Annotated in this window: 45 protein-coding genes, 4 tRNA genes and 1 pseudogene (1 of these 50 only partly in view); 43 read left to right on the top strand and 7 right to left on the bottom strand. The window is 72.4% G+C overall.

Annotated features, from left to right (window positions below; genetic code table 11):
* The first annotated feature begins 90 nt into the window (after positions 1–90).
* The 5 genes from ACIQVD_RS03750 (at position 91) to clpX (ending at position 4,942) form a co-directional block, all read left to right on the top strand.
* Positions 91–164, top strand: a tRNA-Pro gene (locus ACIQVD_RS03750).
* Positions 165–405: 241 nt separating this feature from the next.
* A complete protein-coding gene (gene tig / locus ACIQVD_RS03745) occupies positions 406–1,806 on the top strand; it encodes a trigger factor (protein WP_400686467.1) in 1,401 nt (466 codons plus the stop codon).
* Between the two features lie 234 nt (positions 1,807–2,040).
* Positions 2,041–2,670: an ATP-dependent Clp protease proteolytic subunit gene (locus ACIQVD_RS03740; protein WP_282206501.1), complete on the top strand. Its 630-nt coding sequence runs from the start codon at positions 2,041–2,043 to the stop codon at positions 2,668–2,670.
* A 44-nt stretch (positions 2,671–2,714) separates the two neighbouring features.
* Complete coding sequence (locus ACIQVD_RS03735) at positions 2,715–3,377, top strand: ATP-dependent Clp protease proteolytic subunit (RefSeq protein ID WP_100836145.1); 663 nt, start codon at positions 2,715–2,717, stop codon at positions 3,375–3,377.
* 278 nt (positions 3,378–3,655) lie between these two features.
* Positions 3,656–4,942 carry an ATP-dependent Clp protease ATP-binding subunit ClpX gene (gene clpX / locus ACIQVD_RS03730; protein WP_014135752.1) on the top strand — a complete coding sequence of 429 codons (1,287 nt, stop codon included), beginning with the start codon at positions 3,656–3,658 and terminating at the stop codon, positions 4,940–4,942.
* 137 nt (positions 4,943–5,079) lie between these two features.
* Here clpX and ACIQVD_RS03725 read toward each other — a convergent pair whose 3' ends face one another.
* Together ACIQVD_RS03725 and ACIQVD_RS03720 are read right to left on the bottom strand one after the other, a co-directional pair.
* Positions 5,080–5,892 (bottom strand): hypothetical protein, encoded by an 813-nt coding sequence (locus ACIQVD_RS03725; protein ID WP_400686470.1) that lies wholly within the window; start codon positions 5,890–5,892, stop codon positions 5,080–5,082.
* Positions 5,893–5,940: 48 nt separating this feature from the next.
* The gene (locus tag ACIQVD_RS03720; protein ID WP_402285758.1) at positions 5,941–6,891 is read right to left on the bottom strand and encodes a hypothetical protein; all 951 of its coding nucleotides are present in this window, start codon (positions 6,889–6,891) and stop codon (positions 5,941–5,943) included.
* A 162-nt stretch (positions 6,892–7,053) separates the two neighbouring features.
* On the opposite strand from ACIQVD_RS03720, the gene ACIQVD_RS03715 reads away from it, so the two are divergent.
* On the top strand, positions 7,054–9,693 hold the full coding sequence (locus tag ACIQVD_RS03715; RefSeq protein WP_402285756.1) for a valine--tRNA ligase: 2,640 nt from the start codon (positions 7,054–7,056) through the stop codon (positions 9,691–9,693).
* A 273-nt stretch (positions 9,694–9,966) separates the two neighbouring features.
* Entirely contained in the window at positions 9,967–10,497 is a 531-nt protein-coding gene (locus tag ACIQVD_RS03710) for a hypothetical protein (RefSeq protein WP_100836140.1), read from the top strand.
* Positions 10,498–10,560: 63 nt separating this feature from the next.
* Here ACIQVD_RS03710 and ACIQVD_RS03705 read toward each other — a convergent pair whose 3' ends face one another.
* The gene (locus tag ACIQVD_RS03705) at positions 10,561–12,108 is read right to left on the bottom strand and encodes a chitinase (protein WP_402285753.1); all 1,548 of its coding nucleotides are present in this window, start codon (positions 12,106–12,108) and stop codon (positions 10,561–10,563) included.
* Between the two features lie 169 nt (positions 12,109–12,277).
* Here ACIQVD_RS03705 and ACIQVD_RS03700 point away from each other — a divergent pair, with 169 nt between their 5' ends.
* The 9 genes from ACIQVD_RS03700 to ACIQVD_RS03660 all read left to right on the top strand — a co-directional run bounded on the left by ACIQVD_RS03700 (position 12,278) and on the right by ACIQVD_RS03660 (position 23,099).
* Positions 12,278–13,669, top strand: a complete 1,392-nt coding sequence (locus ACIQVD_RS03700; RefSeq protein WP_111556169.1) for a folylpolyglutamate synthase/dihydrofolate synthase family protein — start codon at positions 12,278–12,280, stop codon at positions 13,667–13,669.
* A gap of 6 nt (positions 13,670–13,675) precedes the next feature.
* Positions 13,676–14,053: a DUF4233 domain-containing protein gene (locus ACIQVD_RS03695; protein WP_100836137.1), complete on the top strand. Its 378-nt coding sequence runs from the start codon at positions 13,676–13,678 to the stop codon at positions 14,051–14,053.
* 96 nt (positions 14,054–14,149) lie between these two features.
* Positions 14,150–14,563, top strand: coding sequence for a nucleoside-diphosphate kinase (gene ndk / locus ACIQVD_RS03690; protein ID WP_100836136.1), 414 nt, complete (start codon positions 14,150–14,152; stop codon positions 14,561–14,563).
* Between the two features lie 364 nt (positions 14,564–14,927).
* Positions 14,928–15,953 carry a rod shape-determining protein gene (locus ACIQVD_RS03685; RefSeq protein WP_030458241.1) on the top strand — a complete coding sequence of 342 codons (1,026 nt, stop codon included), beginning with the start codon at positions 14,928–14,930 and terminating at the stop codon, positions 15,951–15,953.
* Positions 15,954–16,053: 100 nt separating this feature from the next.
* Positions 16,054–16,989 carry a rod shape-determining protein MreC gene (gene mreC, locus ACIQVD_RS03680; protein ID WP_400686480.1) on the top strand — a complete coding sequence of 312 codons (936 nt, stop codon included), beginning with the start codon at positions 16,054–16,056 and terminating at the stop codon, positions 16,987–16,989.
* The gene (mreD, locus tag ACIQVD_RS03675) at positions 16,989–17,633 is read left to right on the top strand and encodes a rod shape-determining protein MreD (RefSeq protein ID WP_402285749.1); all 645 of its coding nucleotides are present in this window, start codon (positions 16,989–16,991) and stop codon (positions 17,631–17,633) included. Before mreC ends, mreD begins: the two co-directional genes overlap by 1 nt.
* Positions 17,634–17,654: 21 nt before the next feature.
* Positions 17,655–19,889: a penicillin-binding protein 2 gene (gene mrdA, locus ACIQVD_RS03670; protein WP_400686483.1), complete on the top strand. Its 2,235-nt coding sequence runs from the start codon at positions 17,655–17,657 to the stop codon at positions 19,887–19,889.
* Positions 19,886–21,085 (top strand): rod shape-determining protein RodA, encoded by a 1,200-nt coding sequence (gene rodA / locus ACIQVD_RS03665; protein WP_400686485.1) that lies wholly within the window; start codon positions 19,886–19,888, stop codon positions 21,083–21,085. Before mrdA ends, rodA begins: the two co-directional genes overlap by 4 nt.
* Before the next feature lie 85 nt (positions 21,086–21,170).
* Complete coding sequence (locus ACIQVD_RS03660) at positions 21,171–23,099, top strand: TIGR03960 family B12-binding radical SAM protein (RefSeq protein WP_400686487.1); 1,929 nt, start codon at positions 21,171–21,173, stop codon at positions 23,097–23,099.
* 47 nt (positions 23,100–23,146) lie between these two features.
* Here the strand turns inward: ACIQVD_RS03660 and ACIQVD_RS03655 are convergent, their stop codons facing one another.
* Both ACIQVD_RS03655 and ACIQVD_RS03650 read right to left on the bottom strand, forming a co-directional pair.
* The gene (locus ACIQVD_RS03655) at positions 23,147–23,404 is read right to left on the bottom strand and encodes a hypothetical protein (RefSeq protein ID WP_402285746.1); all 258 of its coding nucleotides are present in this window, start codon (positions 23,402–23,404) and stop codon (positions 23,147–23,149) included.
* A gap of 127 nt (positions 23,405–23,531) precedes the next feature.
* Positions 23,532–24,422: pseudogene (locus ACIQVD_RS03650) on the bottom strand (recombinase family protein); the annotation flags it as partial.
* Between the two features lie 385 nt (positions 24,423–24,807).
* Between ACIQVD_RS03650 and ACIQVD_RS03645 the strand changes: the two are divergent.
* The 11 genes from ACIQVD_RS03645 (at position 24,808) to ACIQVD_RS03595 (ending at position 38,035) form a co-directional block, all read left to right on the top strand.
* A complete protein-coding gene (locus ACIQVD_RS03645; protein WP_402285744.1) occupies positions 24,808–25,452 on the top strand; it encodes a hypothetical protein in 645 nt (214 codons plus the stop codon).
* A gap of 133 nt (positions 25,453–25,585) precedes the next feature.
* A complete protein-coding gene (locus ACIQVD_RS03640) occupies positions 25,586–26,359 on the top strand; it encodes a TIGR03936 family radical SAM-associated protein (RefSeq protein ID WP_400686493.1) in 774 nt (257 codons plus the stop codon).
* A gap of 363 nt (positions 26,360–26,722) precedes the next feature.
* A complete protein-coding gene (locus tag ACIQVD_RS03635; protein ID WP_402285742.1) occupies positions 26,723–30,367 on the top strand; it encodes a ribonuclease E/G in 3,645 nt (1,214 codons plus the stop codon).
* A gap of 253 nt (positions 30,368–30,620) precedes the next feature.
* The gene (rplU, locus tag ACIQVD_RS03630) at positions 30,621–30,938 is read left to right on the top strand and encodes a 50S ribosomal protein L21 (RefSeq protein WP_100836127.1); all 318 of its coding nucleotides are present in this window, start codon (positions 30,621–30,623) and stop codon (positions 30,936–30,938) included.
* Positions 30,939–30,975: 37 nt separating this feature from the next.
* The gene (rpmA, locus tag ACIQVD_RS03625; protein WP_030906548.1) at positions 30,976–31,233 is read left to right on the top strand and encodes a 50S ribosomal protein L27; all 258 of its coding nucleotides are present in this window, start codon (positions 30,976–30,978) and stop codon (positions 31,231–31,233) included.
* Positions 31,234–31,335: 102 nt separating this feature from the next.
* The gene (gene obgE / locus ACIQVD_RS03620; RefSeq protein WP_400686498.1) at positions 31,336–32,796 is read left to right on the top strand and encodes a GTPase ObgE; all 1,461 of its coding nucleotides are present in this window, start codon (positions 31,336–31,338) and stop codon (positions 32,794–32,796) included.
* 179 nt (positions 32,797–32,975) lie between these two features.
* Positions 32,976–34,112 (top strand): glutamate 5-kinase, encoded by a 1,137-nt coding sequence (gene proB / locus ACIQVD_RS03615; RefSeq protein ID WP_400686500.1) that lies wholly within the window; start codon positions 32,976–32,978, stop codon positions 34,110–34,112.
* 81 nt (positions 34,113–34,193) lie between these two features.
* Positions 34,194–34,652, top strand: coding sequence for a hypothetical protein (locus ACIQVD_RS03610; RefSeq protein ID WP_400686502.1), 459 nt, complete (start codon positions 34,194–34,196; stop codon positions 34,650–34,652).
* A 175-nt stretch (positions 34,653–34,827) separates the two neighbouring features.
* Complete coding sequence (locus ACIQVD_RS03605) at positions 34,828–36,135, top strand: glutamate-5-semialdehyde dehydrogenase (protein WP_100836123.1); 1,308 nt, start codon at positions 34,828–34,830, stop codon at positions 36,133–36,135.
* 117 nt (positions 36,136–36,252) lie between these two features.
* Positions 36,253–36,891 (top strand): hypothetical protein, encoded by a 639-nt coding sequence (locus ACIQVD_RS03600; protein ID WP_400686504.1) that lies wholly within the window; start codon positions 36,253–36,255, stop codon positions 36,889–36,891.
* 85 nt (positions 36,892–36,976) lie between these two features.
* Positions 36,977–38,035, top strand: coding sequence for a hypothetical protein (locus tag ACIQVD_RS03595; protein WP_402285736.1), 1,059 nt, complete (start codon positions 36,977–36,979; stop codon positions 38,033–38,035).
* A gap of 49 nt (positions 38,036–38,084) precedes the next feature.
* On the opposite strand, the gene ACIQVD_RS03590 is transcribed toward ACIQVD_RS03595, so the two are convergent.
* Positions 38,085–39,176 (bottom strand): M48 family metallopeptidase, encoded by a 1,092-nt coding sequence (locus tag ACIQVD_RS03590; protein WP_400686508.1) that lies wholly within the window; start codon positions 39,174–39,176, stop codon positions 38,085–38,087.
* Positions 39,177–39,459: 283 nt separating this feature from the next.
* Between ACIQVD_RS03590 and ACIQVD_RS03585 the strand changes: the two genes are divergently transcribed.
* The 15 genes from ACIQVD_RS03585 (at position 39,460) to ACIQVD_RS03515 (ending at position 56,505) form a co-directional block, all read left to right on the top strand.
* Entirely contained in the window at positions 39,460–39,687 is a 228-nt protein-coding gene (locus tag ACIQVD_RS03585) for a hypothetical protein (RefSeq protein WP_100836119.1), read from the top strand.
* Positions 39,688–40,004: 317 nt separating this feature from the next.
* On the top strand, positions 40,005–40,154 hold the full coding sequence (locus tag ACIQVD_RS03580) for a hypothetical protein (protein WP_162870004.1): 150 nt from the start codon (positions 40,005–40,007) through the stop codon (positions 40,152–40,154).
* A 126-nt stretch (positions 40,155–40,280) separates the two neighbouring features.
* Positions 40,281–41,108: a nicotinate-nucleotide adenylyltransferase gene (nadD, locus tag ACIQVD_RS03575; RefSeq protein ID WP_400686511.1), complete on the top strand. Its 828-nt coding sequence runs from the start codon at positions 40,281–40,283 to the stop codon at positions 41,106–41,108.
* Positions 41,109–41,127: 19 nt separating this feature from the next.
* Positions 41,128–43,275 (top strand): LytR C-terminal domain-containing protein, encoded by a 2,148-nt coding sequence (locus ACIQVD_RS03570; RefSeq protein ID WP_402285731.1) that lies wholly within the window; start codon positions 41,128–41,130, stop codon positions 43,273–43,275.
* A 147-nt stretch (positions 43,276–43,422) separates the two neighbouring features.
* Positions 43,423–43,860: a ribosome silencing factor gene (gene rsfS, locus ACIQVD_RS03565; RefSeq protein ID WP_100836116.1), complete on the top strand. Its 438-nt coding sequence runs from the start codon at positions 43,423–43,425 to the stop codon at positions 43,858–43,860.
* Complete coding sequence (locus ACIQVD_RS03560; protein WP_400687008.1) at positions 43,857–44,504, top strand: histidine phosphatase family protein; 648 nt, start codon at positions 43,857–43,859, stop codon at positions 44,502–44,504. The genes rsfS and ACIQVD_RS03560 overlap by 4 nt, the downstream gene beginning before the upstream one ends.
* A gap of 108 nt (positions 44,505–44,612) precedes the next feature.
* Positions 44,613–44,685 (top strand) — tRNA-Ala (locus tag ACIQVD_RS03555).
* 38 nt (positions 44,686–44,723) lie between these two features.
* A tRNA-Ala gene (locus ACIQVD_RS03550) sits at positions 44,724–44,796 on the top strand.
* A gap of 263 nt (positions 44,797–45,059) precedes the next feature.
* Positions 45,060–45,132 (top strand) — tRNA-Ala (locus ACIQVD_RS03545).
* Between the two features lie 92 nt (positions 45,133–45,224).
* Entirely contained in the window at positions 45,225–46,517 is a 1,293-nt protein-coding gene (locus ACIQVD_RS03540; protein ID WP_402285727.1) for a hypothetical protein, read from the top strand.
* 282 nt (positions 46,518–46,799) lie between these two features.
* Positions 46,800–49,673, top strand: coding sequence for a leucine--tRNA ligase (gene leuS / locus ACIQVD_RS03535; RefSeq protein WP_402285724.1), 2,874 nt, complete (start codon positions 46,800–46,802; stop codon positions 49,671–49,673).
* A 412-nt stretch (positions 49,674–50,085) separates the two neighbouring features.
* Positions 50,086–50,865, top strand: coding sequence for a hypothetical protein (locus ACIQVD_RS03530; protein ID WP_402285721.1), 780 nt, complete (start codon positions 50,086–50,088; stop codon positions 50,863–50,865).
* A 118-nt stretch (positions 50,866–50,983) separates the two neighbouring features.
* Complete coding sequence (locus tag ACIQVD_RS03525; RefSeq protein WP_402285719.1) at positions 50,984–51,937, top strand: DegV family protein; 954 nt, start codon at positions 50,984–50,986, stop codon at positions 51,935–51,937.
* Positions 51,938–52,049: 112 nt separating this feature from the next.
* Positions 52,050–53,159, top strand: coding sequence for a helix-hairpin-helix domain-containing protein (locus ACIQVD_RS03520; protein WP_402285716.1), 1,110 nt, complete (start codon positions 52,050–52,052; stop codon positions 53,157–53,159).
* A gap of 607 nt (positions 53,160–53,766) precedes the next feature.
* Positions 53,767–56,505, top strand: coding sequence for a ComEC/Rec2 family competence protein (locus ACIQVD_RS03515; RefSeq protein WP_402285714.1), 2,739 nt, complete (start codon positions 53,767–53,769; stop codon positions 56,503–56,505).
* Between the two features lie 165 nt (positions 56,506–56,670).
* Here ACIQVD_RS03515 and ACIQVD_RS03510 read toward each other — a convergent pair whose 3' ends face one another.
* On the bottom strand, positions 56,671–56,934 hold the full coding sequence (locus ACIQVD_RS03510; protein WP_402285712.1) for a hypothetical protein: 264 nt from the start codon (positions 56,932–56,934) through the stop codon (positions 56,671–56,673).
* A 163-nt stretch (positions 56,935–57,097) separates the two neighbouring features.
* Here ACIQVD_RS03510 and holA point away from each other — a divergent pair, with 163 nt between their 5' ends.
* Positions 57,098–57,671: the 5' portion of a DNA polymerase III subunit delta gene (gene holA / locus ACIQVD_RS03505; RefSeq protein ID WP_100836109.1), read on the top strand. Its footprint extends 422 nt past the window's final position; only the first 574 of its 996 coding nucleotides appear in the window; the start codon lies at positions 57,098–57,100; its stop codon lies off the right edge, out of view.

Raw genomic sequence — 57,671 nt, 5'->3', positions numbered from 1 at the left:
CACACTCCTTCCCGTTGTCGGCTCGTCCCCGGCTCGTCGATATCGCCCCGGTCGGGGGCGGGTCGACGTGTACTCTTCTGCTCGGCACCACGGGGTGTGGCGCAGGTTGGTAGCGCGTCCGCTTTGGGAGCGGAAGGCCGTCGGTTCGAATCCGGTCACCCCGACCGCGTGCGGCAGGGTCTCGTCGGCGGGCGGGGCCCTGTTGTCGTTGCGGCCCCGTCGTCGTCGCGCCCCGCCGCCGTGGTTCCGCCGCCGTGGTTCCGGGCCCCCCGGGCTCCCGGCCCCCGGTGCCGGGCACAGCCGCTTTCGTGGTACCGGTAGGATGGATCGCTGGCGGTAGTACGGACAGCAATGCAGCCCCAACCGCCTATCGCCCTGACCGCAAGCCCCCTAGGAGACCCAACCGTGAAGAGCGCCGTCGAGACTCTGAACCCCACCCGGGTTCGACTCACCGTCGAGGTGCCCTTCGAGGAGCTCAAGCCCAGCCTCGACGCGGCGTACAAGAAGATCAACCAGCAGGTCACCGTTCCGGGCTTCCGCAAGGGCAAGATCCCGAACAAGGTGATCGACCAGCGCTTCGGTCGTGGCGCGGTGCTGGAGGAGGCCGTCAACGACGCGCTTCCGCGCTTCTACACGCAGGCCGTCGACGAGGGCCAGATCGACGTTCTGGGCCAGCCCGACATCACCGAGATCGAGGGTGTCGAGAACCTGGCGGACGGCGGGGACCTCAAGTTCACCGCCGAGGTCGACGTGCGCCCCGAGGTCACCCTGCCCGAGTTCTCCGAGATCGCCGTCGTGGTCGACCCGATCGAGGTCGGCGACGAGGACGTCGAGAAGTCGCTGGAGCAGCTGCGCGAGCGCTTCGCCTCCGTCAAGGACGTCGAGCGCGCCGCCGGCGAGAACGACATCGTGGTGATCGACCTGGAGGCCAAGGTCGACGGTGAGGTGCCGGAGGACGGCACCGCCACCGGCGTGAGCTACGAGATCGGCTCCGGCCGCCTGCTGGACGGCATCGACGAGGCCGTGATCGGCCTGTCCGCCGGTGAGTCCAAGACCTTCACCACCACCCTCAAGGGCGGCACCCAGGTCGGCAAGGACTCCGAGGTCACCGTCACCGTGACCGCCGTCCAGGAGAAGGAACTCCCGGCCCTGGACGACGAGTTCGCCCAGCTGGCGAGCGAGTTCGACACCCTCGAGGAGCTCCGCGCCGACTCCGTCAAGCGCCTCGAGCGGATGAAGGAGTTCGACCAGGCCACCCAGGCCCAGGAGAAGGTCCTCGACGAGCTGCTCTCGCGGGTCGAGATGGACTACCCCGAGAAGCTGCTCGCGGACGAGATCGGCACCCGCAAGCACAACCTGGAGCACCACCAGCTGGAGCCGATGGGCCTGACCCTCGACACCTACCTCGCCTCCCAGGACAAGTCCCGCGAGGACTACGAGAAGGAGACCGAGGAGCAGGCGAAGAAGGGCATCAAGACCCAGTTCGTGCTGGACCAGATCGTCAAGAACGAGGAGCTGGGCGTCAACCAGGAGGAGCTCACCGAGCACCTCATCCGCCGCGCCGCCGGCTCCGGCCTCACCCCGGACCAGTTCGCCCAGCAGGTCGTCCAGGGCGGCCAGGTGCAGCTGCTGGTCGGCGAGGTCGCCCGCGGCAAGGCGCTGGCCCTGGTGGTCGAGGCCGCCAAGGTGACCGACACCAACGGCGAGACCGTCTCCTTCGAGGACGAGGAGGAGGAGACCACCGAGGCCGCCGAGTCCACCGAGGCCGCCGCGGAGGAGACCTCCGAGGAGTCCGCCGGGGCCTGAGCCCCGTGACCGTCGGCCACCGACGGTGAAGTCGCACCGGGGACGGGCCCGGACGCCGCACGGCGTCCGGGCCCGTTCGCGTGCCCCGCGCGTTCGGCCCGCTCACCCTGCGCTCACAGCGAACAGTTCTGCGTGGGGGATTCAGCGGCGGGGCCTGCGCGTTAGGGTCGGTGGACAGCGACACACACGCAGATCGACTGAGCAGGTGGCTAAGTGACGTTCCCGCAGATGCAGATGCCTGGCCCGATGGCACCGCACGCCGCCGGCGGCGACGTGGGTGGCGGCCTGGGCGACCAGGTCTACAACCGGCTGCTCAACGAGCGCATCATCTTCCTCGGCCAGCAGGTCGACGACGACATCGCCAACAAGATCACCGCCCAGCTGCTGCTGCTCGCGGCGGACCCCGAGAAGGACATCTACCTCTACATCAACTCCCCGGGTGGATCCATCTCGGCCGGCATGGCGATCTACGACACCATGCAGTACATCAAGAACGACGTGGTCACCATCGCGATGGGCATGGCGGCGTCGATGGGCCAGTTCCTGCTGACCGCGGGCGCCAAGGGCAAGCGCTTCTCGCTGCCGAACGCCAACATCCTGATGCACCAGCCCTCCGCGGGCCTCGGCGGCTCCGCCACCGACATCCGGATCCAGGCCGAGCAGCTGCTGCGCACCAAGAAGCGGATGTCGGAGCTGATCGCCTTCCACAGCGGCCAGTCCTTCGAGCAGATCACCCTGGACTCCGACCGCGACCGCTGGTTCACGCCGGAGGAGGCCAAGGCGTACGGCCTGATCGACGAGATCATGCACAGCGCCGCGGACGTCCCGGGCGGCGGCGGCACCGGCGCCGGCCTGGCCGGCTGACCGGCATCGGAACCCTGACCGCACGCTTCGGAGGACCAGAAACCATGAACATCCCCAGCCTGTCCGGTGCCAAGGCCCGCCTGGAGGACATGCGCGCCGAGGGCCGCTACATCGTCCCGCGGTTCGTCGAGCGCACCTCGCAGGGCATCCGCGAGTACGACCCGTACGCCAAGCTGTTCGAGGAGCGCATCATCTTCCTCGGCTCGCAGGTGGACGACGTCTCGGCGAACGACATCATGGCGCAGCTGATCTGCCTGGAGTCGATGGACCCGGACCGGGACATCTCGCTCTACATCAACTCGCCCGGCGGCTCGTTCACCGCGCTGACCGCGATCTACGACACCATGCAGTTCGTGAAGCCGGACATCCAGACGGTCTGCATGGGCCAGGCGGCCTCGGCCGCCGCGGTGATCCTGGCCGCCGGCACCCCCGGCAAGCGCCTCGCGCTGCCGAACGCCCGCATCCTGATCCACCAGCCGTACACCGAGACCGGCCGCGGCCAGGTGTCCGACCTGGAGATCCAGGCCAAGGAGATCTTCCGGATGCGCGAGCAGCTGGAGAACATGCTGGCCAAGCACTCCAGCAAGGACGTCGAGCAGGTCCGCGAGGACATCGAGCGCGACAAGATCCTCACCGCCGAGGAGTCGCTGGAGTACGGGCTGATCGACCAGATCGTCTCGACCCGGAAGAACTCGTACACCGACTGACCTTCCCGCCCCGGGGCGGTGCGTACGTGACGTACGCCCCGCCCCGGGGCGTTCCGGTCCCGGCGTCCGTCCCGCACAATGGCAGTCGGGACATGCGCCCGCGACGGCATCTGTTCGGTATCAATTCGCCCAGGGCGTAGGGCAGACCGGTCGAAGTCGGCGGAAACGACGGCTCGGCAGAGTACCGTCGGATACCAGACCGACCGCCGACGGCGCAGCCGGTCTCACAGCACCAGGCCCCGACCCCCGCGGGGCCCCTGGCGAAGGGGAAGCACCTCGTGGCACGCATCGGAGACGGTGGCGACCTGCTCAAGTGCTCGTTCTGCGGCAAGTCGCAGAAGCAGGTGAAGAAGCTGATCGCCGGGCCAGGCGTGTACATCTGCGACGAGTGCATCGACCTGTGCAACGAGATCATCGAGGAGGAGCTCGCCGAGAGCTCCGAGGTGCGCTTCGAGGAACTGCCGAAGCCCCGCGAGATCTACGAGTTCCTGGACCAGTACGTGGTCGGGCAGGACCTCGCCAAGAAGGCGCTGTCGGTCGCGGTCTACAACCACTACAAGCGGGTCCAGGCCGGCGAGGCCGGGCGTTCCGGCTCCGGCCGGGACGACGCGATCGAGCTGGCCAAGTCCAACATCCTGCTGCTGGGCCCGACCGGCTCCGGCAAGACGCTGCTGGCGCAGACCCTGGCCCGGATGCTGAACGTGCCGTTCGCGATCGCGGACGCCACGGCGCTGACCGAGGCCGGCTACGTCGGCGAGGACGTCGAGAACATCCTGCTGAAGCTGATCCAGGCGGCCGACTACGACGTCAAGAAGGCCGAGACCGGGATCATCTACATCGACGAGATCGACAAGGTCGCCCGCAAGAGCGAGAACCCGTCGATCACCCGGGACGTCTCCGGCGAGGGCGTGCAGCAGGCGCTGCTGAAGATCCTGGAGGGCACCACCGCCTCGGTGCCGCCGCAGGGCGGGCGCAAGCACCCGCACCAGGAGTTCATCCAGATCGACACCACCAACGTGCTGTTCATCGTGGGCGGCGCGTTCGCGGGCCTGGAGCGGATCATCGAGGGCCGGGCCGGTGCCAAGGGCATCGGCTTCGGCGCCACCATCCGCTCCAAGCGCGAGGTGGACTCGGCGGACCACTTCCGCCAGGTGATGCCGGAGGACCTGGTGAAGTTCGGGATGATCCCCGAGTTCATCGGCCGCCTGCCCGTCATCACCAGCGTGCACAACCTGGACCGCGAGGCGCTGCTGCAGATCCTCACCGAGCCGAAGAACGCGCTGGTGAAGCAGTACCGCAAGCTGTTCGAACTGGACGGCGTGGAGCTGGAGTTCACCCGGGACGCGCTGGAGGCGATCGCCGACCAGGCGATCCTGCGCGGCACCGGCGCGCGCGGTCTGCGGGCCATCATGGAGGAGGTGCTGATGTCCGTGATGTACGAGGTCCCGTCCCGGCAGGACGTCGCCCGCGTGGTGGTCACCGGGGACGTCGTCTCCAAGCACGCCATCCCGACCCTGGTCCCGCGCGACATGATCAAGCGCGAGCGCCGGGAGAAGAGCGCCTGAGTCCGGGGCGTCGTCGCCCGGCCCGACACGGAAGGGCCCCGCACCGGTGAACCGGTGCGGGGCCCTTCCGTTGGTCCAACCGCCTTGCGGCGCGGGCCGCTCGCCGGCCCGGAGGTCCACTTCCGGGGCCCGGAGGGCTACTTGGCGACCTCGGAGACCTGGCGCAGCTCGCGGGTGTCGGCGGCGACCTTGTCGAGGTCGACACCGTCGGCCTGCTCCATCACCAGCACCACGGCGGAGTAGTCGGCCCAGACGCAGACCGCGAGGTCGGGGGTGTCGCCGCTGGTGACGAGGCCGCAGGACATCGAGCCGCCGAGCGGACCGGCGTCCACCGACTTCTTCTGGGTGACGGTGTCACCCTCCTTCTCCATGTCCTTGAACTGCTGGTCGACCTGGTAGGACGGCCGGGTCACCTTGCCGTAGCCGCCGGCCGCGATCAGCACCCGGCTGCCGTCCTCCGAGCCGTAGACGGCGGCGACCGTCTCGTCCGGCTGGAGCGAGTCGGGGTCGGAGGCCGAGTCCTGCTTCATCTGCTCGGCCATCTGCTGGGCGGTGTCCGCGCCGGCCTCGCTGCTCATGCCCTGGAAGGTCGGGGGCATGACGACCTTGTACTTGCCGGACTTCGAGACGGTGTCGTAGGCGAGGTAGCCGACCACGCCGGCGCCGGCCAGGATCACCGCGGACACGATGGAGAGCGTGACCCACAGGCCCTTGCGGGACTTCTTCGGCGGGGCCGGGTAGCCGGGCGGGAAGCCGCCGGGGGCGCCGGCCGGGTAGCCCTGCTGGGGCAGCGGGGCGCCGCCCCAGGACTGCTGCTGCGGCGGCTGCTGCTGACCGGGGTAGCCGTATCCGGGCTGCGGGGCAGGCGCGCCCTGCGGGGGTATCGGGGCACCGGGGGGCTGCGGCGGCCCGAAGCCGGGCTGCGGCGGGCCGAACTGGTTGTCGGACACGGCTGGGGCTCCGTTCACACGTGGAGGTGGTGCTGGTGGGGTCGGGTCCTACTTGGCGACGGTGGAGGCGTCCCGGAGCTGGCGGGCCAGCGCGGCGACCTGGTCGACGGTCAGCTGCTTGCCCTTGGGGTCGAGGCTGTTGGTCGTCACCGAGCCGATCGTGGAGTGGGTGGCGAACACGCACACCGGCACGCTCGGGGCGGCGGCGGAGGCGCCGCCCTCGGCGCCGATGGTGCCGCAGCGCAGCCGGCTGCCGGAGTCCTTCGGGTCCTTGGCGTCGACGTCGGACAGCTTCTGCTTCCAGACGGCCTTGCCGCCGTCCGTCGAACTGTCGGAGTCGTCCGAGCTGTTCATCGCCTCGTCCAGCTTGGCGACCAGGGCGTCGATCGCCTTGTCCGGGTCCTTGACGGTGCCCCAGCTGCCGCCGAAGCTGGCCAGGTCGGTGGTGTTCTTCTGGTAGGTGACGCTGAGCGAGCCCTCGAAGGTGCCGACGGCCTCCAGGCCCTTCAACTCGCCCTTCTCGTTGGACGACTTCTTGGTGTAGCCCGCCACGCTGTCCTGCACCACGAGCTTGTACTTGCCCGCGGTGTCCGAGCCGGAGCCGCCCTTCAGCCCCCACCACAGGCCGCCGCCGACCACGGCCACGCCGAGCACGACCACCAGGGCGATGATCCCGCCCCTGCCCTTCTTGGCCGGCGCGGGCGGCGGCGGGTACCCGCCGTAGCCGGGCTGCTGCGGGGGCGCGCCCCACTGCTGCGGGGGCTGCGGCGGCTGGCCGTAGCCGGCCTGCGGGGCCGGGGGCTGCTGCGGGTAGCCGTAGCCGGGGGGCTGCTGCGGGGGCGCGCCGTACGCGGGCGGTTGGGGCTCGCCGTACGCGGGCGGCTGGGGGGCGCCGTAGGCCGGCGGCTGACCGTAGCCGGGCTGCGGAGGGGGAGCGCCGTACGGCTGCTGCGGCTGCCCCTGCGGATACTGCTGCGGTCCCTGCCCCTGGCCGTACATCGTCGTCAGTCTCCCCCGCCGCTTGCGCGTTCCGCGGCCCTGTGGTGGTCGGTCGAGTGGTCGAGCATGCGGCACGCTATCGTACGGTCCCCCCACCGCGCCCGACTGGTCCGGACACCGTCGGTTCGTAACCGAGGTCCGTACTTCCGTAAACTGTTCGTCGTGACCGACACGACGAACCAGCGCCCCGCGAACTCGCACCCCGGGGACGACGCAGCCACCCTCCCGACGACCTACGCCCCGGCCGAGGTAGAGGGCGAGCTGTACGAGCGCTGGGTGGAGCGCGGTTACTTCACGGCCGACGCGAAGAGCGAGAAGCCCCCGTACACCATCGTCATCCCGCCCCCGAACGTCACCGGCGCGCTGCACCTGGGCCACGCCTTCCAGCACACGCTGATGGACGCGCTGACCCGCCGCAAGCGGATGCTCGGCTTCGAGGCGCTGTGGCTCCCGGGCATGGACCACGCGGGCATCGCCACCCAGAACAAGGTGGAGCAGCAGCTCGCCGAGGCCGGCCTGTCCCGGCACGACCTGGGCCGGGAGGCCTTCGTCGACAAGGTCTGGGAGTGGAAGGAGAACTACGGCGGCCGGATCCTCGGCCAGATGCGCCGGCTCGGCGACGGCGTGGACTGGTCGCGCGAGCGCTTCACCATGGACGAGGGCCTCTCGCAGGCCGTCCAGACTATCTTCAAGAAGCTCTTCGACGACGGCCTGATCTACCGCGCCGAGCGCATCATCAACTGGTGCCCGCGCTGCCTGACCGCGCTCTCCGACATCGAGGTCGAGCACGAGAACGTGCCCGGCGAGCTGGTCTCGATCCGCTACGGCGACGGCGCGGACGCGATCGTGGTCGCCACCACCCGCGCCGAGACCCTGCTGGGCGACACCGCGGTGGCCGTCCACCCGTCCGACGAGCGCTACGCGCACCTGGTCGGCCGGACCGTCAAGCTGCCGCTGACGGACCGTGAGATCCCGGTCGTCGCCGACGAGCACGTCGACCCGGAGTTCGGCACCGGCGCCGTCAAGGTGACGCCCGCGCACGACCCGAACGACTTCGCCATCGGCCAGCGGCACGGCCTGCCCAACCTGACGGTGATGGACGACCGCGGCATCATCACGGTGCACGGCCCGTTCCTCGGCCTGGACCGGCTGGAGGCCCGCTCCGCCGTGGTCGGCGCGCTGCGCGAGCAGGGCCGGATCGTCGCCGAGAAGCGCCCCTACGAGCACGCGGTCGGCCACTGCTCGCGCTGCCACACCGTGGTCGAGCCGCGGCTGTCGCTGCAGTGGTGGGTCAAGGTCGAGCCGCTGGCGAAGGCCGCGGGCGACGCGGTCCGCGACGGCCGGGTCGAGATCCATCCGAAGGAGCTGGAGCGCCGCTACTTCGACTGGGTCGACAACATGTACGACTGGTGCATCTCGCGCCAGCTCTGGTGGGGCCACCGCATCCCGGTCTGGTACGGCCCGGACGGCGAGGTCGTCTGCGTCGGCCCGGACGAGCAGCCGCCCGCCGGCGAGGGCTGGGTCCAGGACCCGGACGTGCTGGACACCTGGTTCTCCTCCGGCCTGTGGCCGTTCTCCACCCTGGGCTGGCCGGAGCGCACCGCCGACCTGGAGAAGTTCTACCCGACCGACGTCCTGCTGACCGGCCACGACATCATCTTCTTCTGGGTCGCCCGGATGATGATGTTCGGCCTGTACGCGATGGACGGCGAGGCCCCGTTCAAGACGGTGGCGCTGACCGGCCTGGTCCGCGACGAGTTCGGCAAGAAGATGTCGAAGTCCTCCGGCACCGCCGTCGACCCGCTGGACTGGATGGACGCCTACGGCGCCGACGCCGTCCGCTTCACGCTGGCCCGCGGCGCCAACCCCGGCGCCGACGTGCCGATCGGCGAGGACTGGGTCAAGGGCTCGCGGAACTTCTGCAACAAGATCTGGAACGCCACCCGGTTCGCGCTGATGAACGGCGCCACCGTCCGGGGCCCGCTGCCCGCGCCGGAGGAGCTCACCGCCGCGGACCGCTGGATCCTGTCCCGGCTGAACGCCACGGTGGCCGAAGTCGACGCGCTCTACGAGGACTTCGAGTTCGCGAAGGTCTCCGACGCGCTGTTCCACTTCGCCTGGGACGAGGTCTTCGACTGGTACGTCGAGCTCTCCAAGACCACCCTGAACGGCGGCGGCCCGCGGGCCGACCACGCCCGCCGGGTGCTCGGCGAGGTGCTGGACGTGACGCTGCGCCTGCTGCACCCGATCGTCCCGTTCGTCACCGACGCGCTCTGGACGGCGCTGACCGGCGCCGAGTCGGTGGTCGTCGCCGAGTGGCCGACGGACTCCGGCTACCGGGACGCCGACGCCGAGTCGGAGATCGCCCTGCTGCGGCAGGTGGTCACCGAGGTCCGCCGGTTCCGCAACGACCAGGGCCTGCGCGACACCCAGAAGGTCCCGGCCCGGCTGGAGCTGGCCGGCCACCGGCTGGAGGTGCACGAGGCCGCGATCCGCGCGCTGCTGCGGCTGACGGTGCCCGAGGAGGGCTTCCACGCCACCGCCGCGCTGCCGGTGGCCGGCACCACCGTCGCGCTCGACCTGTCCGGCACCATCGACGTGGCGGCCGAACGCAAGCGCCTGCAGAAGGACTTGGCCGCCGCCGAGAAGGAGAAGGCGCAGACCACCGGCAAGCTCGGCAACGAGGCCTTCCTGGCCAAGGCGCCGGACGAGGTGGTCGCCAAGATCCGCGTCCGGCTGGCGGCCGCCGAGGCCGACATCGAGCGGATCACCGCCCAACTCGCGGCGCTGCCGCAGGGCTGACCGCGGGCCGACGAGGGCCGTCGCTCCCCCCGGGGGCGGCGGCCCTCCGCCTTTTCCCGGGTTGTTCCCGACGGTTTGTCAATTCCCTTGCCCGCGCGTCGCGGTATCGGTGAAGCACCCCCTATTCGGCGTCATTGTGCGGCAATTGGCCCGCCGCGCCATTTGGAATGCATTGCGTTGCCCACCCCCGCGCGTTCAGCGACCTTTGCACACCGGATGTGTACGGTGGGCGGAAGTTCCCATTCGGGCGGGGCACGGACGGAGGGCACGCACATGATGGCGACCGGGGAGTTGGCCGACGAACTTCCGGACGAACTTCCGAGGGAAGAGGTGGAGGCGGCCAAGGCCCGGGCGGCGACGCTGCTGCTGGCATTCCGGCACGGAAACCAGATCGCCTTCGACACCGAGCTGGACCGGCTGCTCGCCGAACACGTCGAACGCGAAGTGGCCACCCTGCTGGTGTGGATCGCCGCCGAGGCGGTCCGCAAGGCGTACGCCCCCGAGGTCGCCGACCGGGTGCTGCGCGGCCTGGCCCGGCGCGCCCCGCACGACACCTCGCAGGTGCCGGTGGACGAGGAGGCGGCCGGCGCCGCCCTGCTGCTGGAGGCCGTCGCCGCGGGCGACGTCGCCCAGGTGCGCGCCCTGGTGGCCGGCACCCCCGACACCACCTACCTGCTCGGCGGCCTGGTGCAGGCGGTGGCGATGATGCTGCCGCTGCTGCCGGAGGGCGAGGCCGAGGAGATCGCCGCCGAACTGCGCCGCCGGCACGCGGGGCGGCTGCCGACGCCCCGCGCGACGTACTGACGGATCGTCACTGCGCGTCCCGGCCCGGGCGGTTCCCGCACCGGGACGCGGCCGGACGACGGGTCACGGCATCGCGTGCAGGTGCGCCCCCACGGTGGTGGCGATCTGGTTGCCCGCGGTGGCGTCCCAGTTGGTGGACCAGGTCATCGCGCCGCCGATGGTCGGCCACTTGGCCGGCGGGACGAAGCTGCCGCAGTTGGTGCCGGCGGCCAGGCAGTCCAGCGCGTTGTTCACCACCGACGGGCTGATGAAGCCGCCGCCCGCCGCGCTGGTGGAGGCCGGGACGCCCAGGCCGACCTGGTCGGGCCGCAGGCCGCCCTGGAGCTGGATGCAGGCCAGGCCGGTGAGGAAGTTCTCGGTGCCCTGCGAGTAGACCCCGCCGTCGCAGCCGAGCATCGCGCCGCTGTTGTAGTACTGCATGTTGACGATGGTCAGGATGTCCTTGGTGGCCAGCGCCAGCTTGAAGTACTCCCCGCCGGTGGACTGCATGCCGATGGTCTCCGGGGCCATGGTCAGCACGAAACCGGACCCGACCTTGGCCGCCAGGGTGTGCAGCGCCTGCGCCATGTAGGTGGAGTTGACGCCGTTCTCCAGGTCGATGTCGATCCCGTCGAAGCCGTACTGCCGGATCAGGGCGTACGCCGAGTCCGCGAAGTTGGCCGCGGCGGTGGAGTTCGCCACCGAGACGGTGCCGTTCTGCCCGCCGACCGAGATGACCACCTTCTTGCCGGCCGCCCGCTTGGCCGCGATGTCGGCCTTGAACTGGGCCTCGGTGTAGCCGCCGAGCTTGCCGGCGAGCGTCGGGTCCAGGGTGAAGGAGATCGCGCCCTGGGTGCTGGTGGCGTCCGCGAAGGCCACCGCGATGATGTCGTACGCGGCCGGGACGTCGCTGATCCGCTGCGGTGCCGCGCCGTTGTAGAAGTCCTGCCAGTAGCCGGTCAGCAGGTGCTTGCGGGGCGGCGGCGCGGTCGGGCTGCCCGACGTCGACGGGGACGGCGAGGGCGAGGTGCTGGTCGAGGGGGACGGCGACGGGGTCGGCGAGGTGCTGGTGGACGCGGAGGGCGAGGGCGACGGGCTGGTGCCGGTGCCCGGGCCGACCAGCGAGACCCTGTCCACGGTGAACGGGGTCTGCCCGTACCAGCCGTGGAACCAGACCGACACCGAGGTGGTGGCCGCCCCGGTGGTGAAGGTGGAGGCCAGGGTGTTCCACCCGGCGTTGGAGCTCCAGGTGGACGGGTCGGTGCCGCCGGTGCCGGTGACGCCCGCGAACACGTAGCTGCCCTGCACCACGGTGCTCAGGGTGTACGTCGAGTTGGGCAGCACGGCGACGGTCTGGCTGCAGTTGGCGTAGTCGGTGCCGGCCGGGGAGCCCTGGAGGTCCCAGCCGGTGGCGGCGTTGTTCACCGCGGTGACGGTCGGGCCGCAGGTCCACGGGGCGAGGTGGTTGCCGGCCGAGAAGTCGCCGTTGGCCAGGACGTCGACGCTGGGCGCGGCGGTGGCCGTGCCGGTACCGGCCAGGACCAGGCCGACCAGGCCGGTGGAGGCCGCCAGCAGTCCGGCGAGCAGGGCCCGCCCGGCGCGCGGGCGGGGACGGGGCTGTGGTGCACGCATGCCATCTCCATGTGGGGGAGTGTCGATGGGGGGTGCGGTGCGGGGAGCTCGGTGCGGGGAGCGGGTGGGAGCGACTCACACGGTGGAGTAGACCAATTCCGGTGTCAAGGGGGCCTGCGGGCCGGGGTGCCCGTCCGGCCGCGGCGCACGGAGTCCCTAGACTGGCGGGGTGAGCGACAAGGCCGAGCCCAACCCCTACACCGTCCGTCCCGCCGACGCCGGCGGCACCGACCCCGAACTGCGCGCCGTCGAGGCCGAGCTGGCCACCCGCTGGCCGGAGAACAAGCTGGAGCCCTCGCTCGACCGGATCGAGGCGCTGATGGACATCCTCGGCCAGCCGCAGCGCTCCTACCCCTCGATCCACATCACCGGCACCAACGGCAAGACCTCCACCGCCCGGATGGTCGAGCAGCTGCTGGGCGCCTTCGAGCTGCGCACCGGCCGCTACACCTCCCCGCACGTGGAGTCCGTCACCGAGCGGATCAGCCTGGACGGCGCGCCGATCAGCCCGGAGAAGTTCGTCGAGACCTACCGGGACGTCGAGCCCTACGTGCGGATGGTCGACGCCGCCCAGCCGGTCGCGATGTCCTTCTTCGAGGTGCTCACCGGCATGGCCTACGCCGCCTTCGCCGACGCGCCGGTGGACGTCGCGGTGGTCGAGGTCGGCATGGGCGGCTCCTGGGACGCCACCAACGTGATCGACGCCCAGGTCGCGGTGATCACCCCGATCGGCCTGGACCACACCGACAAGCTGGGGGAGACCACCGGCGAGATCGCGGTCGAGAAGTCCGGGATCATCAAGCCCGGCGCGCTCGCCGTGGTCGCCCAGCAGCAGCTGGACGCGGCCGAGACGATCCTGCGCCGCGCCGTCGAGGTGGACGCCACGGTGGCCCGCGAGGGCCTGGAGTTCGGCGTGCTGCGCCGCGAGGTCGCGGTCGGCGGCCAGCTGGTGACCCTGCGCGGCATCGGCGGCCACGAGTACCCGGAGCTCTTCCTCCCGCTGCACGGCGACCACCAGGCGCAGAACGCCGCGCTGGCGCTCGCCGCGGTCGAGGCGTTCTTCGGCATCGGCCAGGGCGGCGCCGAGCACCTGGACGAGGAGAAGGTCCGGCAGGCGCTGTTCGGCGTCTCCTCCCCGGGCCGGCTGGAGGTGGTCCGGCGCAGCCCCACCGTCATCCTGGACGCCGCGCACAACCCGCACGGCGCGCAGGCCGCGGCCAGCGCGATCGGCGAGGCGTTCGGCTTCACCAAGCTGGTCGGCGTCATCGCCACCAGCGGCGACAAGGACGTCACCGGCCTGCTGGAGGTCTTCGAGCCGATCCTCGCCGAGGTCGTGGTCACCCAGAACTCCACCCACCGCGCGATGCCGGTCGACCGGCTGGCCGCCCTCGCCGTCGAGGTCTTCGGCGAGGACCGGGTGCAGGTCGAGCCGCGCCTGGACGACGCGATCGACGCCGCCGTCACCCTCGCCGAGGAGGAGGACCTCGGCGGCGCCGGCGTCCTGGTCACCGGCTCCGTCATCACGGTGGGCGAGGCGCGCCTGCTGTTCGGAAGGAAGTAGCCGCCGATGCGCACCCTGTGCTCCTCCACCCTGATCGGCGAGGCCCTGCTGATCATGTTCGCCGGCCTGGTGGCGATGAAGCTCACCGACGTCGGCACCGGCACCATCTGGGCGGTCAGCGCGGTGGCGATCGCGCTGTGCGTGCTGCTGTGCGGCGTGATCACCCGCCCCGGCGCGGTGTACGTCGGCTGGGCGCTGCAACTGGCCGTGCTGGCCGGCGGGCTGGTGCTGCCGACCATGTACGCCTTCGGCGTGGTGTTCGGCGGCCTGTGGTGGTGCTCGGTCCACTACGGCCGCAAGATCGACGAGTTCAAGGCCCGGCGGGCCGCCGCCGAGTCCGCCGCCGCCGAGTCGGCCGTCGACGGGGCCGCGGCTCCGGCCTGACCGGCCTGACGTGGGACTGGGCGACGGGGTGCCGGCCCGGCCGGGGTAGTGTCGGGGGCACAGTCAGGCACGACCGAACACCTCAGGAGCCGTACCGTGTCCCAGCGCACTCTCGTCCTGCTCAAGCCCGACGCCGTGCAGCGCGGCCTGGCCGGCGAGATCATCAGCCGGATCGAGCGCAAGGCCGGCTGGCGGTTCGCTGCGATGGAGCTTCGCACCTTCGACCGCGCCACCCTGGAGCAGCACTACGCCGAGCACGTCGGCCGCGACTTCTACGAGCCGCTGCTGGGCTTCATGACCTCCGGCCCGTCGATCGCGCTGATCGTCGAGGGCGAGAACGTCGTCCCCGGCATCCGGGCGCTGGCCGGCGCGACCGACCCGCTGGCGGCCGGCGCGGGCACCATCCGCGGCGACTACGCGACCATCACCCGGGAGAACCTGATCCACGCCTCGGACTCCCCGGAGTCGGCCGAGCGCGAGATCAAGATCTTCTTCCCCGCGCACGCGTGAGGATTCGGTAGCGATCCGGTGCTCCGTGCCCCCGCCGGGCATGGGGCGCCGCCCACGGGGAACGAGCAGCTCAGGGGCCGGACGGCGGATCGGGTTGCTCCCTCTGGGCGTTAATCCTCAAATCACGGAACCCTACCCTCCGACACGGCGTCCCAATGCCAGGAGAAGCTGATTCGCCCCCGGAGAATGGGCGGCACGCCGTACCCGCCGCCCGCGCTGACCGGCGTGACTACGATGGACCCAACTCACGGGCACGGAGCGGCTGCTCAGCCGCCGTCAGCCCTCTCGCGGGCTCGCACGGCCGGCCCGCTCCCCGCCCTTGATCCGAACTCGGGAAGGCACTCGACATCCCATGGCGAACAACCTGTCGTTTCTCGGCCGGGACCTGGCGATCGACCTAGGCACCGCGAACACGCTGGTGTACGTCCGGGGCAAGGGCATCGTGCTGAACGAGCCGTCGGTGGTGGCCGTGAACACCAACACCGGCGGAATCCTCGCGGTCGGGGCCGAGGCGAAGAAGATGATCGGCCGGACCCCCGGCAACATCGTCGCGATCCGCCCGCTCAAGGACGGCGTGATCGCCGACTTCGAGATCACCGAGCGGATGCTGCGGTACTTCATCATGAAGATCCACCGCCGCCGCTACCTGGTCCGCCCGCGGGTCGTGGTCTGCGTCCCCTCCGGCATCACCGGCGTCGAGCGCCGCGCCGTGGTCGAGGCCAGCATGCAGGCCGGCGCCCGCCAGGTGCACATCATCGAGGAGCCGATGGCCGCGGCGATCGGCTCCGGCCTGCCCGTGCACGAGCCGACCGGCAACATGGTGGTCGACATCGGCGGCGGCACCACCGAGGTCGCGGTGATCTCGCTCGGCGGGATCGTCACCGCGCAGTCGCTGCGGGTCGCCGGCGACGAGCTGGACAGCGCCATCGTCCAGCACATCAAGAAGGAGTACAGCCTGCTGCTGGGCGAGCGCTCCGCCGAGCAGATCAAGATGTCGATCGGCTCCGCGTTCGGCCTGGAGGGCGAGAAGGACGAGCACGCCGAGATCCGCGGCCGCGACCTGGTCTCCGGCCTGCCGAAGACCGTGGTCATCTCGGCCGCCGAGGTCCGCGAGGCCATCGACGAGCCGGTGAACTCGATCATCGACTCGGTGAAGACCACGCTGGACCAGTGCCCGCCGGAGCTCGCGGGCGACGTGATGGACCGCGGCATCGTGCTCACCGGCGGCGGCGCCCTGCTGCGCGGCCTGGACGAGCGGCTGCGCCGGGAGACCGGCATGCCGGTGCACATCGCGGAGAACCCGCTGGACTCGGTGGCGCTGGGGGCGGGCAAGTGCGTCGAGGAGTTCGAGGCACTGCAGCAGGTCCTGGACGCCCAACCGCGTCGTTGAGCGCCATCGAGCGCCGTTGAGCGCCGTTGAGCAAGGCAATCCGAACTACACACCGAGCTGAGCCGATGAGCATGCAGCACGAAGGGGCGGCGGCACCACCGTGAGGGACACCCGAGAGAGCCGACTACTGCTGGTCCTGCTGGTGGTGGTGGCCTTCGCCCTGATCACCGTGGACATCAAGGGCGGTCAGGACTCGCCGCTCGGCGGCGCCCGCCGGGCCGCGGCCTCCGCGCTCGGCCCGGTGGAGAACGCCGCGGCCGGCGCGGTCGACCCGGTCGCCGGCTACATCCGGGCGATCCGCGACGCCGGCACCCACCAGCAGCGGCTCGACCAGATCACCCGGGAGAACACCGAGCTGCGCCAGAAACTGGCCTCCTCGGACGCGGCGGCCGGCCGCACCAAGCAGCTCGACGACCTGCTGCACACGGCCGGCTCCGGCGGCTACACCGTCAAGGCCGCCCAGGTCATCGCGATCGGCGCGGCCCAGGGCTTCTCCTGGACCATCACCATCGACGCCGGCAGCGACGACGGCCTGACCCGCGACATGACCGTGATCGACGGCCAGGGCCTGGTCGGCCGGATCACCACCGTCGCCCCGACCACCGCGACCGTGCTGCTCGCCTCCGACCCCGGCTTCACCGCCGGCGTCCGGCTGGAGGGCGGCGGCGAGATCGGCTTCGCGGCCGGGCAGGGCGCCTCGCCGATGCGGATCGAACTGCTGAACGGCCGGGCCCAGGTCAAGGCCGGCGACCGGCTGGTCACCTTCGGCTCGCAGAGCGGCCGCCCGTTCGTGCCCGGCGTGCCGGTCGGCACCGTCAAGGAGGTGCAGGCCACGCCCGGGCAGCTGACCAAGACGATCCTGGTCGAACCGTACGTGCAGTTCACCCGGCTCGACCTGGTCGGCGTGGTGGTCGTCCCGCCGCGCACCGACCCGCGGGACGCCGTGCTGCCGCCGGTGCCCGCCGCGTCCGCCGGCGCCGCGGGCAACCCGCAGGCGCCGATCGCCGCCGTACCGCCGACCACCGGGGGGAACTGATGCCGCGCCCGAGCCGCGTCCTGCTGTCCGCCGTGCTGCTGGTGCTGGCCCTGGTGATCCAGGTCAGCGTCCTCGGCCGGCTCCAACTGCCCGGCGCCACCCCGGACCTGCTGATGCTGGTGGTGGTCGGCCTGGCCCTGGTCTACGGCCCGACCGGCGGCTGCCTGGCCGGCTTCTGGGCCGGCCTGCTGGCCGACCTCGCCCCGCCCTCCGACCACGCGGTCGGCCGGTACGCGCTGGTGCTCTGCCTGGTCGGCTACGGCGCCGGCCTGCTCCGCCCGGAGGGCGGCCGGCAGCGCTCGGCGCTGTCCGCGCTGGGCGTGGTGGCGGTCGCCGCGGTGCTCTCCACCCTGCTGTACGCGACGGTGGGCGCGCTGGTCGGCGACACCGCGGCCCGGCACGTCGGCCTGACCGGCCTGGTGTTCAGCGCCCTGCTGTACGACGTGCTGCTGGCCCCGTTCACGGTGCCGCTGGTGATGCTGCTGGCCCGCCGCTTCGACGGCGACCGGGTGGTCAACGAGACCGAGCGCGGCGCGGACGGCGGCTCCGGCCTCGGCGCGCTGGCCCGCTACCGGACCACCCGCCAGCCCTCCGCCACCCCCTACAAGAAGAAGCGCGCGCTCGGCCTCGCCAAGCGCCCCTGAGCCGGGACGGAGACCGCGCACGTGAGCAACATCCCCGAGACCGGCCGGACCCGCCGGGTGACGATCCGGCTGGTCGTCCTCCAGGTGCTGGTCCTGTCGCTGCTGGCCACCCTCGGCGGCCGGCTGTGGTACCTGCAGATCCGCAACGGCAAGGAGTTCACCGAGAAGGCCCAGGGCAACCACATCCGCGAGGTGGTGGAGCCCGCCGTCCGCGGCGAGATCCTGGACGCCTCCGGGCGGATCCTGGCCGGCAACGAGACCAAGCTGGTGGTGTCGGTCTCCCGCACCGCGCTGCTCCAGCAGAAGGACCGCGGCAAGGCGGTGCTCTCCCGGCTCGCCGACGTCCTGGGCGTCCCGGCCGAGGACGTGCAGAACAAGGTCCGGCTGTGCGACGCCAAGACGCCGCAGCCCTGCTGGAACGGCTCCCCGTACCAGCCGATCCCGGTCACCCAGCAGGCCACCACCCAGCAGGCGATGCAGATAATGGAGCGCCGCGAGGACTTCCCCGGCGTCACTGCCCAGCCCACCGCGCTGCGCCGCTACACCAACGCGGAGGGCGCCAGCGCCGCCCAGATCCTCGGCTACCTCTCGCCGGTCACCGACGACGAGGTCACCAAGACCGCCGACAAGACCGGCCGGGAGCGCCGGCTGCCCTCCGACCAGATCGGCCGGGCCGGCCTGGAGTCGGTGTACGACGACGACCTGCGCGGCACCACCGGCGTCGACCGGCTGGAGGTCGACAACCTCGGCCGGGTGATCGGCAGCGCCGGCACCACCCCCGCGCAGTCCGGCAACAACCTGGTCACCTCGATCGACGCCCGGGTGCAGAAGGTGGTCGAGGACCAGCTGGCCCAGGCCATGGCCGAGGCCCGCAAGGTGTACGACAAGGAGACCAGCCGCAACTACATCGCCGACTCCGGCGCGGCCGTCGTGATGGACGTGCACACCGGCCGGATCGTGGCGATGGCCAGCGCCCCCACCTACGACCCCAACCTCTGGGTCGGCGGCATCTCCGCCAAGGACTACGAGACGCTGAACAGCAAGGACTCCAACTACCCGCTAATCAACCGGGCCATCCAGGGCCAGTCCGCGCCCGGCTCCACCTTCAAGGTGGTCTCCACCACCGCCGCCGCGCAGGCCGGCTACGACCTCAACGGGCACTACCCGTGCCCGAAGTCGCTGACCATCGGCGGCCGCGAGTTCAAGAACTTCGAGAGCGAGAGCTTCGGCGACATCTCGCTGGAGAAGGCCCTGGAGGTCTCCTGCGACACCGTCTTCTACGGCCTGGCCTACGACCAGTGGATGAAGGACGGCGGCCTCAAGCCCAAGAAGGACGCCCAGGACTGGTTCTTCAAGACCGCCCACGAGTTCGGCCTCGGCGCCAAGACCGGCGTCGACCTGCCCGGCGAGGTGGCCGGCCGGGTCCCCGACCGGCAGTGGAAGCAGTCCTACTACGACGCGATGAAGGACTCCTGGTGCCAGCAGGCGGCCAAGGGCGGCCACGAGTACGCCGACGAGATCGCCCGCGAGAACTGCGCCGACGGCAACCAGATGCGCGCCGGTGACATGGTCAACTTCGCCATCGGCCAGGGCGACACCCTGGTCACCCCGCTCCAGATGGCCCGGATCTACTCGGCGCTCGCCAACGGCGGCACCCTGTACCGGCCCACCATCGGCAAGGCCGTGGTCAGCCCCGACGGCACCCTGGTGCGCGACATCGCCCCGCACGAGGACGGCAAGATCCCGGCCCAGGGCAAGCTGCTGGAGTACATCGACCAGGCCACCGCCGGCGTCGTCACCTCCGGCACCGCCGCCTGGAAGTTCACCGGCTCCGGCTGGCCGCAGGGCAAGATCGAGCTGCACGCCAAGACCGGCACCGCCGAGGTCGCCGGCAAGCAGACCACCTCCTGGCTGACCACCTACAGCAACGACTACGCGGTGGTCATGACGATCAGTCAGGGCGGCACCGGCTCCGGCGGCTCCGGCGACTCGGTGCGCCGGATCTACCAGGCGCTGTACGGCGTCGACGACAAGGGCACCATCGACAACTCCAAGGCGCTGCTGCCCAAGCCGCAGGCCGAACTGCCCAAGTTCAACCCGGACGGCACCGCGATCGTCCCCACCGCCTTCAGCTACGAGCCGGGCGCGACCTTCCTGGACCCGGCCCCGCCGGCCCGGGCCGGCCAGGTGTCCGGCGTGCTGCTCGCCGCCGTCGAACCCACCCGCGGCAGCGGGTACGGAAGGGGCCGGGCATGACCTCGTACGACTCCTACCGGGCGGTCCGGCTCTCGCCCCGGCGCTCCTCGCTGGGCCGGGCGCTGGCCAAGGACTCCCCGCTGCGGCGGCTCGACTGGATCATGATCCTGGCGGCGCTGGCGCTCTCCGTGATCGGCTCGCTGCTGGTCTGGTCCGCCACCCGCGGCCGCGACCAGCTCACCCACGGCGACCCGCAGTACTTCCTGTACCGGCACCTGACCAACCTGGCGATCGGCATCGGCCTGTGCGTGGCGGTGATCCTGCTCGGCACCCGCCGGCTGCGCACCGCGGTGCCGTTCATCTACCTGGCCGTGGTGCTGATGCTGTTCGCGGTGCTCAGCCCGCTCGGCTCGACCATCAACGGCGCGCACGCCTGGATCCAGTTCGGCGGCGGCTTCTCCATCCAGCCCGCCGAGTTCGCCAAGCTGACGATCGTGATGGGCATGGCCGCGGTGCTGTCCGCACGGGTCGACGCCGGCGAGCGGGAGGTCCCGCCCACCCGCAGCGTGCTCCAGGCACTGGCGGTGGCCGGCTTCCCGATGGCCGTGGTCATGCTGATGCCGGACCTCGGCTCGGTGATGGTCATGGTGGTCACCATGCTCGGCGTGCTGCTGGCCTCCGGCGCCGCCAACCGCTGGGTGGTCGGCCTGCTGGCCGGCGGCACCGCCGGGGCGCTGGCGGTCTGGAAGCTCGGCATCCTCAGCCAGTACCAGATCGACCGCTTCGCGGCCTTCGCCAACCCGGCGCTCGACCCGGCCGGCGTCGGCTACAACACCGCGCAGGCCCGGATCGCGATCGGCTCCGGCGGCCTGACCGGCATGGGCCTGTTCCACGGCACCCAGACCACCGGCCAGTTCGTCCCCGAGCAGCAGACCGACTTCGTGTTCAGCGTGGCCGGCGAGGAACTCGGCTTCGCCGGCGGCCTGCTGATGCTCGGCCTGCTCGGCGTCATCCTGTGGCGCGCCTGCCGGATAGCGCGCCACGCCAGCGACCTGTACGGGACGGTCCTGGCGGCCGGCGCGGTCACCTGGTTCGCCTTCCAGGCGTTCGAGAACATCGGCATGAACCTCGGCATCATGCCGGTCGCGGGCCTCCCGCTCCCGTTCGTCTCCTACGGCGGCTCCTCGATGTTCGCGGTCTGGATCGCGGTCGGACTGCTGCAGTCGGTGCGCTCGCAGCGGCCGATAGGGGTCTGACCCCCCCACCGCGTGGAAACAGTGACCCCCGGGGCTCGGCTACCCTGAAGGGTCACTGCTTTTTCTGCCGTAAAGGTCCTTGCGCATGACTGTCGAATCGGTCTTCCCACGCCTGGAGGCCCTCCTCCCGCACGTCCAGAAGCCGATCCAGTACGTCGGTGGCGAGCTCAACTCGACCGTCAAGGACTGGGACGCCTGCGACGTCCGCTGGGCGCTGATGTACCCCGACGCCTACGAGGTCGGGCTGCCCAACCAGGGCACGATGATCCTCTACGAGGTGCTGAACGAGCGCGAGGGCGTCCTCGCCGAGCGCAGCTACAGCGTCTGGCCGGACCTGGAAGCGCTGATGCGCGAGCACGGCGTCCCGCAGTTCACGGTCGACGCGCACCGCCCGATCAAGGCGTTCGACGTGTTCGGCCTGTCGTTCTCCACCGAGCTCGGCTACACCAACATGCTGACCGCGCTCGACCTGGCCGGCATCCCGCTGAACGCCGCCGACCGCACCATGGACGACCCGGTCGTCCTCGCGGGCGGCCACGCCGCGTTCAACCCGGAGCCGATCGCCGAGTTCATCGACGCGGCCGTGATCGGCGACGGCGAGCAGGCCGTGCTCGACATCACCGACATCGTCCGGGCCTGGAAGGCCGAGGGCCGCCCCGGCGGCCGGGACGAACTGCTGCTGCGCCTGGCCAAGACCGGCGGCGTGTACATCCCGCGGTTCTACGACGTCGAGTACCTCCCCGACGGCCGGATCGCCCGGGTCGTCCCGAACCGCCCCGGCGTGCCGTGGCGGGTCTCCAAGCACACCGTGATGGACCTCGACGAGTGGCCCTACCCGAAGCAGCCGCTCGTCCCGCTCGCCGAGACCGTGCACGAGCGGATGTCGGTGGAGATCTTCCGCGGCTGCACCCGCGGCTGCCGCTTCTGCCAGGCCGGCATGATCACGCGCCCCGTGCGGGAGCGAAGCATCACCGGCATCGGCGAGATGGTCGAGCGCGGGCTGAAGGCCACCGGCTTCGAGGAGGTCGGCCTGCTCTCGCTGTCCTCCGCGGACCACTCCGAGATCGCCGACGTCACCAAGGGCCTGGCCGACCGCTACGCCGAGGACAAGATCGGCCTCTCGCTGCCCTCCACCCGGGTCGACGCCTTCAACATCGACCTGGCCAACGAGCTCTCCCGCAACGGCCGCCGCTCCGGACTCACCTTCGCCCCCGAGGGCGGCTCCGAGCGCATCCGCAAGGTCATCAACAAGATGGTGTCCGAGGAGGACCTCATCAACACGGTGGCCACCGCGTACGGCAACGGCTGGCGCCAGGTGAAGCTGTACTTCATGTGCGGCCTGCCCACCGAGACCGACGAGGACGTGCTGCAGATCGGCGAGATGGCGAAGAACGTCATCGCCAAGGGCCGCGAGGTCACCGGCACCAACGACATCCGCTGCACCGTCTCGATCGGCGGCTTCGTCCCCAAGCCGCACACCCCGTTCCAGTGGGCCCCGCAGCTGTCCGCCGAGGCCACCGACGCGCGGCTGACCAAGCTGCGCGACTCGATCCGCGGCGACCGCAAGTTCGGCAAGAACATCGGCTTCCGCTACCACGACGGCAAGCCCGGCATCATCGAGGGCCTGCTCTCCCGCGGCGACCGCCGGATCGGCGCCGTCATCCGGGCCGTCTACGAGGACGGCGGCCGGTTCGACGGCTGGCGCGAGCACTTCTCCTACGACCGCTGGATCGCCTCCGCCGAGAAGGGCCTGGCCGGCACCGGCGTCGACGTGGACTGGTACACCACCCGCGAGCGCGGCTACGAGGAGGTGCTGCCCTGGGACCACCTGGACAGCGGCCTCGACAAGGACTGGCTCTGGGAGGACTGGCAGGACGCGCTGGAGGAGGTCGAGGTCGAGGACTGCCGCTGGACCCCGTGCTTCGACTGCGGCGTCTGCCCGCAGCTCGGCCTCGACATCCAGATCGGCCCCACCGGCAAGAAGCTGCTGCCGCTGACCGTCGTCAACGAGTAGAGCCGCGCCCGTTCCGTCGGCCCCGCCCCGGTGCGGGGCCGACCGCGTCACGGGTGTCCTTCCGCGAATGCGTCCGGCTTGACGACCAGGCGGTCCTCCACATCGGGTGGGACGGCCAGTTCCAGATCCACCTCCGGCGCCCGGCGGCCCGGGACCTTCGTCCGGCGGACACGGCAAGTGACCCGCGCCCGCCGCAGGTCGTCCGCCATCGTTCCGGTCCCCTCCCGCTGCCAGCGGTCGCCGAAGGTGTCGCCGGTCGCGGACAGCGTCCAGCGCGCCCCCTCCGGTCCGTTCTCGCCGGACATGCCGGCTCGGTACTCCCGTACGCGGACTGGGAGCGCCCCGAGACCGGTCATGACTTCGGCGGAGAGCCTCCCGTACACGGCGCCCGGTTGCGGCGCTCCCCCGGCCCCCGCTCGGACAGCTCCGGCAGCGCAGGTAGGCATAGACGCGTCGGTCCGTCCTGGTCCGCTGCACCGTCATGTTGGTGTCGCAGTCAGCGCACACCAGTACTCCCAGGAACTCGGTGGTCCCGCCGGGGCTTCGGCGGGGCCGCGCGGTGGCCCTACGGTCGAGAGCCGATTGCAGCGACTGCCACTCCTGCTCGCTGAAGATCGGATCAGCCACCCTGACGGGAGCGCCCTTCCGGTCGAGCACCACCCTCGCCCGGCGGGTGCCCGGCTCCGCCTCGACCCGCCACCCGCACAGTGCCGGGTTGCGCAACCGTCGAAGAAGCGTGGTGGTGGTCCACCGGCCGCCACCGCCGGTGGGGACCCGGGCCCGGAGGAGTACGGCGACCATCCGGCGGGCCGACACTCCGCGCCGTGCCGCGCCGTGGCACCAGCGCAGGACGCGACGAGCCCCGGGCTCGACGACCAGTCTGCCCCCCGTGTCCGTCGTGTATCCGTAGGGGGGTTTGCCCACGAGCCAGTCGGACTGGGTCTTCGTGTAGGCCCAGAGACTGGCGACGCGTGTGCTGGTGCCGCCCGCCTCGAGTTCGGCCACACCCCCGATCACCTTCGCGAGTTCCCTGCCCGCCACCGTGGACAGGTCGATCGCTTCGTGCAGCGAGACCAGGTTCTTCCCGTGATCCGTGCACCACTCGATCATCACGCTGAGGTCGGTCAGGCGGCGGACGAAGCGGTCCAGCTTCCAGAAGAGCAGGACATCGAAGTCGGGTGTGCGGTCGATCAGCCAATGACCCAGTTGCCGCCTCCTCCACGGAGGGACCCGGGTGGCCGAGACGTTCAGGTCACCGGCCACGCCGACGACACGGAAGCCACGTTCCTGCGCCAGCCGTCGTAGGTCGAGTTCCTGGCGCATCGGTGACGTGGTGTCCGCGGTGAAGGTCGAGAGCCTCACCGACAGCAGGGCGCGCGGCGCGTTCCGCGGGAGGCGCCGTTCATCGGCCAGGAGTTCTTCGAGGAGGGCGAGGTCGTTCTCACGCCAGTGCACGTGCGGTGTTGCCCGCGTCGGGTTCGTGTTCACGGCCTGGCCAACGAAGTGGCTGCCACCCGGATGTGGTCGTGTCGCTTTCTGTCCGCAGACGGACACCCACATCCAGGTCGGCCCCACCGGCAAGAAGCTGCTCCCGTTGACGGTCGTCAACAGCTGACGCGGCCTCACCCCCGGGCCCCCGCCACGACCCCGCGGCGGGGGCCCTTTGCCTGGGTATTACCATCGGCTGATCGGTCGACGGGGAGTGACGATGGCTCAGCAGGGCGGGGGGTGCCTGGTCGCGGTGGTGCGGCCGGTGGTGGTGGCGGTGGTGGTGCCGCTGCGGCTGCTGTGGGAACTCGTGGCGCTGGTCGCCCGCGGGGTCGGTTGGCTGGTCGACGGGGTGCTGCTGCGGCCGCTGCGCCTGCTCTGGCGGTGGGTGCTGGGGCCGCTGCTGTACTGGCTGGTGGTCGTCCCGGTCGGCCGGCTGTGGCGGTGGCTGGTGGTGGTGCCGCTGACCTGGCTGTGGCGGTGGGTGGCGCGGCCGGTCCTGGCGGCGCTGTGGAACTACGTGCTGGCCCCGATCGGGCGCGGGACGGCGTACCTGGCGGTCGGGTTCGGCCGGGTGGTCGCCTGGTTGGCGTACCACCTGGTCGCGGTGCCGGTCCGGGCGCTGTGGCGGTGGGTGCTGGTGCCGCTCGGCAGGGCGTTCCGGGACCGGCTGTGGCGGCCGGTGCTGTTCCCGGTGCTGCGCGCGCTCTGGCTGGCGTTCCGCCGGGCCTGGCGGCTCGGCGGCCGGATCTGGCGCTTCACCGTGGTCGCCCCCTGCCGCCGGGTGCGCCGCGACGTCTGGTGGCCCGTCAAGGCGGAGGTCCGCCGGGTGGCCCGGGAGGTACGGCGGACGCTGCTCGGCTGACGCACCGCGTACCCTTGGTGGGGACAAGGTCCGGCCGGAGCCGCACGCGGTGCGAGGCCGGACGGGGACAACTGACGAAGGACTGAGCCTCCTGGCACGCCGCACGCCCGACGGTCCGCCGCCCGCGCCGACGGTGCAGCGCATCCGTCTCCGCTACACCAAGCGCGGCCGTCTGCGCTTCACCAGCCACCGGGACTTCCAGCGGGCGTTCGAGCGCGCGCTCCGCCGCTCGGCCGTCCCGATGGCCTACTCCGCGGGCTTCACCCCGCACCCCAAGGTCTCCTACGCCAACGCCGCCCCGACCGGCACCGCCAGCGAGGCCGAGTACCTGGAGATCGGCCTCGCCGAGCGCCGCGACCCGGAGGCGCTCCGCCGCCAACTGGACGAGTCGCTGCCGCCCGGCCTGGACGTCACCGACGCGGTCGAGGTCGCCACCGGCAACTTCGTGGAGCGCCTGGAAGCCTCCGAGTGGCTGCTGCGCCTGCCCGGCGTGGAGCCCGCCGAGGCCGAGAAGGCCGCCGCCGTGTTCCTGGCCGCCGAGGCGGTCGAGGTCCAGCGGATGACCAAGAACGGCCTGCGCACCTTCGACGCGCGCGCCGCCGTCGCTGCGATCGAAACCGTCCCCGAGGGCTCCCCCCTGGTCGGGATCGGTGACAACACGGCCACGGACGGTGCGGACGATGTTCGCGCGGGCGTTCCCTGTGCGATACTGCGGCTGGTAGTACGACACGCCACACCCGCCGTACGACCCGACGACGTATTGTCCGGTCTCCGTTCGACGGCCGACCTCGCGCCGCCGGTCCCCGTAGAGGTGACCAGGCTGGCGCAGGGGCCGCTCGACGAGCAGACCGGCACGGTGACCGACCCGCTGGCGCTCGACCGCGCCGCGGCCGAGGTCGGCCGGTAGGCCGCCCCGCCGCGCGCAACCGCCGTCCGCCGAGTGGGCGGGAGCGCAGGCACGGAGAGAACTCCGGGCCTGTGGCTCCCCGGCCCCCGCGGCTCCCCAGGGGAGCGAGCGTCGTCGCGCGCAGGCCCGGCCGTCCTTGCGGCCCGGCCCTTGAAAACTGAGAAGAACTGGTCAGACCAGAAGACTTTTCGACTCCCCGCGTCCCGCGGGGGGTTGAGCGAGACTACGAGCCCCTGTGCGGTCTCACGTCCGCACGACGGCACCGTGGGAGCCGGACCGCCCGAAGCGGCGTCCGGCTGGTGAACGCGGTGGAGCGTCGTGCCAGGACGCGGAGCCCGGGGGCCTGACGGGAGACACACCCGCATGCTCGAAAACACCGAACCGCAGTCCGCTGCGGCCGACAACAACGACGACAACGGGGCCGACGGCACCGCCGCGGCGCCGCCGCGCCGCCGCCGCCGAGCGGTGTCCCGCCCGGCCGGCTCCCCGCAGGGTGCCGCGAGCGAGGGCGCCGGGACCGTGGTGGCGGCCTCCGCCGCCCCGGCGGCCGCCGAGGCCGAGGCTCCCGCCGCCGAGCCGGTGGCGGAGGAGAAGCCGGTGCGCGCCCGCCGTACCCGCAAGCGTGCCGAGGCTCCGGCCGGTGCGCCGGAGGCTCCCGCCGCGGTCGAGGCCGCGCCCGAGGTGCCCGCCGAGGCTCCCGCCGCCGAGCCGGTGGCGGAGGAGAAGCCGGCCCGCGCCCGCCGTACCCGCAAGCGTGCCGAGGCTCCGGCCGGTGCGCCGGAGGCCCCCGCCGCGGTCGAGGCCGCGCCCGAGGTGCCCGCCGAGGCCCCGGCCGCCGACGAGCCCGCCGCCGAGCCGGTGGCCGAGGAGAAGCCGGCCCGCGCCCGACGCACCCGCAAGCGCGCCTCCGCGCCGGTGCAGTCGCCGGCGGCGGCCGAGGAGCCGGCCGTCGAGCCCGCGCCCGAGGCCGAGCCGGTCGCCGAGGAGGAGCCGGAGGCCGAGGCGGAGACCCCGGTCGAGGCAGTCGCGGAGCCCGAGCCGGTCGTCGAGGCCGAGCCGCCGCGCGCCCGCCGCCGGGCCGTCCGCCCGTCCACCGCGATCTTCCAGGCGCCGGTGTTCCAGGAGCCCGAGCCCTTCACCGCCCCCGCGCCCGCCGCCAAGGCCGCCGCGGCCAAGAGCACCGCCGCCAGGACCACCGCCGCCAAGGCCGCCGAGCCGGCTCCGGCCGCCGCGGTCGAGGAGGAGCGGGCGTCCGAGGAGGAGTTCGAGTACAGCGGCGTCGGCCGCCGCCGCCGGGTCCGCACCGCGGTACGCGTCCAGCAGTCGGCCAAGCCCGCGAAGGCCGCCCAGCAGCCCGCCAGGGCCGCTGCTCCGGCCGCTCCGGCCGCCCCCGCGGCCCCCGCCGCCCCGGTCGAGGCCCCCGCCGAGGTCGAGGCGCCCGCCGCCGGCCCCGAGCAGGACGCCGAGTGGGAGGACGACCGCCCGTCCCGCCGCCGCCGTCGCGGTGGCCGTCGCCGCCGTCGCGGTGACGCCGAGGACGCGCCCGAGTCGGTCGAGGCCGAGAGCGCCGAGACCGGGGCCGAGGACGCCGCCCACCAGGGCTCCGACGCGGGCGACGACCACGACGAGGCCGAGGACGACCAGGAGGACGACCTGGCCGCCGGCCTGTCCTCCTCGCGCCGCCGCCGTCGCCGTCGCCGCCGCAGCGGTGAGGGCGCCGACCAGCCGGAGACCAGCGAGGACGGCGTGCGCACCGTGGTGAAGGTGCGCGAGCCGCGCCGCCGCTCCGCGGAGCCCGCGTTCGACCCGGACGAGGTGCAGTCCATCAAGGGCTCCACCCGCCTGGAGGCCAAGAAGCAGCGCCGCCGCGAGGGCCGCGAGCTGGGCCGCCGCCGCGTCCCGATCATCACCGAGGCCGAGTTCCTGGCCCGCCGGGAGTCCGTCGAGCGGGTCATGGTGGTCCGCCAGAACGGCGCCCGCACCCAGATCGGCGTGCTCGAGGACGGCGTGCTGGTCGAGCACTACGTCAACAAGGAGCAGGCCACCAGCTACGTCGGCAACGTGTACCTGGGCAAGGTGCAGAACGTGCTGCCGTCCATGGAGGCCGCGTTCGTCGACATCGGCAAGGGCCGCAACGCCGTGCTGTACGCGGGCGAGGTCAACTTCGGTGCGCTCGGCGGCCACGGCGGCCCGCGCCGGATCGAGTCGGTGCTGAAGTCCGGCCAGTCCGTGCTGGTGCAGGTCTCCAAGGACCCGATCGGCCACAAGGGCGCCCGGCTGACCAGCCAGATCTCGCTGCCCGGCCGCTACCTGGTGTACGTGCCCGAGGGCTCGATGACCGGCATCTCCCGCAAGCTGCCGGAGAACGAGCGGGCCCGCCTCAAGCAGATCCTCAAGAAGATCGTCCCGGACGACGCGGGCGTGATCGTGCGCACCGCCGCCGAGGGCGCCTCCGAGGACGAGCTCACCCGCGACGTCCAGCGCCTCCAGCAGCAGTGGGAGGAGATCCAGAAGAAGGCCGCCACCGGCAACGCCCCGGCGCTGCTGTACGGCGAGCCCGACATGACCGTCCGGGTGGTCCGCGACATCTTCAACGAGGACTTCACCAAGGTCATCGTCAGCGGCTCCGAAGCCTGGAACACCATCCACGACTACGTCACCAACGTCGCCCCCGACCTCACCGAGCGCCTGCAGCGCTGGACCTCGGACGTCGACGTGTTCGCCACCTACCGGATCGACGAGCAGCTGATGAAGGCGCTGGACCGCAAGGTCTGGCTGCCCTCCGGCGGCTCGCTGGTGATCGACCGGACCGAGGCGATGGTCGTCATCGACGTCAACACCGGCAAGTTCGTCGGCCAGGGCGGCAACCTCGAGGAGACCGTCACCCGCAACAACATCGAGGCGGCCGAGGAGATCGTCCGCCAGCTGCGGCTGCGCGACCTCGGCGGCATCATCGTGATCGACTTCATCGACATGGTGCTGGAGTCCAACCGGGACCTGGTGCTGCGCCGCCTGCTGGAGTGCCTGGGCCGGGACCGCACCAAGCACCAGGTCGCCGAGGTCACCTCGCTCGGCCTGGTCCAGATGACCCGCAAGCGGGTCGGCCAGGGCCTGCTGGAGTCCTTCTCCGAGCCCTGCGTGCACTGCAACGGCCGCGGCGTGATCGTCCACATGGACCAGCCCGGCCACGGCCACCAGGGCTCGCACACCGCCGCCTCCGGCACCGGCGAGGGCGGCGGCAAGCGCCGCCGCCGGGGCCGTGGCGGGGCCGGCGGCGCGGAGGCCGACGCGGTCGAGGGCCTCGGGTCGGTCGAGTCCGCCGAGGTCGCCGAGGCGGTCGAGGCCGCGGAGACCGTCCTGGACGTGGTCGAGGAGCTGGAGCCGGTCGACGTGTTCGCCGACACCGAGATCGTCGGGACCGGTGCCGCCGACACCGAGCCGGTGCGGGCCGCCGAGGCCGCTCGGGCCGTCGTCGAGGAGAAGCCCGGCCCGGTGGAGATCCCGTCGGCCGCCCCCGCGGCGGGCGGGCGCACCCGGCGCCGCGCGGTGCGCAAGGCCACCGCTCCGGCCGGGGCGTCCGGCGAGGCCGAGATCGTGGTCCTGCAGGCCCGCGCCGAGGCCGCGATGGAGGCCGCGCTGAGCGCCGCCGAGAGGTCGGCCGCCGAGCAGCAGTCGGCCGTCGAGGTCGCCGGGACGGCCGCGGAGGTGGCGGCCGAGGCCGTCGCCGCGGTGGAGCCCGGGGCCGAGGTCACCGTCGAGGTCGACACCGAGCAGCCCGTCGAGGAGCCGGCCGAGGAGGCCGCGCCGAAGAAGCGGGCCCCCCGGAAGACCGCGGCCAAGACCGCGACCGGGACCGCCGCCAAGAAGACCACGGCGGCCAAGAAGACCGCGGCGAAGAAGACCACCGCCACGGCCGCCAAGAAGACGACCGCCCGCAAGACCGCCACCAAGCGGACCACGGCGGCCAAGAAGGCCGCCGCCGCCGAGGGCGACGGCGCCGCGGAGTGAGCCCGGCCGCGGAGTGAGCCCACGGGGGCCGGGAGCAGCGCCGACGCGCCGCTCCCGGCCCCTCCGCACGTCCCGGTTTGTCTTCGGATGGGCCGGTCCGTATCCTTGACCATCGGCGTGTTGACGCCGCGCTCCAGAGCACCTCACCTCCCGGGTGGACGCCGCTTCCGGCGTTTCCGGGGGAGGCCGCTTGTGTCCATACCCAGGCGGCTGGCATCCGGAGTTCCGACCGAGTTAGGAAAGCAGGTACCGCATGTACGCGATCGTTCGCGCCGGCGGCCGCCAGCACAAGGTCGCCGTGGGCGACGTGCTGGAGATCGACCGTATCGACGCCAAGCCGGGTGACTCGGTCGAGCTCTCGACCATCCTCGTCGTCGACGGTGAGTCCATCACCTCCGACCCGTGGGTGCTCGGTGGCGTGAAGGCGCACGCCGAGGTCGTCGACCACACCAAGGGCGACAAGATCGTCATCCTGCGCTACAAGAACAAGACCGGCTACCGCCGTCGTCAGGGCCACCGCCAGAAGCACACCGCGGTGCGCATCACCAGCATCGACTCGGTCAGCAAGTAACCACTTCCTGCGGTCTTCCTAGAAAGGGGATAGCCAGATGGCACACAAGAAGGGTGCGAGTTCCACTCGCAACGGCCGTGACTCGAACGCCCAGCGCCTCGGCGTGAAGCGCTTCGGCGGTCAGGTCGTCTCCGCCGGCGAGATCATCGTCCGCCAGCGCGGCACCCACTTCCACCCGGGCGCCAACGTCGGCCGTGGCGGCGACGACACGCTGTTCGCGCTGACCGCCGGTGCCGTGGAGTTCGGCAACCGTCGCGGCCGCAAGGTCGTCAACATCGTGGCCGTCGAGGCCTGAGTCCGTACAGACTCGCTGTGAAGGGTGGGCCGGGATGATCCGGGCCCACCCTTCTGCTTTACCGCAGGACACCCTTTTCTTTTCGCCCGGGAGGCACACCTCATGACCACCTTCGTGGACCGCGTCGAACTGCACGTCGCCGCGGGTAACGGGGGCCACGGCTGCGCCTCCGTGCACCGGGAGAAGTTCAAGCCGCTGGGCGGCCCCGACGGGGGCAACGGCGGCGAGGGCGGCTCGGTCATCCTGGTCGTGGACCCGCAGGTCACCACGCTCCTCGAGTACCACCACTCGCCCAAGCGCAAGGCCACCAACGGCAAGCCCGGCGCGGGCGGTCACCGCACCGGCGCGGTCGGCCCGGACATCGTGCTGCCCGTCCCGGACGGCACCGTCGTGCTCGACCGCAAGGGGAACGTGCTGGCCGACCTGGTCGGCCCCGGCACCAGCTTCGTCGCCGCCCAGGGCGGCCGCGGCGGCCTGGGCAACGCGGCGCTGGCCTCCGCCCGCCGCAAGGCCCCCGGCTTCGCGCTGCTCGGCGAGCCCGGCGAGGCCCGCGACATCGTGATGGAGCTGAAGTCCGTCGCCGACGTCGCGCTGGTCGGCTACCCGAGCGCCGGCAAGTCCTCGCTGATCTCGGTGCTCTCCGCCGCCAAGCCGAAGATCGCCGACTACCCGTTCACCACCCTCGTCCCCAACCTCGGCGTGGTGACCGCCGGCGAGACCGTCTACACGATCGCCGACGTGCCCGGCCTGATCCCCGGCGCCAGCCAGGGCAAGGGCCTGGGCCTGGAGTTCCTGCGGCACGTCGAGCGCTGCGAGGTGCTGGTGCACGTCCTGGACTGCGCCACCCTGGAGCCGGGCCGCGACCCGCTCACCGACCTGGAGACCATCGAGGACGAACTCGCCCAGTACGGCGGCCTGGAGGACCGGCCGCGGCTGGTCGCGCTCAACAAGGTCGACGTCCCGGACGGCCAGGACATCGCCGACCTGACCCGCGCCTCGCTGGAGGAGCGCGGCTACCGGGTGTTCGAGGTCTCCGCGCTCGCCCACAAGGGCCTGCGCGAACTCTCCTTCGCGCTGGCCGAGATCGTCGCCGCCGCGCGCGCCGCCAAGCCGGTCCAGGAGAACACCCGGATCGTCATCCGGCCCACCGCCGTCGACGACGCCGGCTTCACCATCGAGGAGGAGGACGGCGCCTACCGGATCCGCGGCGGCAAGCCCGAACGCTGGGTCCGGCAGACCGACTTCGCCAACGACGAGGCGGTCGGCTACCTCGCCGACCGGCTGGCCCGGCTCGGCGTCGAGCAGGAGCTGTGGAAGATCGGCGCCCAGGAGGGCGACACCGTCATCATCGGCCCCGAGGAGAACGCGGTCGTCTTCGACTGGGAGCCCACCATGGCGGCCGGCGCCGAGATGCTCGGCCGGCGCGGCGAGGACCACCGGATGGAGACCCAGCGCCCCGCCGTCGACCGCCGCCGCGAGCGGCAGCGCGGCCGGGACTCGGCGGAGCAGGAGTACCTGGAGTTCGAGGCGCTCTCCTCCGGCCGCGAGCAGCTCGACCAGTAGGGGCGTACCCGCACGACGGGGGCGCGGGCGGACCGCCCGCGCCCCCGTCCGCGCTTTCCGGGCCCGGCCCCGCGCCGGGGCGCCGCCCGGACGTCTCACGCCTCGTCGCGATTTCGTGACCCGCAATCCGGCTCGCTAGATTGCGGACGTACACAGGGCGCGTCGGAAAGGTCGGACTGATGGTGGATCAGCTGCTCCGCGAGGAGGTCGTCTCGGCGCGGCGGATCGTGGTGAAGGTCGGCTCCTCCTCGCTGACCACCGCCGCCGGCGGACTCGACGCGGACCGGGTGGACGCCCTGGTCGACGCGCTGGCCAAACTGCGCCGCCGCCCGGACGCGCCGGAGCTGGTGCTGGTCTCCTCCGGCGCGATCGCGGCCGGCCTGGCCCCGCTCGGCCTGGAGAGGCGCCCCAAGGACCTGGCCCGGCAGCAGGCCGCGGCCAGCGTCGGCCAGGGGCTGCTGGTGGCCCGGTACACGGCCTCCTTCGCGCGCTACGGGGTGCGGGTCGGGCAGGTGCTGCTGACCGCCGAGGACGCCAGCCGCCGGGCCCACTACCGCAACGCCTACCGGACGCTGGAGCAGCTGCTGACGATGGGCGCGATGCCGATCGTCAACGAGAACGACACGGTGGCCACCGCCGAGATCAGGTTCGGCGACAACGACCGGCTGGCCGCGCTGGTGGCCCACCTGGTCCGGGCCGACCTGCTGGTGCTGCTCTCCGACGTGGACGGCCTGTACGACGGCGACCCGGCCAAGCCCGGCACCAGCCGGATCGAGCTGGTGCGCGGCCCGGAGGACCTGGCGGGCGTCGAGGTCGGCAGCGCCGGCAAGGCGGGCGTCGGCACCGGCGGCATGGTCACCAAGGTCGAGGCGGCCCGGATCGCCACCGGCGCGGGCATCCCGGTGGTGCTGACGGCGGCCAGCCAGGCGGCCGACGCGCTGGCCGGCCGGCCCACCGGCACGCTGTTCCGGCGCACCGGCAGCCGCTCCGCCGACCGGCTGCTCTGGCTGGAGCACGCCTCCTCCCCGCGCGGCTCGCTGACCCTGGACGACGGGGCGGTGGCGGCCGTCGTGCACGGCGGGAAGTCCCTGCTGCCGGCCGGGGTGACCCGGGTGGAGGGCGAGTTCGCCGCGGGTGATCCGGTCGACCTTCTTGGCGAAAACGGTCACATCGTCGCCCGCGGACTGGTCAACTTTGATGCGAGGGAGTTGCCCCGTCTGCTCGGCCGGTCCACCCGAGAACTGGCCCAGGAGCTCGGTGCCGCGTACGAACGCGAGGTCGTCCACCGCGACGACCTGGTCGTGCTGCGCGGCTGAGCGCGGGCGGCGGGGCCGGTACGGGGGGTGGGAGCAGCGGGCCGGGGGGGTCCGCGCGACACGCTGAATGGGAGGCCGCCGGTGGTTCGCAGGCGGGAGGAAGCGCTGCCGGGGCAGAGGCCCGAGCGGCGGCTCACCAGCATCGAGGGCGGCCGGGACGTCGAGCAGCGGGAGGCCCCGCGGGAGGCTCCGCGCGAGCAGGCCCGGATGTGGCACGTGGTGCTGAGCGTGGCGGGCGCGGCGACACCGCTGCCGGAACTGCGGACGGCACTGGAGAAACTGGCGCACGACCACTCGTTCTTCCTGACCGCCCGCTACGCCGCGGACCACGCCGAGGTCCGCTACTGGGAGGAGGCGCGGGACCTGCACGACGCGGCGGCGATCGCGCTGCGGCTGTGGGGCGAGCACAAGGCCAGCGCGAAGCTCCCGGCCTGGGAGATCGTCGGCCTGGAGGTGGTGGACCGCCCGACGTACCACAAGCGGGTCGCGGAGGGCTTCGGGGCCCCGCCGCCGCAGCTCGGCGGGGTGCACCCGTACTGACCCCCGGCGGACGGCTTCCGGTCGTCCTCCCCGGCCGTCCTCCCCGGTCGTGCTCCCCGGCCGTGGTCCGTGCCGTGCTTCCGGGCGGTCGACCGGGGGCGTGCTCCCGGGCCGGGCGTCTCAGCGGGCGAAATGCGCGCCGGAACGGGGCGGTCGGCTCGCTAGGCTTTGCGGCATGAGCGATCTCACCGCCACCGCCGACAGCCCCGTCCTCGCCGCCGCGCGCCGTGCCCGGGAGGCGGCCGCCGCCCTGGCGCCAGTGCCGCGCTCGGTGAAGGACGCCGCGCTGCTGGCGATCGCGGACGCGCTGGTCGAGCGGGCCGACGAGATCACCGCCGCCAACGCGGAGGACGTCGAGCGGGCCCGCGCGGCCGGCACCGCCGAGTCGGTGATCGACCGGCTGACGCTGACCGGGGAGCGGATCGCCGCGATCGCCGCCGACGTCCGCAGCGTGGTCGGCCTGCCCGACCCGGTGGGCGAGGTGGTCCGCGGCTACACCCTGCCCAACGGCCTCGACGTGCGCCAGGTCCGCGTCCCGCTGGGCGTGGTCGGCATCATCTACGAGGCCCGGCCGAACGTCACGGTGGACGCCGCCGCGCTCTGCCTGAAGTCCGGCAACGCGGTGCTGCTGCGCGGCTCGGGCTCCGCGTACCGCTCCAACACCGCGCTGGTGGAGGTGCTGCGCGCGGCGGTGGCCGGCGCGGGCCTGCCGGCCGACGTGATCCAGCTGGTGCCGGGCGAGAGCCGCGAGTCGGTGCAGGAGCTGATGCGCGCCCGCGGCCTGGTCGACGTGCTGATCCCGCGCGGCGGCGCCTCGCTGATCCGCACCGTGGTCGAGGGCTCGACCGTCCCGGTGATCGAGACCGGCACCGGCAACTGCCACGTGTACGTGGACGCCCAGGCCGACCTGGCGATGGCCGTCGGCGTGCTGCTGAACTCCAAGGCGCAGCGGGTGAGCGTCTGCAACTCGGCCGAGACCCTGCTGGTGCACCAGGACGTCGCGGACGCCTTCCTGCCGCTCGCGCTGGCCGCGCTGGCCGGGGCCGGCGTCACCGTGCACGGCGACGACGCGGTGCTCAAGGCCGCCGAGGGCACCGGGGTGACGGCCGTCCCGGCGACCGAGGAGGACTGGGGGACCGAGTACCTGTCGCTGGACCTGGCCGCCGCCGTGGTGCCCTCGCTGGAGGCCGCGGTGGAGCACATCCGCCGCTACTCCTCGGGCCACACCGAGGCGATCGTCACCGGCTCGCAGCCGGCCGCCCGCCGCTTCACCCAGCTCGTCGACTCCACCACGGTGGCCGTCAACGCCTCGACCCGGTTCACCGACGGCGGCGAGTTCGGCTTCGGCGCGGAGATCGGCATCTCCACCCAGAAGCTGCACGCCCGCGGCCCGATGGGCCTGCCGGAGCTGACCAGCACCAAGTACATCGTCACCGGCGACGGGCACGTGCGCGGCGAGGCCCGGCAGACCGTCGGCGGCTGAACCCGCGGCAGGGGCGTGCGGGGCGGTGGAGGCCCGCGCGGCCGAATGCCGTAGCCCGTCCGGACCCGATCGGCCGGACCCACAGACAAAAGCCCCGGCCGGTAATACATTGAATCCGTGGCTGAGGATGTGGGGGGCTCGCCGTACTCCGACGGCGCCGACCACGGTGGTGCGGACGACGAGTTCGCCACCGTGGTCTTCGACGAGAGCTTCGTCCGCTCCGCCGCCGTGCACGAGCCGAGCGCCCGGGAGCGGCAGCTCGCCGCCGCCGAGGCCCGGCTCGAACCGGAACAGGCCGGTGCGGCCCGGAGCCACGAGTTCACCGAATCCGCCGAGTTCGCCGGCGGGAGCGAGGCGCTGCCGCTGGAGCTGCGCCCGCTGCCCGGCGGACTCGACGAGGACCGCTTCTACCCCGACCCGTGGTCCGGGTGCGACCGGCAGGAGCGGCGCACCCGCCGCTCCCGGGTCCGCGCCTTCGACCCGCTGCGCGGCGGGACGGTCGCCCAGCAGCGCTGGCACCGGCCGGTGGCCTGGGTGCTGGCCCTGGTGATGGGCGTCGGCCTGGTCGCGCTGTCGGTCGCCGCGGTGTACCGGGGCGTCGGCGGGGCCGGGCAGGACTCGCCGGCCCGGCCGGCCAGCGGCAGCAGCAGCCAGCCCAAGGACAGCGGCGCCCCGTCCGGGACCGCCTCGTCCGGGGGCGTCCCGTCCGCGGTGCCGGTGCAGCCGTCCGCGGTGGCCGCCGTCCCGGTGGGCTGACGCCCCTCAGGGGCGTCACGCGCCGTCGCGCGCCCGTTACCCGCGCCCCCTCGTCGCGAGCGGCCCGCGAGTCTACCCTGGTGTCATGGGTGACCCGCGCGAGCCTCCTGGGGGCACGCCCGAGGGTGGTTCCAACGATGACGAGTTCCGGTCCGTCGTCTTCGACGAATCGTTCGTCCGGGCTGCCCGGATCCAGGAGCTGTCCGCGCAGGAGCGGCTGTCGGGCGCCCCGGGCCGGGCCACCCGGCCGCGCGGCTGGGGCTGGCTGGCCGTGCCCCGGCAGGCCATCGCCCTGCTGCTGGTCGTCGCGCTGGCGTTCGCCGCGGCCGTCTACTTCGGGATCAGCTCCCCGCGCGGGGAGGTCGCCCCGCCCAGCGGCACCCAGCTGAGCGTCAGCCTCACCCCGCTCGCCCCGGCCGGGGCGGTCACCGCGGCCGCCGACCACGCCGACCCGTTCGCCGGGCTGCCCGCCGGGTACGCCGACGGCCCGGCCGGGCTCGGGCTGCCGACCGCCACCGCCACCGCCCACTTCACCGGCTCCCAGGTGCAGCGGGCCCTGGACTCCGTCCAGCACTACCTGGTGGCCTCCGAGCTGAACCCGGCCACCCTGACCGCCAACGAGACCGCGCAGGTCCGCAACCTGCTCACGGCCGGCGAACTCGCCCAGTACGACGACAGCACGAACTCGCCCCGGGACGACCAGCACCACGACGCCACCGGCTGGATGGTCCGCTTCGACCCCGGGCAGGTCGCGCTGGCCACCGACACCGTCAAGGCCGCCGGCAGCATCCACATCGGCGAACTCGACAGCGACACCCTGCAGGTCACCACCGACCACACCCTGGTGTACGCGCTGCGCCCGGCCGGCACCACCAGCGACCCGTCGGTCACCCTGTACGCGGTGCGCCGGGCGGTGCGCATCGACATCGACCGGGCCGACCTGGACATCGGCCGGTTGAGGGTGGTCGACGCCGCCGTGCAGGCCGGGCCCAGCTCCTGCGCGGCCGGGCAGAGCGACTACCTGCAGCCGATCCTGGCCACCGCGGCGGGCGTCCGCCCGAGCACCCCGCCGGTCGTCGACCCGACCGACCACGGGCGGCCGGCCTGGCAGTCCTGCGGGCTGCTCGGGCCGATCACCGGCTGAACCGGCCGGTGCGCGAGGGTTCGGCCGGGCGGTCGTCGGATCGGTCCGGTCAGTCCTGCGGCTCGCCGTCCTTGGTGCTGTCCTTGGTGCCGCTGCCGCTGCCGCTGCCGTTGCCGCGGCCGGCGCCCGCGAAGGTGTCGCGGAGCTTGCCGCCGACCGTGCCGACGCCGTTGCCCAGGTCGCGCAGCAGGCCCATCAGCGGGTCCTTGCTCTCCTTCACCGACTGCGAGTACGACTCGGCGGCGGCCTTCCACTGCGCGCCGACCGTGGTCTCCGGGTCGTCGCCGCGGCGCGGGTACGCCCCGGCCAGGATCGAGCGGTACTCCTCGCTCTCCGCCCACTTCTTCAGCTGGGCCACCCGGGTCACCGCGAAGGGGTGGGACTGCGGCAGCACCTGGAGCAGCTTCAGCACGCTGTCGCGCAGGTCACCGGCCTTGTCGTACTCCGCGGCCTGCTCCAGGAACGCGTCCACGTTCATCTCCGCCAGGTGCGCGCCGCCGGCCAGCTTCATCAGCGACCGCATCGACGCCTGCAGGTCCTGACCGGCCAGCAGGCCGGCCCGGTCGCTGGACAGCTCGGCCTTGCGGAACCACTCCTTGAGCGCGGTGATCAGCGCGGTGATCGCCAGGTTGCCCAGCGGTATCCAGCCGATCCGGGCCGCCAGGTTGGTGAGGATCATCAGCATCGTCTGGTAGACGGCGTGCCCGGACATCGCGTGGCCGACCTCGTGGCCGATCACCGCCCGCAGCTCCTCCTCGTCCATCAGCTCGACCAGCCCGGTGGTGACCACGATCACCGGGGTCTCCATGCCGATGCAGTACGCGTTGACCTTCGGGTCCTGGGAGACGTACAGCTCCGGGACCTTCTCCAGGTCCAGCACGTACGCGGCGTCGCGGACCATGTCGTACAGCTCCGGGAACTGACGCTCCGACGTCTTGACCGCGGTGGCCAGGAACAGCAGGCGCACGCTGCGCTCCGACACCAGGCCGGCCAGCTTCTTCAGGATGTCGTCGAAACCGGAGAGCTTGCGCAGCGCCACCAGCCCCGAGCGGTCCGCCGGGTGCTCCCAGGCCCGGGTGGAGATGTCCGGGAAGCGCTGGCGGCGGCGGCTCGGCGCGGAACCCTTGGTCATGTCGGTCATTGAGTACCTCTCCTGGATCGACGCCGGCACCGGCACCTGTGGCCGGCCCCCGCTGCTTTCCACTTCAACGTCGGTGTGTCCGTACTCGTCCCCGCGGTCACGCTACGCCGTCCGCGCCGCGGCCGGTGAGGGCGGGGACGGGCCTTCCCGGCCGCTTCCCGGCCGTGGCCTGGCCGCTGCCCGTCCGCTGCCCGTCCGCTCGGGGACACTCCGGGGGTGCCGGGCCGGGGCGGCGGTAAGCGGGACTACGCTGGCTCTGCCGTACCGAACAAGGAGCCCCGTGATGACCTCTGCCGACCTGGTCCAGCTCGCCGGACCGATCTCCACCGAGAACGGCCCCGGTCTGTTCCTGCGGTTCATCCTGATCGCCTCCTTCGTCGGAGTCGGCCTGATGGTGTGGGCGCTGGCCCGGGCGAACCGCGACGGCGCGAAGCGCGACGCGGCCCGTGAGTCCGCCGGCGAGGCCGAGCGGACCGGGGCGACCGGGCGCACGGCCGACGACCTGAGCTGATCTGACCTTGGGCCGACCTGGCTTTGGGCTGACCGGACTGCCCCGGCGCCGGGTTCGGGCCCGGGCCGTCGGGCCGCCCGGGTCGTCGGGGCTGTCGGAAGGCTGGTCGGAGCGCCGGGCGGGCCGTGGGTGCCGGGCCTTGTGGACGCCCGTTCCCGGTGCGGGCGTCGCGCCGCCGACCGGACGACGGTTCACGGGTGGTCAGACGCGGTGGGCCGCCGCGCGGTTGCGTGTCGGGCCCCCGTACGATGAGCGCGCGGGCCGTACGGTCCGTGACCGCCTGGTCCTCACACCGAGCCGAGAAGGTCCCGCCGATCATGAGCCCTGCTGCCCTGCCCGCCATCGTCCACCTCGCCGAGGAGGGCGGTAACCACGACAGCCTCAACCCCCTGCTGACGGGTGGCGCGGCGCTGTTCATCCTGCTGCTCCTGCTGTTCATCACCACCCGCTTCAACCGCGACCGCTGACCCCGGTCGCACCGCCGCCCCGTCCGCCGCGCGTCCGCGGCCCCCGGGGTGGCGGAGCGCGGTGCGGCCGAGGCCCGTCGACGGGCGGAATCCCCGGGACATCCGGGTCGCGTAAGGTGTGGCGCCATGAGAGAGCAGGTCGAGACCTCCGGGACGAACGTGGCGCCGGGCACCTCCGCGCCAGGCACCCCGGCAGCTGACGCTCCGGCGGTGGACGCTCCCGCGACGAACGCTCCGGCCGTGGGCACACCGGCTGCGGGCGCCCCGGCCGCGGGCGCGTCGCCCGTGGACACGCCGCCCGTGAGCGCACCGGCCGTGGACGCACCGGCTGTGGACGCACGGGTGCCGGGAGATGCTCCGCGCAGGCGGCGGCTGGGCGTGATGGGCGGCACCTTCGACCCCATCCACCACGGCCACCTGGTCGCCGCCAGCGAGGTGGCGAGCGCCTTCCAGCTGGACGAGGTGATCTTCGTCCCCACCGGGAAGCCCTGGCAGAAGTCCGACCGCCAGGTCTCCCCGGCCGAGGACCGCTACCTGATGACGGTGATCGCCACCGCCGAGAACCCCCAGTTCTCGGTCAGCCGGATCGACATCGACCGCAACGGCCCCACCTACACCGTCGACACCCTGCGCGAGCTGCGCGGCCTCCACCCCGACGCCGAGCTCTTCTTCATCACCGGCGCCGACGCCCTCGCCCAGATCATCTCCTGGCGCTCCTCCGAGGAACTCTTCGACCTCGCGCACTTCATCGGCTGCACCAGGCCGGGCCATACTCTCTCCGACACCGGCCTGCCGGTCGGCGGCGTCTCGCTGGTCGAGGTGCCCGCACTCGCCATCTCCTCCACCGACTGCCGGGTACGCGTCGCCAAGGGCGAACCCATCTGGTACCTGGTGCCGGACGGCGTGGTCCGATACATCCACAAGCGGGCGCTGTACGCGTCGGCCCGGCCTTGATGCCCCCGGGAGGGACGACGTGACCGGAACGTCCGACGACCAGAACTGGTTCGGCCAGCACCCCCAGCCCCGCCCGCCCCACCCCCACCCCCAGCAGCAGCCGCCGTCGCCGCAACAGCAGCAGCCCGGGTACTACCCGCAGCAGGGCTACGAGCAGCAGGGCTACGAGCAGCAGGGGTACGAGGGCTACGAGCAGCAGCCGTACGGGCAGCAGGTACAGCCGCCGCAGCAGCAGCCGTACGGGCAGGGCGGTCAGTACGACCAGTACGGCGGTAGCCAGTACCAGCAGCCCGGGGGGTACCCGCAGGTCCCGTACGGCGAATACGGCGACGGCGGGCAGCAGGCCGCCGCGCCCGGGTACCCGGCGCAGGGCTACGACCAGGGCGGGTACGAGCAGTCCGGGTACGGGCAGGGCGGCTACGGGCAGTCCGGGTACCCGGGTCAGGGCTACGAGCAGTCCCCCGGTTACGGGCAGGGCGGATATGAGCCGCAGGGATTCGAACAGGGCGGCTACCAGGGGCAGTTCGACGACCCGCGGCAGGGCGGCGGTCAGCAGGGCGGGGACGCGTACGGGCAGCAGCCCTACGACCCCTCCTACGGGCAGCAGCAGCCCGAGTCGGGGCGCTCCCCGCAGTCGACCGCGACGCAGGCCCCCGGGCAGGTGCCCGGACAGGCTTCCGGGCCCGGGTCCGAGCGTGCGGCCGGGCGCGGGGTGCCGCCGGTGAGCCCGGTGGCGGGGCCGGCCGCCGCCGGGGTGGTGCCGCCGCGGACGCGTCCGGGGGCGGCGGGCTCGGCCGGGTCGGTCGGGTCGGTCGGGTCGACCGGAACGGCTGCGTCGGCGGAGGAGCCGTCCGAGCTGGTCGGTGGCCGGGCGGCGGCGGCCCGGGCGCAGGCCAAGGGCGGGGACTCGTACACCACGGGCGAGTTCAGCTTCGTCGACGAGCAGACGGAGGAGTCCGAGGACGCGATCGACTGGCTGAAGTTCGCCGAGTCGCGCAGCGAAGTACGGGCCGAGCGCCGGCGGCGGCTGCGCAACCGGCTGGTCTCGCTGCTGGTGGTCGTGGCGGTGCTGGCGTCCGGCACGGTGGGCTACCTGTGGTGGAGCGGGAAGCTCGGCGGCGGGGACGACGCGGCCGCGGCGGTCGGCGGCCGGTACGTCAACGTGGTGCACCTGTACGACCCGCAGGGCAAGATCACCACCGCCCTGCTGGTCGACGACGAGGGCGGCAGGAAGGCCACCGTGCTGCTGCTGCCGGACGCCCTGCAACTGCCCAGCAACGGCGCCTCCGCCACCACGACGATGAGCAAGGCCCCGTCGGAGCTCGGCGCCTCCGCCACCCGCGACGGCCTCTCCGCGGTGCTCGGCGCCAAGGTGGCCGGCACCTGGCGGCTGGACACCCCCTACCTGCTGCTGCTGGTCACCCAGCTCGGCGGCGTCAAGGTGGACACCAACGCCGAGGTGCGCGAGGGGAACAAGGCGGACGGCAAGGTGCTCGCCCCGGCGGGCAAGGACGTCCTGCTGAGCGGGCACGCCGCCGTCGCCTACGCGACCCTGCAGGCGCCCGGTGAGACCCCGGACGCCCAACTCGCCCGGTTCGGCCAGGTGATGGCCGGGGTGATCAATGCCATGCCGACCACCATGGCGGAGGCCACCGACGACGTGCACCGGATGAACATGGTCCCCGACCCGTCGCTCCCCGAGAGCGCGCTGGCCGGCGTGCTGGTCAACCTGGCCAAGCAGGCGAAGGCTGGGCACCTGTCCACCGCCGTGCTCACCACCAAGCCCGACGGCACCCTGGACGACGCCACCGCGGGCAAGCAGGTGAAGGAGATCCTCGGCGGTGCCATCGGCAGCGCCAAGGGCACCGGCGGTTCCACCCGCGTCACCGTGGTCAACGCCTCCGGCAGTGAGACCTCGGTGGCCGCCGCGCAGGTCGCGGTGATCAACGCGGGCATGGACGCGCTGCCGTCCAGCGCCAAGGCCACCGAGCAGGCGACCTCCGAGATCCGCTACACCGACGACGCCAAGCAGTCGGCGGCCCTCACCCTGGCCACCAGCATGGGTCTGCCGGACTCCGCGGTGAAGAAGGTCACCGACGCGCAGAACGCGGACCTGGTGCTGGTGGTCGGCAAGGACTACCAGCCGCCGTCCCAGAAGACGCAGTGAGCGGGGGCGGCCGCGCGGGGGCGGCCGGGGTGCCGTCGAGGCGCCGTTGAGGCGGGGTCGGAGCCCCCGGGCGGAAAACGCTCGGGGGCTCCGTCGCGTTCGTGAGATCCTGGGAGGGTATCCCCACAGCCGAGCCGGAAGAGCAACGTGACCGTCACCGACCGAAGCCAGGAACTGATCACCGTCGCCGCACAGGCGGCGGCCGACAAGCTGGCGCACGACATCATCGCCTTCGACGTCAGCGAGGTGCTGTCGATCACCGACGCCTTCCTGATCGCCTCCGCCGCCAACGACCGCCAGGTGCGGTCGATCGCCGAGGAGATCGAGGACCAGCTGCGCGAGAAGCTCGACATCAAGCCGGTGCGCCGGGAGGGCGAGCGCGAGGGCCGCTGGATCCTGCTCGACTACCTGGACATCGTGGTGCACGTCCAGCACTCCGAGGAGCGCTCCTTCTACTCGCTCGACCGCCTGTGGAAGGACTGTCCCGAGCTGCCGCTCCCCGAGGACGCGCTGGCCACCCGGAACCGGCCGGAGAACGCCGTCACCGACGCCGCCGGCAACGCCGTCTCCGGGGGCGACCTCTGAGCCGCCCGGCGGTCTGGCCGCGCATCGTCTTCTGGCGGCACGGCCAGACCTCCTGGAACCTCGAATCGCGGTTCCAGGGGACGACGGACATCGAGCTCACCGATCAGGGCGTCTTCCAGGCCCAGCGGGCGGCCCGGCTGCTCGCCGGGCTCCGGCCCGACCTGCTGATCTCCTCCGACCTGCAGCGGGCCCGGCGCACCGCCGCCGAGCTCGCCGGGCTCACCGGCCTCGAGGTGCACCACCACGAGGGCCTGCGGGAGACCTACGCGGGGGAGTGGCAGGGGCTCACCAACGCCGAGATCCGGGCCCGGTACCCGGAGCAGTACGCGGCGTGGGCGAACGGCGAGCAGGTGCGCCGCGGCGGCGGCGAGCTGGCCACCGAGGTGGCCGACCGGGCCGTCCCGGTGGTGCTCGACGCGGTGGACAAGCTGCCGGAGGGCGGCACCCTGGTGGTGGTCAGCCACGGCGGTACCATCCGCACCATGATCGGCCGGATGCTGGGCCTGGAGCCGCGGCTGTGGGAGCGCTTCGGCGGTCTCTCCAACTGCTGCTGGTCGGTGCTCGGCCAGGACACGCGCGGCTGGCGGCTGCTGGAGCACAACGCGGGAACGCTGCCGCAGCCGGTCATCGGCGACGAGACCTGACGGCCGCCCGACCCGGATTTCACAGTTCCGGCTCTGACCAGCTAGAGTCTTCCTCGTTCGCAGCGAGGAACGCAGACGGGAAACCGGGGGCGGGAGTCGCGGAACTGCGGGGCTATAGCTCAGTTGGTAGAGCGATTGCATGGCATGCAATAGGTCAGGAGTTCGATTCTCCTTAGCTCCACTCCGCACCGGTGGTCCGTGAGTGGTCGTCAGTGTCGCGGGGCTATAGCTCAGTTGGTAGAGCGATTGCATGGCATGCAATAGGTCAGGAGTTCGATTCTCCTTAGCTCCACAGCAGTTCCGCGAGGCCGCTGCCCGAACAGGGTGGCGGCCTTCGGTGTTTCCGAGGCTCGGCTCGGGGCTGAGGGCCGGGCCGAGCCTGGAGTTGGGCCCGGAGCTGGGTCCGGAGGGCGGGCCGGGGTCGGGGGAGGAGGCGGGGGAGGGGCTGGCCGGGGCTGTCGCGGGAGCGTCGGAACGGATTAGGGCCGGGGGCGTCGACCGTGTAGAGTTGTCGATGTCGCCGAGGGAAACCGCAGGTGACAGCGGTAACAGCATGGGGCTATAGCTCAGTTGGTAGAGCGATTGCATGGCATGCAATAGGTCAGGAGTTCGATTCTCCTTAGCTCCACAGCAGTCCGGAGGCCGTCCCGAGAGGGGCGGCCTCCGGTCGTTCACGGGACTCCCCTGCCGGGCGGTGCGCGGGGCCGCTACCGTCGTGGCATGGCCGACCTGGTGCGAAAACGGAACGACGAGCTCGCCCGGATACTCCACCAGCTCGGTTGGAGCCCGGAGCGGCTGGCCCGCGAGGTGAACTCGGTGCTCCCGGCCGGCCTGGCGATCAGCTCCACCGCGCCGTACAAGTGGCGGGACCGGGGCATGGTGCCGCGCTCGCCGCACGACCAGACCGTCTGCGAGGTGCTGGGCCGCAGCGTCGGCATCGCCGTCACCTACGAGCAGCTCTGGGGGCAGATGGGCTCCCACCGGGGCGCCAAGATGCTCTCGCCCCGGCTGCTGACCGACCCGTGGACCGCCGACACCGCCCAGACCGCACTCCGCGAGGCGGGCGCCGACGGCGCCCCGGTGCGCCTGACCGACCTGTTCCGTGGCGACGAACTGGAACAGGCGGCCCGACACTGGGCCTCCCCGCCGCCGCCGGTCACCGGCGGGGAGGGGGCGCTGCGGATCGCCCCGGAGCAACTGGCCGACCTGCGGCTGTCCTACGAATCCAAGCAGCGGCTGGAGCGCACCTACGGCGGCGGCCTGATCCTCGACCTCGCCAAGGCCGAACTCGCCATGATGGGAAAGCTGTTGGAGCTCGGCAGCTACGACGAGGCGCTCGGCCGCGAACTCTACGGGGCAGCCAGCCGGCTGGCCCGGCTGGTGGGCTGGGCCAACTACGACATGGGCAACGATGCCGCCGCGCAGCGGGCCTTCGTCGCCGCGCTGCGGGCCGCGCACGTCTCCGGCGACCCGCGGCTCGGCGTCGGCGTGGTCGGCTGCCTCGCCGTCCAGGCGACGTACAACTCCGGCGGGCGGGGGCTGGACCCGGTGGCGATGCTCTCCACCGCGCTGCGCGCCGCCGACGGCGTGCTGACGCCCCGGGAACGCGCCCTGCAACTGGGTCGGATCTCCCGGGCACACGGCCGCAAAGGGGAGCAGATCAGCGCGGAGGCGGTCGCCGAGCTGGCGTTCCGGGTGCTGGCGGACGCGACGGAGCACGTGCAGGAGCGGGCCGACCTGGAGGGGATGGTCGGCGAGGGGTACCTGCTGCTCGGCGAGCACGAGCAGGCGCGCGGCCTGCTGCTCACCGCGATCGGCTCGCTCTCGGTGGAGCGGGCCCGGGCCAAGGCGCTGCTGATGGTGCGCCTCGCCGACTCCTACCGCCGCACCGGGGAGCGGGCGGAGGCGGAGCGGACCGCGGAGCGGGCGCGACTGCTCGCGGCCGGCATGCAGTCGGCACGGGTGGCCCGGGCCCTGCGGGACTTCGACACCGCGATGCGCGCGGAGGCGTAGCCGCAGGCGGCTCGGGGCGCCGGACCGCGGAGCCGGGGCGTGCGGCCGGTGGGGACGCGGCGGGCCGGGGTGCGCGGCCGGGGGATTGACGCGGCGGCGCGAAAGCGGGTTGAAGGGGTGCGGTACCCTGAGCCCATGCGAACTGTGCGCCTGCTTCTTAGCCGGCCGCGCTGACCAGGACCGGCTTGAAGGCCGGAGTCGGCGTGGCGTCCCCTCCTGCGGAGGGGTTTTCTGCTTTCTACGGCCTGTTCGCTGACTGATGACGATGGAGCCTGAAGGACCATGAGCGAGACGACCCCCGCTTCCGGCGCGGCCGAAGCCGCCACCGAGCCTTTCCGCTACGGCGCCGCGCTGGCCGCCGAGATCGAGTCCCGCTGGCAGGACCTGTGGGAGAAGGAGGGGACGTTCAACGCCCCCAACCCGACCGGCCCGCTGGCCGACGGCTCGCCCGTCGCCGCGAAGCCCCACAGCTTCATCATGGACATGTTCCCGTACCCGTCGGGCTCGGGCCTGCACGTCGGCCACCCGCTGGGCTACATCGCCACCGACGTCTACGCCCGCTTCCAGCGGATGAACGGGCACAACGTCCTGCACACCCTGGGCTACGACGCCTTCGGCCTGCCCGCCGAGCAGTACGCGGTGCAGCACGGCGTGCACCCGCGGGTGTCCACCGAGGACAACATCGCCAACATGCGCCAGCAGCTGCGCCGGCTGGGCCTGGGCCACGACTCGCGCCGGTCGATCTCCACGATCGACCCCGAGTACTACCGCTGGACCCAGTGGATCTTCCTGCAGATTTTCAACTCCTGGTACGACGAGGCCGCCGGCAAGGCCCGTCCGATCGCCGAGCTGGTCGCCGAGTTCGAGTCCGGCGAGCGCGAGGTGCCGGGTGGCCGCGCCTGGGCCGAACTGTCCGGCGTCGAGCGCGACGAGGTGCTGGGCGAGTACCGGCTGGCCTACTCCAAGGAGGTGCCGGTCAACTGGTGCCCCGGCCTGGGCACCGTGCTGGCCAACGAGGAGGTCACCGCGGACGGCCGCTCCGAGCGCGGCAACTTCCCGGTGTTCAAGTCGAACCTGCGCCAGTGGATGATGCGCATCACCGCCTACGCGGACCGCCTGATCAACGACCTGGACCTGCTGGACTGGCCCGAGGCGATCAAGCTGCAGCAGCGCAACTGGATCGGCCGCTCCGAGGGCGCCCGGGTGGACTTCGCGGTCGGCGGCGACACCGTCACCGTCTTCACCACCCGCCCCGACACCCTGTTCGGCGCCACCTACATGGTGCTGGCCCCCGAGCACGCCCTGGTCGACACGATCGTCCCCGCCGAGTGGCCGGCCGGCACCCGCGACGAGTGGACCGGCGGCGCCGCCCGCCCGGCCGACGCCGTCGCCGCGTACCGGGCGGCGGCCGCCGCCAAGTCCGACGTGGAGCGCCAGGCCGACGCCAAGGTGAAGACCGGCGTGTTCACCGGCGCCTTCGCGGTCAACCCGGTCAGCGGCGAGCAGATCCCGGTGTTCATCGCCGACTACGTGCTGATGGGCTACGGCACGGGCGCGATCATGGCCGTCCCGGCGCACGACAGCCGCGACTTCGCCTTCGCGCAGGCGTTCAACCTGCCGATGCGCTGCGTCGTGCGGCCGACCGACGGCCGTGGCGAGGACCCGCACACCTGGGACGACGCCTTCGACACCTACGACTCGGTGCTGGTCAACTCCGAGCGCGACGGCCTGTCGCTGAACGGCCTGTCCGTGGTCGACGCCAAGGCCCGCGTCACCGCCTGGCTGGGCGAGCGGGGCATCGGCGAAGGCACCGTCAACTACCGCCTGCGCGACTGGCTGTTCAGCCGCCAGCGGTACTGGGGCGAGCCCTTCCCGATCGTCTACGACGAGACCGGCGCGATGCACGCGCTGCCCGAGTCGATGCTGCCGGTCGAGGTTCCGCAGGTGGACGACTACTCCCCGCACACCTACGACCCCGACGACGCCACCTCCTCGCCGAAGACCCCGCTGTCCCGCAACGAGGACTGGGTCAACGTCGAACTGGACCTGGGCGACGGCGTCAAGACCTACCGCCGCGAGACCAACACCATGCCCAACTGGGCGGGCTCGTGCTGGTACGAGCTGCGCTACGTCGACCCGGTCAACTCCTCCGCGGTGGTCGACCCGGCCAACGAGTCCTACTGGATGGGCCCGACCGCCGAGAAGCCGGCCGGTGGCGTCGACCTGTACGTCGGCGGCGCCGAGCACGCGGTGCTGCACCTGCTGTACGCCCGGTTCTGGCACAAGGTGCTGCACGACCTGGGCTACGTCTCCTCGGTCGAGCCGTTCCACAAGCTGTTCAACCAGGGCATGATCACCGCCGACGTCTACCGCGACGACCGGGGCTTCCCGGTGCCCGCGGCCGAGGTCGAGGAGATCGGCGACGAGTTCTTCTGGAACGGCGAGCAGGTCCGCCGCGAGGCGGGCAAGATGGGCAAGTCGCTGAAGAACGCGATCGCCCCGGACGAGTTCGCCGACGAGTACGGCGCGGACACGCTGCGCCTGTACGAGATGTCGATGGGCCCGCTGGACGTCTCCCGCCCCTGGGACGCCCGGGCCGTGATCGGCTCCTACCGCTTCCTGCAGCGGCTGTGGCGCAACATCGTCTCGGAGGTCACCGGCGAGCTGGTGGTGACCGAGGAGGAGCCGGACGAGGCGACGCTGCGCGCGCTGCACAAGGCGATCGACGGCATCCGCGGCGACATGGCCGGCATGCGGTTCAACACCGCCGTGGCCAAGGCCATCGAGCTGAACAACTTCCTGGTGAAGCGCGGCTCCACGCCGCGTTCGGTCGCCGAGCGGATCGTCCTGCTGGTCGCCCCGCTGGCGCCGCACATCGCCGAGGAGCTGTGGCGCCGCCTGGGCCACGAAGAGTCGCTGGCCTTCGCGGACTACCCGGTCGCGGACCCGGCGTACGTGGTCGACGAGACGGTGACCTGCGTCGTGCAGATCAAGGGCAAGGTCAAGGCCCGCCTGGAGGTCTCGCCGTCGATCTCGGACGCCGAGCTGGAGGCGCTGGCCCTGGCCGACCCGGCCGTGGTCGCAGCCGTCGGCGGCGCGGAGGTGCGCAAGGTCATCGCCCGTGCGCCGAAGCTGGTGAACATCGTCACTGGCTGACGAGACCCGGGCCGACCCGCTGTCGGCCGGATCGGGCCGGTCACCCCCGCCGCGGGGTGGCCGGCCCTTCGCCGTCCACGGGTACGGGCGGGTCGGCAGCCGGAGAAGTGCGAACAAGGTGGCTCCGTTCTTCGTACGTGGTCTTCATGCGTGCTCTTCGTGTGCGGCCCTCGTGGATGGCCTTCGGATGCAGGCCGGGCAACGGGTCCGGCCTGGGCCGCAGGGCGCGGGCACCGTCCGGGAGTAAGGGAGATCGCTTGGGGGACATCCCTGAGCTGTCCCTGATCTCGGGCCTGAGGCATGCTCGCGACCTGCTGTCGGCCGTCGCTCCGGGCTACGGTGGAGGTTCCGGCGGACACGCGGACCGCACCGGGCGGTCCAGGGCCGGTCACGGGCGGAAGGTGGGCTCCCGATGGAAGCGCTCGGTGTAGTGGTGGCGCTGGTCGCGCTGTTCGGGGTGGCGCTGCTGGTGATGGCCGTGGTCGGGACGGTGAAGGCGGCGAAGGCGGTGGCTGCCAAGGTCGACCGGCACAGTGCCAACGCCCAGCGGGCGGTGGAGAACGCGGCCCTGAAGGCGAAGAGCATCACCAGGCCGGGGGAGCAGGGCCGGATCGCCGCGCTCCGGCTGTCCCTGCGCACCGCCCTGGACTCCACCCGCCAGGTCCTGGAGTCCGGCGTCCCGCAGGACGGCCAACTCGGCGACGCGCTTCAACTGCTCGCCCGCCTCGACTCGCACGCCGCGGAACTCGACTCCGAACTCCGCATGCTGGAGCGCGAGCCGCAGAACAGCCGGGTCGCCGCCAAACTCCCCGAACTGCGCGAGCGCGCTGAGCGGATCACCCACTCCGCGGACTCCCTGCGCTGGGCCGCCCAGGACCGGATGCGCCGCTTCGCAGACGACGAGCTCGCCCGCCTCGGCAAGGAGTGCCAGGACGAGGCCGGTGCTCTGCGCCACTGGACCCCCGCCGAGCCCACTGCCACTGACGGCCTCGGCACCGCCTCGGCCCCCGCTGACGGAACGGACTCCCCGGGCACCGCCGCCTCCGCGGAGGAGCCCGCCGACCGCCGCAAGGGACTCGGCTCCAGCCGCCCGACCAGTGCCGAGGAACTGCTGGGGTTGGCCGCCGAGCCGCTCTCCCGCCTCGCCGACCGCCTCCGCAAGCCGAACCCGGCGGGACCCAACCGCCCCTGACCCCGCGTCACGAGGCGGTCGCTTTCCGTGTGCGGAGAAATTACCCCACCCCCTGAGGGGCAAACCACCGAATAACGAGCGCTGTCTTCTCGGCCCCGCGGCGGGTAACCTCCGGCACATGCCCGGCCACCTCGCACTTGTCACGGATTCCACCGCGTATCTGCCCCAGCAGGCGGTGGACCGGCACCGCATCAGGGTGGTCCCGCTCAGCGTCGCGGTGGGTGACGAGGTCTTCGCGGAAGGCGTCGAGATTTCCCCGAAGGACGTCGCGGAGGCCCTGCGCTCCAAGCAACGGGTGACGACTTCCCGCCCCAGCCCCGAGACCTTCGCCGCCGCCTACCGGGCGGCCGCCGAAGCCGGTGCACGCGGCATCGTCTCCATCCACCTGTCGGCCGAGCTCTCCGGCACCGCGGAGGCCGCCCAACTGGCTGCCGCCGAGGTCTCGATCCCGGTCCGGGTGGTCGACAGCCGGCTCGTCGGCATGGCCCTGGGCAGCTGCGTCCTGGCCGCCGCCGAATCGGCCCAGGCGCTGGACGCAGCCCGGGCCGGTTCGGCGTCCGGTGGCGCAGGGGGAACCGTGGGCGGCCGGGGCGCAGCTGCCGATACCGATGCCGGCGCCGTCGAGGCGGACCTCGACCGGGTGGTCGCCGCCGCCGAGGACCGGGCCGCCGGCACCGCGGGCTTCTTCTACGTCGACACCCTGGAGCACCTGCGGCGCGGGGGCCGGATCGGAACCGCCCAGGCACTGGTCGGCTCCGCACTGGCGGTGAAACCACTGCTGCACCTGGCCGGAGGGCGGATCGAGCCGCTGGAGAAGGTCCGCACGGCCTCCCGGGCGATCGCCCGGCTGGAAGAGATCGCCGTCGAACGTGCGGGTCAGCAGCCGGTGGACATCACCGTCCACCACCTGGCCGCCGAAAACCGGGCCGAACCACTGGCGGAACGGCTGCGGGAACGGGTGCCCGGGCTGAAAGAGCTCTACGTCAGCGAGGTCGGCGCTGTGATCGGCGCGCACGTCGGCCCTGGATTGCTGGCCGTAGTGGTCTCTCCGATCGTCGCATCGTCGTACTGAACCCCGCTGCAATCACTCGTTCGAGCGACAAGAGTTATCCACAAGCCGGAGTTATCCACAGGGGTGGGCGAATTCTCCGACGGACCGTCAGCACCGTTCTACTGTCCTCGCCATGAGGACCATCACCACCCCCCTAGCCCGTCGCCGTCTGGCCATCGCAACCGCCCGGGTCCGTCTCGACCGGATCCTCCCGGCAGACCTGCCCGCCGACTCCGACCTCCTCGCGCTCGAACTGCCTTCAGCGGCAGCGGACGGTCCGCCGCTGCGGTCGGCGCACGACGCGGAGGCCGATTCGGCGGCGTTCTCGGAATGCCGGCTTGAAGGCGCCGCGACAGTTGAACCCTCTGCTCCGGTGCGGACGGAAGCGCCCGTGGCACCGAGAGCCGATTCGCCGCCGGAGCGAGATCCTCCCCGCGGCGGAGCGTCGGTTCCGGACGGCGCCGACCCGCTGGACGGCGCTTCCTCTCCGGAGTGGCCCGCCAACTTCCATCCGTTCGACGACAGCTGGGCCGACACCCCGTCGGACCTGGACCTGACGCCACCCGAAGCTCCACCGACCCCGAACCCCGCCGCCGTGTCCCACACCACCCCGCCGAAACTGCCCCTGCGGTTCCGCCTCCCGGGCGCGCTCACCCTCGACCGCCGGGCCGTACTCGGTCTGACCGTTCTGCTTGTCCTCGCCACGGGCTACGCCATCCAGCACTTCTGGCTCGGCCGACCGCACCCCGTTTCCGTCCCCGCTGTCGCGACAGCCGAATCCGTCTCCGATCGGACCACGGAAGGAGCGCCAGTACTCCAGCCGACCGGACCGCCCCTCGTCATCGACATCGCCGGGAAAGTCCAACACCCCGGCCTGCGAACCCTCCCCGCGGGTTCAAGGGTCGCCGATGCCCTGACCGCCGCCGGCGGTCCGCTCCCCGACACCGACACCAGCCTCCTCAACCTCGCCCGCCCACTGACCGATGGAGAACAGATCCTCGTAGACACCGACCCCCTCCCCGGTGGCGCAGCCACGGGCGGCGCCCCCGCAGGCTCCGTCAGTCTCAACCGCGCCGGCGCGGACCAGCTCGACACACTCCCCGGCGTGGGGCCCGCACTGGCCCAACGCATCCTCCAGTACCGCCTCGCCCACGGCCCCTTCCAATCCGTCGACCAACTCCGCCAAGTCCCCGGCATCGGCCCGCGGAAGTACGAGGACCTCAAGCCGCTCCTGACCCTCTGACCGGCCGCTCCCGCCAGGCTCGGCCAGGTACATCACCCACCCCGAGAACGCACGAGGAGGTTTCAGCTCGCTCCTGTTGCGCGCCACGTCTTGTACCGCCACTGCGTGTCCTGGCCGGCAACCCCGCCGCCTGCCGGCCAGGAGACAGGGGGTGCGAGACCCGAATCACCGCCGTCGCCGCTCTGCTCGACCACGTCCTTCGCCCCTGCGGGTGGACGGCTCTGACCGCTCCGCCCGAGCTCTGACCGGGCCCACCCCCTGTGGTGAGGCCACCGCGACAAACACTGCTGCATTGCTGTCGGGAGGCTGCCCCTGCTCAGCTCTCGCTGCTCGGCGTGAGGTGAGCAGACCTCACGCCGAGTACAGCCCCGAAAACCGTTAAGCCCGCACGGCTTTACCGAAAAAGACGCCAAGTCGGCTTTACAGAAGGCTTGTTGGCCAACCGCCGCATGGGCCCGAGCTTGCGCCTACCCAAGTCACCAGACGAATCGAGAGCATCAACCAGCTTTCCCGCCAAGGAGGTCGTATACGGGAAAAAACCACCGCTGCCTTGCGGACCACCCGCCGTTCACCGCCGCCCGCTGCCCTGCCGAAAGGAGGAGCTTCGATGCCGGCCGCGCCGCCTCTCGTCCACCACCGGACCGACTACCGACTGCTCCTCCCGGCTTGCACCGCATGGGCAGTGGCCGCCGCTGTCCTCGCCTTGGATCCGGACCGACACCCCCCGCTGCTGCTGGCCGCCCTGGTGGCTGTGCCGGTCTCCCTCGTCCTGCTCGCCACGAAAGGACCTCGTCGATCGATTCACCGCCTGACCGCAGCGGTCCTGCTGACCGCCGCCGCGGCGGCCACCACCACCGTCCTGCACACCGCAGACCTGCACCGCGGCCCACTGCCCGCACTGGCCCGTCCCGCCGCACCACCCGCTGCGGTCGGACAGCGGGTCGACGGTGGCGGACAGGGCGCTGCGCGGCAGCTGGTGGAAGAGAAACCTGCCAATCCCGAGATCACCGTCGAGCTGACCGTCACGGGCGATCCGAAACAGCACGGCTCGCACACCCAGGGCAGCTCCCTGTCCAGACCGACGCTCACCATCTCCGCACTCGTCACCCGAGTCCGTGCCGCTCCGCGTCCCCAGGGCGGCTCTCCGCCGCCGCCCATCGCGACCCGCACGCCTGTCACCCTGCTGGTCCGCTCCCAAGACGACTACCCCTGGAGGCAGTTGACCCCGTCCACCGAACTGGAACTGCGGGCGGAGGTGCTGCCGGAGCGGCCACCGGCGGCCGGTGCGGCGGGAGGGAGGTCCCGGAGCGACAGCGCGGCGCTGCTCGTTCCTCAGGGGCAGCCGCGTGTCATCGCTCCGCCGAACCTCCCGCAGCGCCTCGCGGCCCACCTCCGCAAAGGACTTCGGGACGCCTGTGACCACCTTCCGCCGGACACGCGCGGGCTGCTCCCCGGGCTGGTGGTGGGTGACGTGTCGCGGCTGCCCGACGATCTGGCGGACGCGTTCCGGGCCACCGACCTTGGTCACCTGGTCGCGGTGAGCGGCGCCAACCTGGCGATCGTCCTGGCCGTCCTGGTGGGTGGCACGCCCGGTGAACCCGACGCCCCAGGACGCGGTGGCCTGGCCGGGCTGCTGGGCCTCTCGTTCCGCACCACGGCGCTGCTCGGAACCGCGCTGACGCTGGCGTTCGTCACCGTCTGTCGGCCGGACCCGAGCGTGCTCAGAGCTGCGGCCACCGGGCTGATCGGTCTGCTCGCGCTGGCCACCGGCCGACCGCGGAGAGGCGTCCCCGCGCTGGCCGGCGCGGTACTGATCCTGATCCTGGTGGACCCGTACCTGGCCCGCTCGTACGGGTTCCTGCTCTCTGTGCTGGCCACGGCCGGGCTGTTGGTGCTCGGCCCGAGGTGGACGGCGGCGCTCCGGGCGCGCCGCTGGCCGCACCACCTGGCGGCGGCGGTCGGTGCCACCGCGGCGGCGCAGGCGTTCTGCTCGCCGGTCACCGTGCTGCTCGCGCCCCGGGTCAGCCTGGTCGGGGTGCCGTGCAACCTGCTGGCCGAGATCGCGGTCGCCCCGGCCACCCTGCTCGGATTCGGCGCGCTCGCGGTCGCACCCTTCTCCAAGGGGACCGCGGAGTTCCTGACGGACCTCGCGGCACTGCCGGTCGGCTGGTTGGCCGCTGTCGCGAGGCGCGGGGCGGAACTGCCGGGGGCCGAACTCGCCTGGCCCGCCGGGGCGCTGGGTGCGGTCCTACTGGTGGTGGTGATCGTGTCGCTGGCCTGGGCGGTGACACCGCTGCTGGCCGGCCGCCAAAGCCGACATCGGCGGACGAGAGCGTTGGTGGCGCTCGTGGTCGCCCTGCTGCTGCCGCTGGTGCTGCTGCGCCCGCCTTCCGTCATCCGGCTGGCGACCGGGTGGCCCGCGTCGGGCTGGCGGCTGGCGATGTGCGACATCGGGCAGGGCGACATGACGGTCCTGCCTGTCGGACCGGGCACCGCCGTGGTGGTGGACGCCGGGCCCGACCCCAAGACGGCCGACGCCTGCCTGCGGGGCCTCGGGGTGACCAGGATCCCCCTCCTGCTCCTCACCCACTTCCATGCCGACCACGCGGAAGGCATCCCCGGCGTCCTGCGCGGCCGGTCGGTCGGGGCGATCGAGGTGACCACCTCGGACGAGTCGGACGGCGAACGCTCCCGGGTGCTCCGCTGGGCGGCGGGCGGCGGCATTCCGGTGATGCACGCGCGGCGCGGCGAACGGCGCACTGCCGGGGCCGAACTCACCTGGGAGGTCCTGTGGCCCACCTCACCCCCGGCATCCGACGCCGAGGGGCCGAACAACTCCAGCATCGCGATCCTCGCGGTGCTCGGCCCGCCCGCGGCCCCATTGCGGGTCGCCCTGCTCGGAGACCTGGAACCTCCGGCCCAGTCCGCCCTGCTGGCGCTCGGCATGCCGCCACTCCCATCCCCGGCCAAGTCTCCGTCTTCGACCCTCGAACCAGGTGGTGGGCCATCAACTCAGCTGGAAGGTAGAGGGAGTGAGGGTGCCGGCCTGGGCACGATTCGAAGCGGTCCGGGGCTGCCCGGGGTGGGACGGGTGGATGTCCTGAAGGTGGCGCACCACGGGTCGGCGAACCAGGACTGGTCGTTGATGGCCGCGCTCCGTCCGCGGTTGGCCCTGATCTCCTGCGGCGTGGGCAACCCGTACGGGCATCCGGCGCCCCAGACCGTGGCAGGGCTGAAGACGCTGGGGGCGACGGTGGTCCGGACCGACAGTTCCGGGGACATCGCGGTTCTGGGTGACTCGCGGGACCTGGCCGTGGCGACGCACCCGCACCCGGTTCACGGTTGACCTGCCCGCCCTGGTGTTGGTCCCGGCCCGGGGTTGGGCCCGGTCCGGGGCGGGACCGGGCCGGGGGGGGGCGGTCCGGAGCGGAAACGCCCGCCCGAACGGGTGGGGTACCTCGTTCGGGCGGGGCCAGGCGGTGGCGAGGGGAGTGGCGGATGGGGCGGGACGTCAGCCCTGCTCCCGCCACCCGTCCTGTTCGGCGACGAGCTGGTCGAGTTCGCTCAGCAGGCGGGTGGTCCAGCCGTCCTCCTCAGGGGCCTCCACCACCACCAGCCACTGGGCGTCCTCGGCGTCGTCCTCCCCGGCGAGGGAGTCCCGGACCACCTCGACGTCGCCCAGTTCGGGCCAGCGCACGCTCAACTCCTCAGCGACCTCCTCCGCCGCATCGCGGTCGGGGAGGACGAGCAACTGACGGTCATTGTTCTCGATCACGTCGTTATTGTCCTCGGCCCCGCAGGCGGTACGGCACCGGCCCCGCTTCCCCGGCGGGCGGCGCGCGGAGGGGCCAGGAGGCAGGGAAGGGAGGCGCCCGGTGCGGTAGGGGAAGGGGTGTGGCGCGGAAGGCTGTCCGTGTGGCGTGCGATCCTGGTAGGCGATGGCCAGGAAGAGTGCACCCGACGACCTGCTCGCCCCGCTGACCGTTGCGGTCGGCCAGGAGGAGCTGCTGCTGGACCGCGCGGTTGCCGAGGTGGTGGCGGCGGCCCGGGCGGCGGACCCGGACACGGACGTCCGGGACCTCGCGCAGGGGGCGCTGCAGCCGGGGCAGTTGGCGGAGCTCACCACGCCCTCGCTCTTCGCGGAGCGGAAGGTCATCGTGGTCCGGGCCGCGCAGGACCTCTCGGCGGACTCGGTCAAGGAGGTCAAGGCCTACCTGGAGTCGCCCGCCGAAGAAGTGATCATGGTGCTGGTGCACGCGGGCGGTGCCAAGGGCAAGGGGCTGCTGGACGCGGCGAAGAAGGCGGGCGCCCGGGAGGTCGCCTGCGCGAAGCTCACCAAGGCGAGCGAGAAACTGGCCTTCATCCGCAACGAGTTCCGCACCCTGGGGCGGGCCGCCAACCCCGAGGCCTGCCAGGCGCTGCTGGACTCGCTGGGCAGCGATCTGCGGGAACTGTCGGCCGCGTGCAGCCAGTTGACCGCCGACATCGAAGGCCCGATCGACGAGGCGGCGG

The organism is Kitasatospora sp. NPDC090308 (assembly GCF_044769485.1).
Lineage (GTDB): Bacteria > Actinomycetota > Actinomycetes > Streptomycetales > Streptomycetaceae > Kitasatospora > Kitasatospora fiedleri.
The sequence above is the reverse complement of the archived record's forward strand: the minus strand, read 5'-3'. Positions and strand labels throughout refer to the sequence as shown.

Bases quoted from the DNA above. Each gene is read 5' to 3' on its own strand.
- ACIQVD_RS03740 (WP_282206501.1), top strand. From the start codon at position 2,041: ATGCCTGGCCCGATGGCACCGCACGCCGCCGGCGGCGACGTGGGTGGC.
- ACIQVD_RS03735 (WP_100836145.1), top strand. From the start codon at position 2,715: ATGAACATCCCCAGCCTGTCCGGTGCCAAGGCCCGCCTGGAGGACATG.
- ACIQVD_RS03720 (WP_402285758.1), bottom strand. From the start codon at position 6,891: ATGTACGGCCAGGGGCAGGGACCGCAGCAGTATCCGCAGGGGCAGCCG.
- ACIQVD_RS03710 (WP_100836140.1), top strand. From the start codon at position 9,967: ATGATGGCGACCGGGGAGTTGGCCGACGAACTTCCGGACGAACTTCCG.
- ACIQVD_RS03705 (WP_402285753.1), bottom strand. From the start codon at position 12,108: ATGCGTGCACCACAGCCCCGTCCCCGCCCGCGCGCCGGGCGGGCCCTG.
- ACIQVD_RS03695 (WP_100836137.1), top strand. From the start codon at position 13,676: ATGCGCACCCTGTGCTCCTCCACCCTGATCGGCGAGGCCCTGCTGATC.
- mreD (WP_402285749.1), top strand. From the start codon at position 16,989: ATGCCGCGCCCGAGCCGCGTCCTGCTGTCCGCCGTGCTGCTGGTGCTG.
- rodA (WP_400686485.1), top strand. From the start codon at position 19,886: ATGACCTCGTACGACTCCTACCGGGCGGTCCGGCTCTCGCCCCGGCGC.
- ACIQVD_RS03660 (WP_400686487.1), top strand. From the start codon at position 21,171: ATGACTGTCGAATCGGTCTTCCCACGCCTGGAGGCCCTCCTCCCGCAC.
- ACIQVD_RS03655 (WP_402285746.1), bottom strand. From the start codon at position 23,404: ATGTCCGGCGAGAACGGACCGGAGGGGGCGCGCTGGACGCTGTCCGCG.
- ACIQVD_RS03645 (WP_402285744.1), top strand. From the start codon at position 24,808: ATGGCTCAGCAGGGCGGGGGGTGCCTGGTCGCGGTGGTGCGGCCGGTG.
- ACIQVD_RS03635 (WP_402285742.1), top strand. From the start codon at position 26,723: ATGCTCGAAAACACCGAACCGCAGTCCGCTGCGGCCGACAACAACGAC.
- rplU (WP_100836127.1), top strand. From the start codon at position 30,621: ATGTACGCGATCGTTCGCGCCGGCGGCCGCCAGCACAAGGTCGCCGTG.
- rpmA (WP_030906548.1), top strand. From the start codon at position 30,976: ATGGCACACAAGAAGGGTGCGAGTTCCACTCGCAACGGCCGTGACTCG.
- obgE (WP_400686498.1), top strand. From the start codon at position 31,336: ATGACCACCTTCGTGGACCGCGTCGAACTGCACGTCGCCGCGGGTAAC.
- proB (WP_400686500.1), top strand. From the start codon at position 32,976: ATGGTGGATCAGCTGCTCCGCGAGGAGGTCGTCTCGGCGCGGCGGATC.
- ACIQVD_RS03605 (WP_100836123.1), top strand. From the start codon at position 34,828: ATGAGCGATCTCACCGCCACCGCCGACAGCCCCGTCCTCGCCGCCGCG.
- ACIQVD_RS03595 (WP_402285736.1), top strand. From the start codon at position 36,977: ATGGGTGACCCGCGCGAGCCTCCTGGGGGCACGCCCGAGGGTGGTTCC.
- ACIQVD_RS03590 (WP_400686508.1), bottom strand. From the start codon at position 39,176: ATGACCGACATGACCAAGGGTTCCGCGCCGAGCCGCCGCCGCCAGCGC.
- ACIQVD_RS03585 (WP_100836119.1), top strand. From the start codon at position 39,460: ATGACCTCTGCCGACCTGGTCCAGCTCGCCGGACCGATCTCCACCGAG.
- ACIQVD_RS03580 (WP_162870004.1), top strand. From the start codon at position 40,005: ATGAGCCCTGCTGCCCTGCCCGCCATCGTCCACCTCGCCGAGGAGGGC.
- nadD (WP_400686511.1), top strand. From the start codon at position 40,281: ATGAGAGAGCAGGTCGAGACCTCCGGGACGAACGTGGCGCCGGGCACC.
- ACIQVD_RS03540 (WP_402285727.1), top strand. From the start codon at position 45,225: ATGGCCGACCTGGTGCGAAAACGGAACGACGAGCTCGCCCGGATACTC.
- leuS (WP_402285724.1), top strand. From the start codon at position 46,800: ATGAGCGAGACGACCCCCGCTTCCGGCGCGGCCGAAGCCGCCACCGAG.
- ACIQVD_RS03530 (WP_402285721.1), top strand. From the start codon at position 50,086: ATGGAAGCGCTCGGTGTAGTGGTGGCGCTGGTCGCGCTGTTCGGGGTG.
- ACIQVD_RS03525 (WP_402285719.1), top strand. From the start codon at position 50,984: ATGCCCGGCCACCTCGCACTTGTCACGGATTCCACCGCGTATCTGCCC.
- ACIQVD_RS03520 (WP_402285716.1), top strand. From the start codon at position 52,050: ATGAGGACCATCACCACCCCCCTAGCCCGTCGCCGTCTGGCCATCGCA.
- ACIQVD_RS03515 (WP_402285714.1), top strand. From the start codon at position 53,767: ATGCCGGCCGCGCCGCCTCTCGTCCACCACCGGACCGACTACCGACTG.